Here is a 56242-nt window from a genome sequence, read left to right as displayed (position 1 = left end):
GACGAGGTCGCGGAAGAGCGGCAGCGTCGTGTTGATGCCGTCGACGACGAACTCGTCCAGCGCGCGGCGTAGGCGCATCATGCACTCGACGCGGTTGCGGCCGTGGACGATGAGCTTGCCGATCAGGCTGTCGTAATAGGGCGGGATCTTGTAGCCCGAATAGACCGCCGAATCGACGCGCACGCCGAGGCCGCCCGGCGTATGGAACGTCGTCACCGTGCCGGGCGAGGGCACGAAGGTGCGCGCGTCCTCGGCATTGATGCGGCACTCGATCGCGTGGCCGTTGAAGCGGATGTCGTCCTGCGTGACCGACAGGCCGCTGCCCGAGGCGACGCGGATCTGCTCGTGGACGAGATCGATGCCGGTGATCGCCTCGGTCACCGGATGCTCGACCTGCAGGCGGGTGTTCATCTCGATGAAGTAGAACTCGCCATTCTCGTACAGGAACTCGATCGTGCCGGCACCGGAATAGCCGAGATCGCCGATCGCCTTCGACACGGTCTCGCCGATCTTGGAGCGCTCGGCGGCGTTGAGAGCGGGCGAGGTCGCTTCTTCCCAGACCTTCTGGTGACGGCGCTGCAGCGAGCAGTCGCGCTCGCCGAGGTGAACCGCGTTGCCGCGGCCGTCGCCGAGCACCTGCACCTCGATGTGGCGCGGCTTTTCGAGGTATTTCTCGATATAGACGGCGTCGTCGCCGAAGGCAGCGCCGGCTTCCGAGCGCGCGGTCTGGAGCGCGACCGAGAGGTCGTCCTCGGTCCGCGCGACCTTCATGCCGCGTCCGCCGCCGCCGGCCGATGCCTTGATGATGACGGGATAGCCGATGTCGGCGGCGATGCGCTTGGCTTCGCCCTCGTCCGTGACGCCGCCTTCGGAGCCGGGAACGACCGGAATGCCGAGACGCTTGGCGGTGCGCTTGGCCTCGATCTTGTCGCCCATCACGCGGATATGGTCGCCCGAGGGGCCGATGAAGGTGATGTTGTGGGCGGCGAGGATGTCGGCGAACTTGGCGTTTTCCGACAGGAAGCCGTAGCCGGGATGGATCGCGTCGGCGCCGGTGATCTCGCAGGCGGCGACGATCTGGTGGATGTTCAGATAGGAATCGCGCGAAGGGGGCGGGCCGATGCACACGCTCTCGTCGGCGAGGCGCACATGCATGGCATTGGCGTCCGCGGTCGAATGAACGGCGACCGTCTGGATGCCGAGCTCCTTGGCCGCGCGAAGGATGCGGAGCGCGATTTCGCCGCGATTGGCGATGAGGATCTTCTGAAACATGGTCGCTCCTATTCGATCACGACCAGCGGCTCTCCGAATTCGACCGGCTGCGCGTCCTCGCACAGGATCGCGGTGATCTTGCCGGACCGGGGCGCGGGAATCTGGTTCATCGTCTTCATCGCCTCGATGATGAGCAGCGTCTGGCCTTCCTTGATCGCCTGGCCGACCTCGATGAAGGGACGTGCACCGGGCGCCGGCGACAGGTATGCGGTGCCGACCATCGGCGAGGGGACCGCATTGCGGGTCGGATCGGCGGCACCGGGTGCGGCGGGGCGATCCTCGGTGGCGGCTGGGGCAGGATGATGGGCCGGCGCGGCCGCCGGAACTGGTGCATAGGCATGGACCGGGGCGGCCGCATGGCGCGACACCCGAATGCGCAGGTCCTCCTGCTCGACCTCGATCTCAGACAGGTTTGTCTCGTTCAAGATTCCCGCCAGTTCGCGGATCAGTTGCTGGTCTACGCCGGCTTTCTTGGTCGACATTGGTTTCGCCCTTTTTCTTGGTTTTCTCCGGTCAAAGCCGGGCGGCAAGTGCCTGGATGGCCAAGGTGTAGCCGATCGGGCCGAAGCCGCAGATCATGCCGGTAGCGACCGGCGCCACCATGGTCTTGTGACGGAATTCCTCGCGTGCGTGGATATTGGACAGGTGAACCTCGACGATCGGCATCGACAGGAGCCGCAGCGCGTCGTGCATGGCGATCGAGGTATGGCCGTATCCGGCTGGATTGATGATGAGACCTGCGGCCAGGTCCGGTGCCTGTTGAATCCAGGTCACCAGATCGCCTTCAAGGTTGGACTGGCGGAAGTCGAGCCCGTATCCCAGTCTCTCAGCCTCGACCCGGCAATCGTTCTCGATATCGGCCAGCGTCTTCGACCCATAGATGCCGGGCTCGCGCTTGCCGAGCATGTTGAGATTGGGGCCGTTGAGGATCAGGATGTTTTTGGGCATTCAGACGTTTCCACGCGGCGCGCTTGGTGCGCGACGCACCCTCTATAGTCGCCTTGTTCCGCAACGCAAAGGCTGCGGGGTGCAAGGACACCTTCAACAGGCGACAAACATGTCGAAAACTTGATTAGGACGGGTTTTCGGCCCGAACCTGCTCGATTTTCTCGGCCAGAACTTCCTGGCCCATAGCTCCGAACACGACCTCGTCGCCCACCACATAGGACGGCGTGCCGGTGATCGAAAGTTGTTCTGCAAGCGCATAGGTCGCCTGGAAGGCGGCGATGATGTCGGGGTTCTGCATCTCCTGGCGCAGCGCGGCCTCGTCTGCGCCGTGCGAGACGGCGGCGAGGATCGCGTCGTCCTCGGTCACGCGGGCCTCGCCGGCGAGGAGGTCGCGATGGAAGGCGCCGTAATTTTCCGGCCAAAGGTTGTGGAACGCCATGGAGACGACATGCGCGCGCTGCGAATCCGGCCCAAGAATCGGAAATTCCTTCAGGACGAAGCGCAGGTCCGGGTTGCTCTCGACCAGGGCTTCCATGTCCTGCAACGCCCGTTTGCAGTAGCCGCAATTGTAGTCGAAGAACTCGACGATGGTGACGTCGCCCTCGGGATTGCCGATGATGCCGTCATAGGCGGCATTGAAGATCTCGTTCTCGGCCGAACGGATGATTTCCGTCTGCGCGACGCGCTGCGTTTCGGCCTGGCGGGTTTCGAGCGCCTGCTGGACCTCGATCATGATTTCCGGATTGGTGACGAGATAGTCGCGCACGATCGCCTCGACGGCGGCGCGGTCCGGCGCTGCCGATGCCGCCGCGGCAGCGGTGGCCGGGACTGGGGCCGTCGACGACGAGCCGGCGACATAGCCGGCAGCGCCCATTCCAAGGGCGACGACGGCACAAAGCGCGGCGGCGGGGATCAAAGCGTTCATTTCGGTTCCTTCTTGCGGCCGGTCAGTTGGCCGGCCTCTGATTGATGATGTCCTGCGCGCGCACATGGCTCGGCGAGCCCGGCATCAGTCGCGACTGGGCGCGCGCGGCGAACTGGCGCGCCTCGCGGAAACTGCCGCTGTAGTAGTGACCTTCCGCCGTCGCAAGCTCGGCCTCGGCGATTTCGCCCATCCGGCCGTAGGCCTGGGCGAGATAGCGATAGGCGGTGACATATTCCGGCGCGCGCGCCAGGCCTTGCGTCAACGCGTCGACGGCGCGGCCTGCCGCATCCGGCCCGCCGGCGGCGAGCAGTGCCTGGCCGAGACCGAACTGCATGAAGCCGGAGTTCGAACTGTCGAGCCTTGCCGCACGCTCGAATGCGGTGACGGCGTCCTGCGGCCGGTTGGCGCGGATCAGGACTTCGCCCCGCAATTCGTGAAAATAGGGATTGTTCGGCTCGGCCGCGACCAGCGCGTCTACCTTTTGCAGGGCCGCCGCGGGCGACCCGGACAGATAGGTCACGATGGCGTCGCCGTAGCGCGCGGGCATGCCTTGCGTATCGCGGAAAAGCCGCGAGGTGGCGGACTGGCCCTGCGTATGCGCGGCGATCTTGGCGCGCATCATGTCATGGCGCCTCTGCAGGGCAGGCGGGTCTTCGCGGTTGTAGTATTGGCTGGCCTGCGCCAGTTCCTGAACATTCTGGATACGCTCGCGCGGCAGGGGATGGCTGATCTGGTAGGGATCGATCTGGCGGCCCGTCAGGGCGAGGCCGCTCGCCATGCGCTCGAAGGTGCGCACCATGCCGCGGGCCGATTGGCCCGTCTTTTCAAGATAGGTGATGGCGGAGCGGTCGGCGGTGATCTCTTCGGTGCGCTGGTAGCTCAACAGGCCGCGCCGCGCGACCTCGCCGCCACCCATCGCAAGGCCGGCGCCTGCCTGCGCGAGACCGCCGGTGCCGCTCGCAGCGCCGCCGACGGCCGCGCCGATGCCGATCAGACCGGCGACGATCGCCATCGTCTGTGCAGCCGCGAGCTGATCGCGCAACCGCTGCTGATGGCCGCCGGCGATGTGACCGGCCTCATGCGCAATGACGCCGATGATCTCGTTGGGGGTCTCGGACTGCAGCAGGGCGCCGGTGTTGATGAACATGCGTCGGCCGGCGACGAAGGCATTGAAGGCGGGATCATTGACCAGAATGATTTCGATATTGGACCGCGAGAGGCCGGCGGCTTCCAGGATGGGCCGCGCATAGTCCCGCACCAGTGCCTCGATTTCGGCGTCGCGGACGACGGGTACGCTGCGCTGCGCATGCGCCGAAGACATGGGTGCGAAAGCGAGCTGAGCGGCGATAAGGCCGGTCAGTAGGGACTTGAAGACGCGCCTGGCGGACAGAAACATGACGATTCCCTGGACGAACGTGTCTATCCCTAGTCGAGCCGAGCGGCGATGAAAAGCACGGACCCACGCGGCTCGTGGACTTGTGATCCCCATACCAATCGGGCATTTGTGCGGCCCCTGACCGACCGCCGGAGTTGCAAGCCTTGTCGCCGATCCTCGTTTCCCGCCGTTCCGAAGTCGAGCCATTCCATGCCATGGACGTGCTGGCGCGTGCCAATGCGTTGCGCGCGGCCGGGCGAAGCGTCGTGTCGCTCGCGGTCGGCCAGCCTTCCGACCCCGCGCCGCGGATCGTTCGCGAGGCCGCTGCCCGGGCGCTTGCGGATGGTGCGCTCGGCTATACGGACGCGCTCGGACGGGCGGAATTGCGGCAGGCCATTTGCGGACACTACCGCGATCATTATGGGCTCGACGTGCCGGCGGATCGCGTGGTGGTGACGACCGGGTCCTCGGCCGGATTCAACCTCGCCTTCCTTGCGATGTTCGATCCGGGCGACAAGGTGGCGATCACCGTTCCGGGCTATCCGGCCTATCGTAACATCATGAAGGCGCTCGGGATCGACGTCGTCGAAATCGACCTCGAAGGCGCCGCCTGGCTGACGGCCGAAGCACTGGAGCGGGTTCATCGCGAGGAAGGGCTCAAGGGCCTGCTCTTCGCCAGCCCCGCGAACCCGACCGGCGCGGTGATCCCGGTCGACGAACTCAAGGCGCTCGTCGAAGCCGCCAAGCAAATGGGCATCCGCACCATTTCGGACGAGATCTACCACCGGCTCTGCTACACGGCCGACGACGTCACCGCGCTCGCCTTCGACGACGACGTAACCGTCATCAACTCGTTCTCCAAATATTACTGCATGACCGGCTGGCGGATCGGCTGGATGATCGCGCCGCAGCGGCTCGTACGCGCCATCGAGCGCATTCAGCAGAGCCTCTACATCTCGGCGCCGGACCTCTCGCAGATCGCAGCCGCACGAGCTTTCGATGCGACGAGCGAGCTGGAAGCCGTGCGTGAGCGCTATCTCGCCAACCGCGCCATGCTCGCCGACGCGCTGCCGAAACTCGGCTTCGCCTTCGCTGCGCCGATGGATGGCGCTTTCTACGCCTATTGCGACATGACGCGGCATTCCAATGACAGCATGGCGTTTGCGGCGAAGATGCTGGACGAGGCGGGCGTCGCCGCAACTCCGGGGCGCGATTTCGATCCGTTCGAAGGCAACCGCTACATGCGGTTCTCCTATGCCGGCAGCAATGACGACATCGGCGAGGCGATCCGCCGCCTGACGGGCTGGCTCGGATAAGAAAAAAGCCGGCGAGATCGCCGGCTTTTTGATACGGTCCTAGAAGAACCCTTTTCGCTGCCACCAGCCTTGCCGGCGCGGCTTGTCTTCGGTCGTCTCCGCCTCGCTCTGAGGCGTCAGCGACTGGACGACGGGAGCAACCGGCGCGGCTGGCTTGACCGGCTCGGCTGCCGCCACCGGCTCGGCGACTTCGGCTGCGATTTCGGCCGTGGCGACGTCTTGGTCGACAGCGACTGCCTCAACGACCTTCTTGCGGCGCGGCGCGCGCTTCTTCGGCGCGGGCTTCTCGTCGGCGTCGAGCGCGGCGGCTGCCGTTTCGGTCGCGGCCGTTTCGGAAACGGGCTCTTCCGTCGCGGCCTTGGCGCGGCTCTTGCGCGGGGCGCGGGCCTTTTTCGGCTTCGGTGCTTCTTCCGCCGCTTCCGTTTCCTCCGGAACGACCGCGTCGGCAACAGGCTCGGCGGCTTCGACTGCCGTCATCGCCTCGCTGTCGACATCGTCCGACGCATCGGCTTCGCCTGCCTCGGCCGGCGTCGCATCGGCGGCGACCTCACCGTCCTCGCGGCGATTGCGGCGTCCGCCGCGCTTGCCGCGACGGCGTTTCTTGCGGTTCGCCTCGCTGTCGTCGTCCTGCGCAGGGTCGCCGGCTGCTGCCGTCGCGTCTGCGGCCTCTTCGTCCCCGAGGTCGGCTGCTGCCGCTTCGACATGGCCTGCTTCGCCGTTCGTCTCGCGGTCGCGTCCGCGCCGGCGCCGGCGGCGACGCTTCTTGCGGTCGCGGTTGCCGTCTTCGTCCGACGTGGAATGTGCGGTTTCGCGTGCTGCCGCGGGCTGCGGCTTGGCTGCAATCTCGCCGTCCTCGATTTCGTCGTCCTCGTCGGCAAGGGCAGCGGCTGCTGCGGCTGCCGCTTCGTCCTTGGCCGCTTCCGCCTCGTCGTCCACCGTTGGTGCGGCGGCCGGCAGGGTCGGGGCCTTGTAGCCTTCGGGGCGCTCGATCTGGGCGCCGCGTGCGATGACATAATGCTGCGAGCCGACTTCCTCGTCCGCCTCGATCGTGATCGTCAGGTCGAAGCGGCGTTCGAGATCGGCGAGCGTGGCGCGCTTGTGGTTGAGCACGTAGAGCGCGGTCGAGGCCGGCGTGCGAACCGTGATGTGGCAGCGCGAATCCTTGAGGAGATATTCCTCGATCGCGCGGACGACGAGAAGCGCGACCGACGATTCGGAGCGGACATGGCCGGTGCCGCCGCAATGCGGGCAGGGCTGCATGGTGGAATCGAGCACCGAGGCGCGGATGCGCTGGCGCGACATTTCCAGAAGGCCGAAATGCGAGATGCGGCCGACCTGGATGCGCGCGCGGTCGTTCTTGAGGCAATCCTTGAGCCTCTTCTCGACGGCCCGGTTGTTCCGGTTCTCTTCCATGTCGATGAAGTCGATGACGATCAGGCCGGCAAGATCGCGCAGGCGCAGTTGCCGCGCGACTTCCTCGGCCGCTTCCAGGTTTGTCTGGAGCGCGGTGTCCTCGATGGAGTGCTCACGGGTCGAACGGCCCGAATTGACGTCGATTGCGACGAGCGCCTCGGTCTGGTTGATGATGACATAGCCGCCCGACTTCAGCGTCACCTGCGGCTGGACCATCTTGTCGAGCTGCGCCTCGATGCCGTTGCGCGCGAAGATCGGCACGGAATCGCGGTAAGGCTGGACCATCTTGGCATGGCTTGGCATCAGCATGCGCATGAAGTCCTTGGCCTCGCGGTAGCCTTCCTCGCCCGCGACCATGATCTGGTCGATGTCCTTGTTGTAGAGGTCGCGGATCGAGCGCTTGATCAGCGAGCCTTCTTCGTAGACGAGGGCGGGGGCGGTCGACTGGAGCGTCAGGCCGCGCACGTTTTCCCACATGCGCATCAGATATTCGTAGTCGCGCTTGATCTCGGCCTTGGTACGGCTTTCGCCCGCGGTGCGCAGGATGACGCCCATGCCGTCCGGCACGTTCAGATCCTCGACGACGGACTTCAGCCGCTTGCGGTCGGCCGCGTTGGTGATCTTGCGGGAAATGCCGCCGCCACGCGCGGTGTTCGGCATCAGCACCGAATAGCGGCCGGCGAGCGACAGGTAGGTCGTCAGCGCGGCACCCTTGTTGCCGCGCTCTTCCTTGACGACCTGGACGAGCAGGATCTGCCGGCGCTTGATGACTTCCTGGATCTTGTAGTGCTTGCGGACGGGACGGCGGCGCGCTGCCGCTTCCTCGATCGCGTCTTCGGCGCCGACCGATTCGATCTGTTCGTCATCGCCATTGCCGTCGTCGCCATGGCGGGTCGGGCGGTGATCGTCCTCATCGCTTTCCGCGGCGGGCGCATCTTCCGAGACCACATCGGCAGCGACGCTTTCGGCCATCGCGTGGCCGGCCTCGTCTTCGCCGGCCGCCTCGTCCTGCGCGGCGGCGTCCTCGTCGCCGTCCTGCGCCTCGCCGGAGGTCTTCTGGCCGGCGCGGTCGCGGCTCTTGCCCGAACGGCGACGGCGGCGATTGCGGCCGTTGCCATCCTCGTCTTCGTCGTCCTCATCCGAGTGCGCGGCGGCTTCGGCTTCGGCGCGCAAAAGCGCCTGCCGGTCGGCAACCGGGATCTGGTAATAGTCGGGGTGGATTTCGGAGAAGGCGAGGAAGCCGTGGCGATTGCCGCCATATTCGACGAACGCCGCCTGAAGCGAAGGCTCGACGCGCGTTACGCGCGCCAGATAGATATTGCCTTTGAGTTGCTTCTTGTCCTGGGATTCGAAATCGAACTCTTCAATGCGGTTGCCGCGAACGACGACGACCCGCGTCTCCTCCTGGTGGGAGGCATCGATAAGCATTTTGTTGGGCATGTTGCAAAGTCTCCCCGGCACGCACCGCCCGGGGGGAGGTCGTGTTAGCGCCGCGCCGCGGAGGCGGGAATGGCATGCCGGATAAAAGGGGGAGCCGGGGCCGCTGGCGCGACACGAGAGGCTGGCCGCCCGCTGCCGTTAAGGCGCGGTCAAATGCGGTCGAGAGCCTGATTGTGTCGGAAGCCATGCTACAGCCTGCGGATCCTTTCTGAACCAAGGCCCGGCGGTCGCCGGACCAGCTGCGATTTGCTCGGGTAACGAGCCGGCACGGGATCATCCCAGCCGTTTTCCAAACGGCACGGGGTTGAGCCGACATGCCGAAGAATTCTGTTCGGACAGATGCACCGCATCAGGAGAGGAAGGAATAAATCCACCGCTTGCGCGTCTGCGCAACCTTCTGCGGACATCGCAAATGTCCTGCCATGCTTTTATGATTTGACGGCTTCCAAGGCAACCCTGATTTCCGAAACTTATTTCCGCCCACGCTAATGCAGTTCGGGCGGCGGGAAAAAGGATTGGTTAACCACGTCGGGCTACCACTCAAGGCACCCCTGTCGCCAAGCGACCGCGTCGAAGCAGGACGGGCGAGATGATGCCGCAAGAGCGCTCCAGAGCCGAAACACACCCAACCGGCAGCCTTTTGCTGGCGGTCGCGACCGCCTTCCTCCTGATGCTCTCGACTCTGCACGCGCAGGCCGCCGATCCGCTTCGCGTCGAGGGGCTGCGCGTCGTCGGCGACGCATCCCGGGCGCGCATCGTCATCGACGTCTCGGCAAGCCCGGACATGCGCTGGTTCCTGGTACGCGCGCCGCATCGGCTGGTGCTCGAATTCGCCGACGTCGAATACCGGTATGAAGACGAGCCGGTGAAACCGCGCGGCCTGGTGAGCGACATCGCCTTCGGGCCCGCCGGCGATGGCAGGTCACGGCTCGTTCTCACAGGCGAGGGGGCCTTCGTCGTCGAGAATGTCGAGATCATGAAGAACGAGGACGCGGCCGGGCATCGGGTCGTCATCGATCTCGTCGCGGGTTCGGATCGCCAGTTCGAGGCGGCGCTGGCAGAGCAGATTGCCACGACTGCGGGCACGGAAGGTGCCGGACTACCAGTGGAACGGCGCTTCACGGTGGTCGTCGACCCGGGACATGGCGGTGCGGACAGCGGCGCCAAGGGCGTCAGCGGCATTTATGAGAAGACGATCACGCTCGCCTTCGGGCTGGAACTGAAAAAAGCGCTGGAGGATACCGGCCGCTACGAGGTTCATCTGACGCGTGACCGCGACCGGTTCCTGCGGCTCGACGAGCGCGTGAAGATCGCGCGCCGGCACGAGGCGGACCTTTTCATCTCCATCCATGCCGATGCGATCCGTCATCGCGACGTGCGCGGGGCGACCGTCTACACGGTGTCCGATTCGCCCTCCGATGCTGAATCGGCTGCCAAGGCCGTGCGCGAAAACCTCGCCGACCAGATCGCCGGCTATGCCGCCCAGGATGCGGGCGACGAGGTGTCGGACATTCTGGCCGACCTCGTCCGCCGCGAGACGGACGGATTTTCGCTTCGCTTCGCAAAGGCGCTCGTCGGACAGTTGTCGGATGAGATCGGCATGATCAAGAACCCGCATCGCTTCGCGGGCTTCCAGGTCCTCAAGGCGCCGGACGTGCCGTCGGTTCTGGTGGAGCTCGGCTATCTTTCGAATGCGCGCGACGAGGAGCAGTTGCGCGACGTCGAATGGCGGGCACAGGCGTCGGCCGGCATCGTCGCGGCGATCGGCCTGTTCGCCGACGCCAAGCTCGGTGCCGCCGAGTGAGCACTCGCGCGATCGTGGCTTGACGGCAACAGGCGGTCAATTAATCCTCCAAAGCAACGAGCACTTGCAAAGCGCCGCAATTTGCCCACAAGCGCACGACAGGTACGATGCGATGCGAAGCGGCCGACGACGGGCAGGCACCGATCCTGCTGCGCCGCCTCTTCGAACGACAGACTGGAGCGGGCATGATTCGTCTCATCGGGTATTTCTTCGGCATCGGTGTGATGCTTGCGCTGGTGGTTGCCGCCGGCGTGGCGTTCTACATCGGCACGATCTCCAAGGATCTGCCGGATTACGAAGTGCTGGCGCGCTACGAGCCGCCCGTGACAACCCGCGTCCATGCGTCCGACGGCGCGCTGATGGCCGAATTCGCCCGCGAGCGCCGGCTCTACCTCCCGGTCCAGGCCATTCCCGACCGCGTGAAGGCTGCGTTTCTGTCGGCTGAAGACAAGAACTTCTACCAGCACCCCGGCATCGATATTCTGAGCCTGTTCCGCGCCGTGGCGACGAATGTTCAGAACATCGGCTCGGGCAGGCGTCCGGTCGGTGCGTCGACGATCACGCAGCAGGTCGCCAAGAACTTCCTGCTCGATTCGAGCCAGACCTATGATCGCAAGATCCGCGAAATGATCCTGTCGTTCCGGATCGAGCAGGCCTATTCCAAGGATCGCATCCTCGAACTCTATCTCAACGAGATTTTCTTCGGGCTGGGCTCTTACGGCATCGCCGGGGCGGCGCTGACCTATTTCGACAAGTCCGTCAACGAACTGACGATCTCGGAAATGGCCTATCTGGCAGCATTGCCCCGCGGCCCGACCAACTACCATCCCTATCGCCACACCGAGCGCGCGATCGAGCGCCGCAACTGGGTCATCGACCAGATGGTGGCGAACGGCTTCGTCGAGGCGGAAGAGGCTGCGCAGGCCAAGGCGGAGCCGCTTGGCGTCAGCCCGCGCCGCGGCGGCACCTATATGGAGGCCGGCGAGTACTTCACGGAAGAAGTGCGGCGCGAGATGATCGCTCGCTACGGCGAGAACGCTCTCTACGAGGGCGGGCTGTCGGTTCGCACGACGCTCGACCCGGAGATGCAGTTGCAGGCGCGCGAGGCGTTGCAGAACGGCATGATCCGCTACGACACCCTGCGCGGTTTCCGCGGCCCGATCGCCGAAGTCGAACTCGGCGACGACTGGGGTGTGGCGGTCAGCGAAGTCTCGGGCCTTGCGGACGTTCCCGAATGGCGTCCGGCGGTGGTTCTCGAGGCGGCCGACGGTTCCGTCTCGGTCGGGCTTCAGCCGCGCCGCCAGGCCTCGGGCGAACTCGTCGAGGATCGCGAGACGGCGACGCTCGCCGTCGCGGACATGGAATGGGCTCTGCGCCACACGGTCGATGGACAGCGCGTGCGCGCGTCGTCGATCGGCGAAGTCCTTCAGCCCGGCGACGTCGTCTATGTCGAGGAGAAGGCCGACGGCGGCTATCTTCTGCGCCAGGTTCCCGAGGTTTCGGGCGGCATGGTCGCGATGGACCCCCATACCGGTCGCGTGCTGGCTATGGTCGGCGGCTTCTCCTATGCGCAGTCCGAATTCAACCGCGCGACGCAGGCCATGCGCCAGCCCGGCTCGTCCTTCAAGCCGATCCTCTACGCGGCGGCCCTCGACAATGGCTACACGCCCGCATCCGTCGTCGACGATGCGCCGATCACGATCCGCGTCGGCAACGACGTCTGGGAGCCGAAGAACTATGGCGGCGACTTCGCCGGACCGTCGACGCTTCGCATGGGCATCGAGCGTTCGCGCAACCTGATGACCGTTCGCCTTGCCAACGACATGGGCATGGACATCGTCGCCGAATATGCCGAGCGCTTCGGGGTCTACGACAAGATGCTGCCGGTGCTGGCCATGTCGCTCGGGTCGGGTGAGACGACGGTCATGCGCATGGTTTCGGCCTATGCGGTGATGGCCAATGGCGGTCGATACATCCAGCCTTCGCTGGTGGACCGCATCCAGGACCGCTACGGCAAGACCGTCTTCAAGCACGACCAGCGCGTCTGCCATGGCTGCAATGCGGCTTCGTGGGAAGAGCAGGCCGAGCCGGAACTGATCGACGAGCGCGACCAGGTTCTCGATCCGATGACCGCCTACCAGATCACCTCGATGATGGAAGGCGTCGTCCAGCGCGGAACGGCCACCACGCTCGCCGAACTCGGCCATCCGATCGCCGGCAAGACGGGAACGACTAATGATTCGCGCGATGCCTGGTTCGTCGGGTACACGCCGGACCTCGTCGTCGGCCTCTATGTCGGCTACGACCAGCCGCGCACGCTGGGCAACGGCGCGACCGGCGGCGGACTTGCCGCTCCGATCTACAAGGAGTTCATGGCCGAGGTCCTGAAGGACAAGACGCCGGTGGCATTCCGCGTGCCCGAAGGCATGCAGCAGATCGCGATCAACCGCCAGACCGGCATGCGTGCCAATCAGGGTGAGGGCGGCGTCATCATGGAAGCCTTCAAGCCCGGCACCGGTCCCGCCGACAGCTATTGGGTCATCGGCATGGACGGCGCGACCGCCGAGCGTGCGCGCGAAATCTCGCCGCAGGCCAGCGAGGCACTGATTTCCGGATCGGGCGGCGGTCTCTACTGACGACCTTCGAAGAGTCTGCACGCCGCCTTTACAGGGCGGCGGGCCGTCCCTATGGTCCGCGCCGATTTCCAACCCACACGTGAATGAAAGGCGAGCCACCATGCGCGCCGAGACCGAAAATCTCATCGACGAAATCAAGCAGGGCATAACCCTGCTGAGGAGGCATCTTTGACTGGGATCAGGCCGTAAAGCGACTTGATTACCTGAACAACCGTGCCGAAGACCCCGACCTGTGGAACGATCCGCAGGAGGCGCAGAAGATGATGCGCGAGCGCCAGACGCTCGAGGACGCCATCACCGCGATCAAAGGCTTGACGCAGTCGCTCGACGACAATATCGGGCTGATCGAGCTCGGCGAGGAAGAGGGCGACCAGGCCATCATCCAGGACGCCGAAGCCGCGATCCGCTCGATGCGCGGCGAGGTGGCCGCGCGCCAGGTCGACACGCTCCTGTCGGGCGAAGCGGACGGCAACGACACCTATCTCGAAGTGCATTCGGGCGCCGGCGGCACCGAGAGCCAGGACTGGGCGTCGATGCTCCTGCGCATGTACACGCGCTGGGCCGAGCGTCGTGGCATGAAGGTCGAGGTGCTGGAGCTTCACAATGGCGAAGAAGCGGGCATCAAGTCCGCGACGATCCTGATCAAGGGCGAAAAGGCCTATGGCTGGATGAAGACCGAATCGGGCGTGCACCGTCTCGTGCGCATCTCGCCCTATGATTCCAACGCGCGCCGGCACACGTCCTTCGCCAGCGTCTGGGTCTATCCGGTTATCGACGATTCGATCGAAATCGACGTTTCGGAATCGGATGTGCGCATCGACACCTATCGCGCATCGGGCGCGGGCGGCCAGCACGTCAACACGACGGATTCGGCCGTGCGCATTACCCATATCGCGACCGGCATCGTCGTCGCGTGCCAGCAGGAGCGTTCGCAGCACAAGAACCGCGCCAAGGCATGGGACATGCTGCGCGCGCGTCTCTACGAAGCGGAACTGAAGAAGCGCGAGGAGGCGGCCAACGCCACCGAGGCCTCGAAGACGGAGATCGGCTGGGGCCACCAGATCCGCTCCTACGTCCTGCAGCCCTACCAGCTCGTGAAGGACCTGCGGACCGGCGTCGAAAGCACCTCACCGCAGGACGTGCTCGACGGCGACCTCGACGACTTCATGGAGGCGGCGCTTTCGCACAAGATCGAAGGATCGGCAGGCGAAGCGATCGCCGACATCGACTGAGTAGCGAAGGCCGGGAAATTCCCGGCCTTTTTCGTATCAAAGCAGGTCGGCGATTTCGTTGCCGGCCTTGAGGAAGCGCAGCGGGTCGGTCGCCTTGCCGTGGCGGCGGATTTCGTAGTGAAGGTGCGGGCCGGTCGAGCGGCCGGTGCTGCCAACGGCGCCGATGGCATCGCCCGTGGCAAGCCTTTCGCCGACCTTGACGTCGATACGGCTCAGATGCGCGTAGCGCGTCGACCAGCCATTGCCGTGATCGATCTCGATCAGCCGGCCATAGCCGCCGGCCCAGCCGGCACGAATGACCTTGCCGGCGCCGGTCGACTGGACCGGCGTGCCGGACTTGGCACGGAAATCGATGCCGGCGTGCATGGCCGGACGGCGCAGGAACGGATCGCGGCGCACGCCGAAAGAACTCGACACCGCTTGTCCGGGCGCCGGATTGAAAATCGGGTAGTCGCGCGCCGACGCTTTCAGCGTTTCGAGCTGACCGAGCGCCTCTTCCAATCCGCGCACGCGCTCCTCGAAAAGTGCATCCTCGTCGACGGCGACCAGCGGTCCGCCGATGTCCTTGTCGTCGGCGCCGAAATCGGCATCGACCGGCAGGCCGGCCTGAACGAGCGCCTCGCGGATCGTGTCCGCGGTCTCGAAGGTTTCGGAGGTCAGCGTCTCGATGCTTCTGAGCTGTTCGGTCTCGATGGCGGCGAGCGAGGCGCCGAGGGAATCGAAGAGGTCCGCCTTTTCCTTGCCGCCGTCTTCCTCGACGACGATCGGCGCGATCGAGGGGGCGGCCTGTTCCGGCTCGTCGGAGGACGACCAGAAAGCGTTGCCGAGTTTTTCGGGCGCCTCGGCGCTGCCCGGCTCGCCGGTCAGTTTCGCGAAGATGGATGCCGTCTTGCCGGGTGTCAGGGTTGCCCGCAGAACGGGACGCGCCTGCGGGACCGGAGCCGTCTCGGGGAGGGCGTCCGCCGAACCCATCGCGCGCTCGATGATCGGGCTGATCTGGCCGTGGCGCTGCGTGATCTGGCTCTGGCGTGCGAGCAGTTCGGCAACCTTGCCCTGAACGAGCTGCTGGTCCAGGAGCTGCCGGCTGGTGATGCGGTCGACCTGCGTGCGCAGGATCGAGATGCGGTCTTCATAGGCCTGCTGCATGCGCGCCTGGCGGGCGGCGGTGGCGCCGACCAGATCGTCGCGCAGTACGAGATAGGATGTCGCCAGGAGATAGCTGATCGCCATGACACCGAGCGTCGAGCCGAGAAGGCCGACGATCCAGGGCCGCACCGTGAAGTGGCGGATGCGGTCGCCGCGCGCGATGATGATGGTGTGCGGCTCGCGGCGATTGCCAGAAGATTTCGGCACTGTCCGGTCTCCAAGACTGCGGGGCTGGATATCGGAGCATTACGCCTCATTAGGGTTAATGGCTGGTTCACGCCCGCCCCGAAACGAAAACGGCCCCGCTGAAGCGGAGCCGGATCGCAGTCGGATCAGTCGAACTGGTCGATCAGAAGATCAGAAGCAGGAGGATGATGATCGGGATCGGGATACCGATCAGCCACAGAAGCAAACCCTTGAACATTGCCGTCTCCATTCGTCGCGAGGTGTTGTGGCGATAATTCAGCAAAGACGAAAATGTTCCTGCGGATCAAAGACCTTTCGTCGCTTCCAGAACCTCCTGCGCATGGCCGGGAACCTTGACCTTGCGCCAGACGCGGGCGATCCGCCCGTCCCGGTCGATCAGAAAGGTCGAACGCTCGACGCCCAAATATTTGCGGCCATACATGCTCTTTTCGGCCCAGACGCCATAGGCTTCGAGGGTCGTCTTGTCTTCGTCGGCCGCCAGAGCGACGGAAAGTTCGTGCTTGGCCTTGAACTTGTCGTGCTTGCGGACACTGTCGGGAGACATTCCGATCAATGTGGCTCCGACCGCATCGAACTCGCTCTTGAGGCGCGTGAAATCGACGGCTTCGGCCGTACAGCCGCTGGTGTCGTCTTTCGGATAAAAGAAGAGGACCACCGGTCTGCCCCTGAGCGCGGACAGCGAAATCGTCGATCCTCCATCGCCGGGCAGAGTGAAATCCGGCGCCATGTCGCCGGTGGCGGGTTCAGACATGATTTGACCTCCATTTTGCGGTTACGGGAGCGGAAAGCGGTGGTTATAGTCTTCGAACTCGATTCGTCCACGACACCGCATTATCGACGGAACGCCGCTTGACCGACCAGCCCGATCGGCCAGAGACGCCTGCGAATGCTCGTGCACTCCTGCGCGGTGCAAAGCCGCGTCGTCGGCCCGGTCGCCGTCGTTCGTTTCCTGCCCGCCTCCTGAGGGGCGCGGCGCTCGGGCTGGGCATTTTTCTTCTCCTCGTCACACTTGTCGCCGGTGCGGTCATGGCCGGTTTCGGCGGCGATAGACTACGCCAGGAAGCCCAGGCGGTGCTGACCGACCTTGCCGGCGGCGATGTCGTCGCGACGATCGGTTCGGTGCGGTTGCGGATCGACGCGGACCGGTTCCTGGCGCTGGAGATCGCGGGCGCGGGCCTTTCCGGGGCGGAGACCGGCGACAGTTTCGTCGATGTTGGTCTTTTGCGCTTCGGCATCCGTTTTCTGCCGCTGCTCGAAGGCCGTCTGCAACTCGCCAATGCCAGGCTGAGCGACGCGCGGCTCGTAGCTGACCAGTTGCCCGATCGGGGCGGGCCGGGACCATTGGCGGGATTGCGCAATTCCGATGGGCTTCTCGATCCCGACCTCGTCACGCCTGCAATCTTCGCGGCGATCCATCGCGTCTTCGACCTCGTCGAGAGCAACGCGGCACGCGACCTCAAACTGCGCAACGTCACCATCGTGCTCGACAGTGCAAGGGGCACGTCGGTTCGCATTGCAGACGCGCAACTCGAGCGGACTGCGGAGGGCGCGCTCGAAATGTCGGGGACGGCGGAGATCGCCGACCGCACCATCGTCTTCGAAGGCCGGGCGCTGCGCGACGACGAGCGGACGCGGATCGCCATGCTCGACCTCGACCTCGGCTTCGCGCCGGTTACCGAGGGCACAGACCGGATCGGCCTCGCGCATCGGGTCGGCGGTTTGACGGTCAGCCTGTCCGGCGCGCAGAGCCTTTCGTCGACGGCCGACCGGCTCGACATCGACGCGAGCTTCGACAATGCGGCCATCGATATCGGCCGCGATACCGTGACGATGTCCGGGGCGCTCAAGGCCTATTCCGTTACCGGGGCCGACAAGATCGAGATCGACAGCCTGAGTCTCGTATCGCAGGACACGAACTGGTCCTTCAACGGCGCGGTGGGGCCCAAGCCGCGCGGGGATGGGGAAGCTGCGCGCTATCGGTTCGAGCTCGTCTCCGGTAACGCGCGGCTGGCGATACCCGAAAGCGACGACGAGGCGCAGGTCGAAACGCGTATCGCCGGAACGTTCGACCCCTTGAACCGCGTCCTCGATCTGGACGACATCGACCTGCGCAGCGGAGATGGTCGGGTCGCCGGACGCGCACGGATCGATTTCGTGCCCGGCAAGAGCCCCGGCGTGAAGCTTGCGCTCGACGCGCGCACCGTTGGAGTGGACGCTGCCAAGGCTGTCTGGCCGATTTTCGCCGCGCCGGGCGCGCGGCGCTGGGCTGCGGCCAATGTCGAGGGCGGAACGATCCAGACGGGAACGATCCGGCTCGACACGGAGCCTGGCCAGTTCGGCAACGGCATTCCATTCACCGACGAGGTTTCGGGCACATTCGCGATTTCCGGCGCGTCGGTCAGAGTTGGCGGCGACCTGCCGCGGCTGCAGGACAGTGTCGGAAATTTGCGCTTCCGCGGCGACAGGCTCGATGTGGCCGTGGCATCCACACGCGCGCAGCTTGCCAGCGGCAAATGGGTGGCCGGCAAGGATGCCGCCTTTTCCATGGACATCACGCGCGGCAAGCCGCTGGTCGGAAATCTCGTCGTCGACATCGATGCCGATGCCGACGCGGCGCTGGAATTCGCCTCGCTGAAGCCGATCGATGCCGGCCGGCACCTCGACTTCGCTCCGGCGGATGTTTCCGGTCACGTGGCGGGCCGGGTGCAGGCGCAGTTTCCGCTCAACGAGGATGGACGCGAGATCCCGGTCGGTTTCGACGTCGAGCTCGACATTGCCGACATCGCGCTGGCGCAGCCTTTCCAGGGCCAGACGGTGAGCGAGGCTTATGGCACGGTGCGTGTGCGCCCGAGCCATGCGCAGATCGACGCGGATGCGAAGCTGAACGGCGTTTCGGCGACGATCGCCATGACGGAACCGTTCAACGAGACCGTCGAGCGCTCGCGCAAGGTCGATCTGAAGCTCGACGATGCCGCGCGCGACCAGCTTCTGCCGGCCCTCTCCATGCTGCTGTCAGGCAATGCCGATGTCGGCATCGACCTTTCGAGCGCCGAGCGGCAGTCCGTTACCGCGGATCTTTCCGGTTCGGTGTTGAGCCTGCCGTGGATCGGTTGGTCGAAGGGGGCGGGCATCGCGGCGACGACTGCCTTCCAGATGGAGCGGAACGGCGGCCAGACCTTCCTGCACGGCTTCGGCATCAAGGGCGAAAGCTTCGCTGTGGGCGGGGAGGTGTCGCTCGACGAAGCGGGTCTGACCAAGGCGAGCTTCCCGCAGGTGCGGCTCAATCGCGGCGATGCTTTCAGCGTCGACATCGCCCGGCGCGGACGCGGCTATGGGATCACGGTCAAAGGGGAAACGCTCGATGCGCGCTCGCTGATCAAGGCGTTGCGAGCGACCAGCGAGGCAGCGGGCGGCGGCGGTGGCGACCCGGTGCCGATCCGCCTTGATCTCAATGTGGCCAACGTCACCGGTTTCGGCAACGAGACGCTTCGCGACGTCGTGATCGCCTATGCGGGGACGGGCGCCACCATCGAAAACCTTTCCGCCACCGCGACCACCGGATCGGGCGCCAAGCTGGAGGTCAATCACGGCATCGGGCAAGGCGGGCGCTATCTTCGCGCCGAAACCGGCGATGCCGGTGCGGTGCTGCGCTTTCTCGATCTCTATGGCCGGATGGAAGGTGGGCGGCTCAATGTCGAACTGCGCGGGGCGGAGGGCGGGTCGCTGCTCGGCCGCGTCGGCGCGCGCGATTTCTGGCTGGTGGACGAGCCGCGCCTAGCCTCGCTTGTCTCGACGCCGTCGGACACGCGGGGGCGTTCGCTCAACGATGTCGTGAAAGGCAGGCTCGACGTCCAGCGCGTCTTTTTCGACCGCGCCTTTTCGGGCATCAGCCAGGGCAAGGGATATCTGGCGCTGGAGAACGGCGTGATCCGGGGACCGGATATCGGCTCGACCTTTCAGGGCACCGTCTATGACGGCAGCGGCAACATGTCGATGACGGGCACCTTCATGCCGGCCTATGGGATCAACCGGCTCTTCGCCGAAATCCCGCTGATCGGGCAGATTCTCGGCAATGGCCGCGACCGCGGGCTGATCGGCATCACCTTCAAGCTGGCCGGGCCGACCGACGCGCCGCAGTTGCAGATCAATCCGCTATCCGCGATCGCGCCGGGTATTTTCCGCTCGGTGTTCGAGTTCTCCGAATAGGGCGATCAGACCGGCCGGACGAGGATGTGCTTCTTCTTGCCGAGCGAGAGCTTGATGATGCCGTCCGCCGTCACGTCGCCGGGCCCGATCACCTGACGGTCATCGCTGACGGGCGCGTCGTTGATGCGCATCGCGCCGCCCTGGACGTGGCGCCGAGCCTCGCCGTTGGAGGCGGCAAGGCCGGCCTTGACGAAGAGTTGGAGGACACCGATGCCGTCTCCGAGTTCGGCGGTCGGCAGCTCGATCGTCGGCAGGCTTTCGGCGAGCGCGCCTTCTTCAAACGTCTTGCGCGCGGTTTCGGCGGCGGCTTCCGCCGCTTCGCGACCGTGCAGCATGGCTGTGATCTCGGTCGCAAGCACCTTCTTGGCGTCGTTGATCTCGGACCCGCCAAGCGCGCCCAGCCGCGCGATTTCGTCCATCGGCAGCGTCGTGTAGAGCTTCAGGAAACGCTCGACATCGGCATCCTCGGTATTGCGCCAGTACTGCCAGAAATCATAGGCCGACAGCATGTCTGGGTTGAGCCAGATCGCGCCGTTCAACGACTTGCCCATCTTGGCGCCGGACGAGGTGGTCAAGAGCGGCGTCGTCAGCGCGTAGAGCTGCGGCGTGCCCATGCGGTGGCCCAGATCGATGCCGTTGACGATGTTGCCCCACTGGTCCGACCCGCCGATCTGCAGCCGGCAGCCATAGCGCTTGTTCAATTCGACGAAGTCGTAGGCCTGCAGCACCATGTAGTTGAACTCGAGGAAGGACAGCGACTGCTGCCGGTCGAGCCGCAGCTTCACGCTGTCGAAGGAGAGCATGCGGTTGACGGAGAAATGCGCGCCGACATCGCGCAGGAATTCGAGATAGTTGAGCTTGCGCAGCCAGTCGCCATTGTCCGCCATGATGGCGTCTTTCGGGCCGTCGCCGAAGGTCAGGTATTTCGAGAAGACGCGCTTGATCGATGCGCTGTTCTCGGCGATCGTCTCCAGAGTCATCAGCTTGCGGGCTTCATCCTTGAAGGACGGGTCGCCGACCATGCCGGTTCCGCCGCCCATCAGGGTGATCGGGCGGTGGCCGGTCTTCTGCAGCCAGTAGAGCATCATGATCTGGATCAGGCCGCCGGCGTGGAGGCTCGGTGCGGTCGGATCGAAGCCGATATACGCCGTCACGGTTTCCTTGGCGAACAGGTCGTCGAGGCCGGTTTCATCCGAGACCTGGTGGATGAAGCCGCGCTCGGACAAGGTGCGCAGGAAATCGGACTTGAAGGCGGACATGGTCTTTTCTTTCTCGTTGCAACGAAACGGCCGGTCGCCAATGGCAATCGGACCCGCGCCGCTTTAGCATTTTGCAACGCGGAATCACAAGAATGGACGCCGACATGACTGCAATGCGCGCGCTCGGGCTGATGAGCGGCACGTCGATGGACGGAATCGATCTTGCGGTCGTCACGACCGGCGGCGAAAGCACGGTGACGCGCGGGCCATCCATGTTCGTTGCCTATGATGCCGCGTTTCGACGGCGGATCGAAGCGGCGCTGGACGTCGCGAAGGAAATTTCCAGTCGCGCGGAGCGGCCCGGCGATCTTGCCGCACTCGAGCGCGAATTGACGCTTCGCCATGCGCGCGCAGTTTCGGCTTTCGTCGATGCACACGGCGCGGTCGACCTGATCGGCTTTCACGGCCAGACCTTGCTCCACCGCCCCGAACGAGCGCTGACGGTGCAGATCGGCGATGGCGCGCTACTGGCGCGCGAGACGAATACGCCGGTCGTGTTCGACATGCGCGCGGCCGACATGGTCGCGGGCGGGCAGGGTGCTCCGCTCGTGCCGGCCTATCATGCGGCTCTCGGAGCCGAACTTCCGACGGTCGACCTACCCGTCTGCTTCGTCAATATCGGCGGCATTTCAAATATCACCTTTGTCGCCGCAGACGGCCCGCCGGTCGCCTTCGACAGCGGGCCGGGCAATGCGCTGATCGATCAGTGGGTGTCGCGAGAAGGTGGTGTCCCATTTGACCAGAACGGCATGATCGCCAGCGAGGGCGGCGTGGTGACGGGCGTCGTGGAGCGCTACCTCGACAATCCGTTCTTCGCGCGCTCGGGACCGAAATCGCTCGATCGCAACGACTTCACGCTGGAACTTGCCGCAGGACTCGAGCTTGCCGACGGCGCGCGAACGCTGGCAGCCGTGTCGGCCGAGGCCATCTTGAAAGCCGCCGAGCACATGCCGGCGGCGCCGAAAAGCTGGATCGTCTGCGGCGGCGGGCGCAAGAACCCGCATATCGTAGCCGACCTCAGCAAAGGCGCGGAGGTGCAAGACGCCAAAGTTCTGCTCGCCGAGGATGTCGGCCTCGACGGTGATGCAATGGAAGCGGAAGCCTGGGCCTATCTCGCGGTGCGTTCCATGCGCGGCCTGCCTTTGACATGGCCTACGACGACCGGCTGCCGCGCGCCGGTGACGGGCGGAGTGATCGCGCGGCCGGGTTGAAGCCTCAGGCTTTGGCCATGACCTGTTTCGGCGCTGCCTTCTTGGCGGCCGGTTTGGCAGCCGCCTGCGCCGGTTTGGCTGCTGCTTCCGGTTTGGCGGCGGCAGTCATGTCGTCGACGGCCGCCTCGGGTGCATTCTTCTTGATCGATTCGACGGCCTTGACGGCCGACGCTTTCGATTTGTAGCCCTCCGAAGAGAACATCACCTCGCCATTGCCGGCGCGAAAGCGAAAACGCGTTTCGCCCTTCTTGTCCTTGTAGATCTCGAACTTGTGCATGGCGATCCCCTCGACTGCCTGACGACAACCGAAAGCTGCCATGAGTCCATGCAGGAGTCGAGGGTCATTGACGTTGCGTCAGGTCAGCGGAGGCGTTTCGGTTTGGGGTCGGCCAATTCGCCGGCAAGGCGGCGGTCCAGATAGTCCGAACATTCCTCGATCAGCGTCTCTCCGTGGCTGGCGAAGAAGTGGTTCGCGCCGGGCAGGGTCTTCTGCGTGATCGTGATGCCCTTTTGGGTGTGCAACTTGTCCACCAGCGTCTGCACGTCCTTTGGCGGGGCAACGCGGTCGGCATCGCCATGGATGATGAGGCCAGAGGAGGGGCAGGGCGCTAGGAAGGAGAAATCGTAGATGTTGGGCTGCGGCGCGATCGAGATGAAGCCCTCGATCTCCGGCCGGCGCATCAGGAGCTGCATGCCGATCCAGGCGCCGAAGGAATAGCCGGCGACCCAGCAGCTCTTGGAATCGGGATGCAGCGACTGCACCCAGTCCAGCGCCGCGGCGGCATCGGACAGTTCGCCCGCACCATGGTCGAATTCGCCCTGGCTGCGGCCGATGCTGCGAAAATTGAAGCGCAGGACGGTGAAATCGCGCTTCTGGAACATGTAGAAGAGGTCGTACACGATCTTGTTGTTCATCGTGCCGCCGAACTGCGGATGGGGATGCAGGACGATCGCGATGGGCGCGTTCTTTTCCTTGGAAGGCTGATAACGACCTTCAAGGCGTCCGGCCGGACCGGCGAAGATGACCTCGGGCATGGGATACTCCAGTTGAACCGCCGGCGATGCCACTGGACCCGATGTCAGGCCGTTTGGACTTGACGCGGGGCGGGCGTCTCCATAGAAACTAGTTTAGAACAATTCAAAAGTGGCGGGCTTCGCCGCTTTTCGCAAAGCGGGTAGATAGGACGGCTCGCCTTGCGAATTCAAGGAAATAACGCCGTTCGCCGCCAAGGCTTCGAATTGGATTTGACACCGCCGCAATGACCGGACGCCGCTTCTATCTGGACTGGAATGCCAGCGCGCCGCTTCTGCCCGAAGCGCGGGCGGCGATGGTCGCCGCACTGGACCTGACAGCCAATCCGTCGTCCGTCCATGCCGAGGGCCGGCAGGGCAAGCGGCTGGTGGAAGAGGCAAGGCGCGACGTCGCCGCGTTGTGCAACGCGAAGCCGGACCACGTCGTTTTCACGTCAGGCGCGAGCGAGGCCGTGGCGCTGGCGCTGACGCCCGACTGGCGGATGGGCCGCTCGCCGCTCACCTATTCGAAGCTCTACACGGCGATGACCGACCACTCGATCGTCGTCGGCGGCGGTCGCTTTGCCAAGGACAACGTCGTGGAATTGCCGGTGGACGGCGACGGCGTGCTCGATCTCGATGCGCTGAAGAAAGCGCTGGAGGCACATGACCGCTCGGAAGGCCTGCCGCTCGTCGCGGTGCATCTGGCCAATAACGAGACGGGCGTGATCCAGCCAGCAGCGGAAATTGCGGAGATCGTCCACGAAGCTGGCGGCGTGCTCGTGCTCGACGCGGTGCAGGCCGGCGGACGTGTTTCCCTCGATATCGCAGCGCTTTGCGCCGACTTCCTGATCCTAGCTGCGCACAAGATCGGTGGGCCGAAGGGCGCAGGCGCGCTGGTTGGCAACAGCGATGTGCTGATGCCGACTGCGATCGCTACCGGCGGCGGGCAGGAGCGCGGGCATCGCGCCGGGACGGAGAATTATGCGGCGCTCGCCGGTTTCGGCGCCGCCGCGCGCCACGCACTTGCCGCGCTTGCCGAGGAGGATGTGCTGCGCGAAAAGCGCGGCCGCATAGAAGACATGATCCGCGCACGCGTACCCGAGGCGGTTATTTTCGGCGAGAAGGCGGAACGCCTGCCCAATACGGTTTTCTTCGGCATTCCGGGCGTGAAGGCCGAAACCGCGCAGATAGCCTTCGATCTTGCCGGTATCGCCGTGTCGTCGGGTTCGGCATGCTCGTCGGGCAAGGTCGGCGCCAGCCGCGTGCTCAAGGCCATGGGCCTTGGCGAGGATGTCAGCGGCATTCGCGTCTCGATCGGACATTCGACGGGCGACGACGAGATTGCCGCTTTCGCAGAAGCACTCGATCGGTTTATGAGCCGCAGGCAAGCGGCCGCCTGACGGCCACGGAATCTAGAGGATATCGGCGCGCCGCAGGGGTGCATTTGCCGGCAATCCTCCCTATGTAACGCGCATCCTGACGGCGTTTGCTGCGGATGCGAAATCGACAACTGCCGGGCCTTGACCCCGGCCTGGATGGAGAGCGCTCATGCCTGCTGTGCAGGAGACCATCGACCAGGTCCGCAAGATCGACGTGGACCAGTATAAATACGGCTTTGAGTCCGACATCGAGATGGACATCGCCCCCAAGGGGTTGAGCGAAGAAACCATCCGCATGATCTCGGCCAAGAAGGACGAGCCTCAGTGGATGCTCGACTGGCGCCTCAACGCCTATCGCCGCTGGCTCACCATGGAAGAGCCGACCTGGGCCCGCGTCGACTATCCGAAGATCGACTTCCAGGACATTCATTATTACGCCGCGCCGAAGAACCAGACCGGGCCGAAATCGCTCGACGAGGTCGATCCCGAACTCCTGCGCGTCTATGAGAAGCTCGGTATCCCGCTGCGCGAGCAGGAAATCCTTGCCGGCGTCCAGAAGGACGAGGGCGAGGAGGACGATGCGGCCAACGACAACGTCTACAAGTCGGGCCGGGTCGCGGTCGACGCCGTTTTCGATTCCATCTCGGTCGTCACGACCTTCAAGAAGGAACTGGCCGCTGCCGGTGTGATCTTCTGCTCGATTTCCGAGGCGGTGCGCGAGCACCCGGAACTCGTGCAAAAATATCTCGGCTCCGTGGTCCCGACGACGGACAATTTCTACGCGACGCTCAACGCCGCCGTCTTCACCGACGGTTCGTTCGTCTACGTGCCGAAGGGCGTTCGCTGCCCGATGGAACTGTCGACCTATTTCCGCATCAACGAGAAGAACACCGGCCAGTTCGAGCGTACGCTGATCATCTGCGAGGAGGGCGCTTACGTTTCCTATCTCGAAGGCTGCACGGCGCCGCAGCGCGACGAGAACCAGCTTCACGCGGCCGTGGTCGAACTGATCGCGCTCGATGATGCCGAGATCAAGTATTCGACGGTCCAGAACTGGTATCCGGGCGACAAGGACGGCAAGGGCGGCATCTACAATTTCGTCACCAAGCGCGGCGACTGCCGCGGCGACCGCTCCAAGATTTCGTGGACGCAGGTCGAGACCGGCTCGGCGATCACCTGGAAATATCCGTCCTGCATCCTGCGCGGTGACGACAGCCGCGGTGAGTTCTATTCGATCGCCGTCTCGAACGGCTATCAGCAGATCGACTCGGGCACGAAGATGATCCATCTCGGCAAGAACACGTCGAGCCGCATCATCTCGAAGGGCATCTCGGCCGGGCACTCTAACAACACCTATCGCGGCCAGGTCTCGGCGCATCGCAAGGCGACCAACGCGCGCAACTTCACGCAGTGCGACTCGCTCCTGATCGGCAATGACTGCGGCGCGCACACCGTGCCTTACATCGAGGCGAAGAACGCGACCGCCCAGTTCGAGCACGAGGCGACGACGTCGAAGATCTCCGAAGACCAGCTCTTCTACGTCATGCAGCGCGGCATTCCCGAAGAGGAAGCCATTGCGCTCATCGTCAACGGCTTCGTCAAGGACGTGATCCAGGAACTGCCGATGGAATTCGCGGTCGAAGCGCAGAAGCTCATCGGTATCTCTCTCGAAGGCTCGGTCGGCTGACGCCGCCGCCCCCAGACGACATTCAGGAATTCGAACATGCTTGAAATCAAGAACCTTCACGCTCGTATCGCCGAAGACGGCACCGAGATCATCCGCGGCCTGAACCTCACCGTCCAGAAGGGCGAAGTCGCCGCCATCATGGGCCCGAACGGCTCGGGCAAGTCGACGCTCTCCTACATCCTCGCCGGGCGCGAGGACTATGAGGTCACCGAGGGCGACATTCTCTACAATGGCGAATCCATCCTCGAGATGGACCCGGCCGAACGTGCCGCGTCGGGCATCTTCCTCGCCTTCCAGTATCCGATGGAAATCCCGGGTGTCGCGACGATGGAATTTCTCAAGGTGGCGATGAACTCGCAGCGCAAGGCACGCGGCGAGGACGAGCTCAAGATCCCGGAATTCATCAAGCGCGTGAAGGAAAACGCCGGCGGTCTCAACATCGACATGGCGATGCTGAAGCGGCCGCTCAATGTCGGTTTTTCCGGCGGCGAGAAGAAGCGCGCGGAAATCCTGCAGATGAAGCTCCTGGAGCCGAAGCTGTGCGTGCTCGACGAGACGGATTCCGGCCTCGACATCGACGCGCTCAAGATCGTCGCCGACGGCGTCAATTCGCTGCGCTCCCCGGACCGCGCCTTCGTCGTCATCACGCACTACCAGCGCCTGCTCGACTATATCGTGCCGGATTCGGTCCACGTGCTTTCGCGCGGCCAGGTCGTCAAGTCGGGTGACAAGTCGCTCGCGCTCGAACTGGAGCGCGACGGTTATGCCGGCATCATCGGCGAAGCGGCCTGAGCGGGGTGGCTGATATGAACGTTCACGCAGCACCCAAGCTGACGAGCGCCGAGGAGGCCTTGATCGAGGGCTTCGCCGCGCGCCGTCCGTCGCTGACCGGCTCGCCGGAAGTCGCGGCAAAGCGCGACGCGGCCGCCGTTGTCCTCAAGGCCGGTCTGCCGACGCGCCGCGTCGAGGCCTGGCACTACACCGATCTGCGCCGCCTGCTGGCGTCCGTTCCCGCCGATGGCGGCGCGGGCGATGCCGGCGCGATCGCGCCTCTGGTCGATGGTTCTTCGGTCCTGACCGTCATCGGCGGCGACGCCCAGCATCATGCCGGCATCGACGGGGTGCGGATCGAGAAGATCGCCGACCGCCTGATGAGCGGCGCGCTCGCGGGCGATCTTGCGCCGCTGAAGGCGGACGACACCGTCGGCGCGATCAATGCCGCGTTCGTCTCGGACGGCTTCGACCTGACGATCCCCGAGGGCGCCGAGATCGCGGCGCCGATCGAATTGCAGAACGTCCATTCGGGCGGGCAGGTCCATGCGCGCTTCGCTGCACGCATCGGCAAGGGCGCGAAGGCGACGATCGTCGAGCGCCAGACGGGTACGGCCGATGCTCTGGTGAGCTCGGTGACCGACGTCGAGATCGGCGACGATGCCGAGATCAACTGGCTGATCATCCAGGACCAGCCGAAGACTGCTACCCATCTCGGTCAGATCCGCGCGCGGATCGGCGCCAATGCCAAGGTGACGATTTTCCTGATGAACACGGGCGGCAAGCTCGTTCGGCAGGAAGTGCATGTCGTGGCGGCCGGCGAGGGCTCGGATTTCCGCCTGCGCGGCGTCAATCTTCTCGGCGGCGACGTCCATTGCGACGTGACCATGGTGCTCGACCATGCTGCCCCGCATACGACGTCCACGGAGATCATCCGCAACGTCATCACCGACCGGGCACATGGCGTGTTCCAGGGCCAAATCCGGGTTGACCGGCTGGCGCAGAAGACCGACGCAAAGATGGCGTGCAACACGCTGCTCCTGTCGGACGAAGGCGAGTTTTCCACCAAGCCGGAACTCGAGATTTTCGCCGACGACGTCGCCTGCGGCCATGGTGCAACGGTCACCGAGATCGACCATGCGCACCTGTTCTACCTGATGGCGCGCGGCGTCGAGGAGAAGCTGGCGCGCGGGCTGCTCGTCAAGGCGTTCCTGCGCGAGGTCATCGAGGAACTGAACGACGAAGCGATCGTCGACGCGCTGGAAGCGCGGCTCGAGAACTGGTTCGAGAATCACGGGTAAGCCATGAACGCGCCGACAGGAACACTGAAGCCCTACGACGTCGAGGCCATCCGCCGCGACTTCCCGATCCTGTCGCGCGAGGTCTACGGCAAGCCGCTCGTCTATCTCGACAATGGCGCGTCGGCGCAAAAGCCGCAGGCGGTGATGGATCGCATCACCAAGGCCTATTCGTCCGAATACGCCAATGTGCATCGCGGCCTACATTTTCTCTCCAACGCCGCCACCGACGCGTACGAGGCCGCGCGTGAGACCGTGCGCGGGTTTCTCAACGCGTCCAGCATCGACGAGATCGTCTTCACCAAGTCGGCGACCGAGGCGATCAACACGGTCGCGTACGGCTACGGTATGCCGAATATCGGCGAGGGTGACGACATCGTGCTTTCGGTGATGGAGCATCACTCCAACATCGTGCCCTGGCATTTCATCCGTGAGCGGCAGGGTGCGAAGCTCGTCTGGGTGCCGGTCGACGATGAAGGCCAGTTCCACATCGAGGAATTCGAGAAGCGGCTTACCGACCGCACCAAGCTCGTCGCGATCACGCATATGTCGAACGTGCTCGGCACCGTCACCCCGATCAAGGAGATCGTGCGCATCGCCCATGCGCGCGGCATTCCGGTGCTCGTCGACGGCAGCCAGGGCGCGGTGCATACCGTCGTCGACGTCCAGGATCTGGGCTGCGACTGGTACGTCTTCACCGGCCACAAGGTCTACGGTCCGTCGGGCATCGGCATCCTTTATGGCCGCAAGGAAATGCTGGAAAAGATGCGTCCCTTCCAGGGCGGTGGCGAGATGATCGAGGAGGTGACGGAGGAAAACGTCACCTATAACGAGCCGCCGCACCGCTTCGAGGCCGGTACGCCGCCGATCGTGCAGGCGATAGGCCTCGGCGCGGCGCTGGAATATATGCAAGGGGTCGGCCGCGAGGCGATCGCGGCGCACGAGGCGGAGCTTGCGGCTTACGCGCATGAGCGCCTTTCGCGCATCAACTCGATGCGCATCATCGGCAATGCGCCGGGCAAGGGCGCCATCGTCTCCTTCGAGTTGCAAGGCATCCACGCTCATGACGTGTCGATGGTGATCGACCGCGCCGGCGTTGCCGTGCGCGCCGGCACGCATTGCGCCCAGCCGCTCTTGAAGCGGTTCGGCGTGACCTCGACATGTCGTGCCTCATTCGCCATGTATAATACCAGGGCCGAGATCGACACTCTCGCCGAAGCGCTTGAAAAGGCGCGCAGTTTCTTCGGGTGAAGCCATGACCGACGACGTAGCAGCGACTGAAAATGCGAGCGTTTCCGCCATTCCCGCGGACGAAATCGCGCGGCTGACCGACGACATCGTGTCGGCGCTGAAGACGGTCTACGACCCGGAAATCCCGGCCGACATCTACGAACTCGGCCTGATCTACAAGATCGACATCGAGGATGACCGTTCGGTCAAGATCGACATGACACTCACGGCGCCCGGCTGCCCCGTTGCCGGCGAGATGCCCGGTTGGGTGCAAAATGCCGTCAGCACTGTCGAAGGCGTCTCGGACGTCGACGTGAAGATGGTGTTCGATCCGCCGTGGACGCCGGACCGGATGTCGGAAGAGGCGCAGGTGGCCGTCGGCTGGTATTAGCGACGGGTTGCGCCGCGAGGCAAACTTCCCCATCTTCGGGGTCTAGATCATTCCGCGGGCCTTGAACCCGCCGGCATGGAGCAGTTGATGGCACGCTTTCAAGTTCTGACACTGACCGACGAGGCGGCAGCCCGCGTTCGCAACATCGTTGCCGCGCGCGAGGGTGCTGCCGGTATCCGCGTCGGCATCAAGAAGGGTGGCTGCGCCGGCATGGAATACACGGTCGACCTCGTCACCGCGGCCGACCCCAAGGATGACCACGTCGAGCGCGACGGGGCCCATGTCTACGTCGCGCCAGAAGCCGCGCTGTTCCTGCTCGGCACCGAGATGGGATTCGAGATGACCAAGCTGCGGTCGGGCTTCACCTTCAACAATCCGAACCAGTCGTCGGCCTGCGGCTGCGGCGAATCGATCGAGCTTCAGCCGGCTGACCTCAAGGCGCTGGCCGAAGCGCGCGGGCAGGGCGCAGTCGCCTGACGGCCGACCGTCAATCCACCCACATCCCATGCTTCCTGTGCCAATCGGCGATCGAGAGCTTCGGGTAAAGGTCGAAAGTCTCATCGCCCTTTCGGATTTCCGGCTCGACCCATGAAGCCTTGTACTTCAGCATCAGGTGCACGCGCGTGCGTGGCTTCGGCAACTCAGTGTCGATGGCTGATGCGAACGGGTGGATGAGTTCGGGCCAGCTCGGATCGTAGAGCCAGAGGGCTGAGCCGCAGTCGCGGCAGTAGCTGCGCTCGCCGCTCGACGCCTCGCAATGCGGATGCTCGTCGTCCTCTATCTCAGCGCAATAGACACCGATACGGTCTTGCCCCTCGATCTCAAGCGTAGTGGCTAACGCGCCGAGATTGATCGCGAATCCGCCGCCGCCCTGCTGTTTGCGGCAGATGGAGCAATAGCAAAGCTGGTAGGGCGCCGGTGTGTGGCTGTCGACGCTAAAACTGACGGCGCCGCACCGGCAAGATCCTTCAAGTTTCAGTGGCATTGGGCGCTCCCGCAAGTTGCCGACACGCGCTAATCTAGCGCATCGCAACGTGGAGCCCAGCCATGCAGCCGGCCGATCTGATCGACATGTTCGCCGAGTTCGGGCCGGTCACGATCCGGCGCATGTTCGGCGGCCACGGTATCTATCACCAGGGCCGGATCATCGCGCTTCATGCCTTCGACGAGGTCTGGCTGAAGGCGGACGGCGAGACAGCGCCGCATTTCGCGGCGGCGGGCTCGCGGCAATGGGTCTATGAGGGCAAGGGAAAACCGGCGATGATGCCGTACTGGTCCATCCCGGACGCCGCGCTCGACGATCCGGCGGAACTCGCCGACTGGGCGAGATTGGCCGACGCGGCATCGCGCCGCGCCGAAATATCGAGGAAGGTCAGACCTTCGCGACGACCTTCATGAATGCCGGGATGTCGTCGCCGAAGCCGATCGGGGCTTCGCCGAGATCGTCGCGGCGGTGGCGACGGTCACGGTCCTGGTTGCGCGTGTTGCGCTGGTCGGACCCGTAGGACGCGCGCTGCCGCTCGGCATTGCCAGCGCGGATCGCGTCGCGACGCTCGCTCCGTTCCGGACGCTCGTCCGCCATCGCTGCGACCGGGATCGGCGCCGCGTCCCGTACGTCCGCGGCCTCTTCGACGATCGCATCCTCAACGGCGGCCGCCACCGGCGCAGCCTCATCGGACTTGCGGCCGCGACGCGGGCGCTTTTCGTCGTCGCCCTTGCGGCCGCCACGGCCGCGAGCACCCTTCGCGCCACGGCGCGGCGCGTCGTCCGCGCTGTCGTCGTGGACGATGGTCGACAGATCGCCGTCGTGCCATTCGATGCTCTGGCCGATCAGCTTCTCGATTGCATCGACATATTTGCCGTCTGCCTTCGTCGCCAGCGTGAAGGCCTTGCCGGAACGACCCGCCCGGCCGGTGCGGCCGATGCGGTGAACATAGTCCTCGGCGTGGATCGGAACGTCGAAATTGAACACGTGGCTGACATCGGGGATGTCGAGACCGCGCGCGGCAACGTCGGAGGCGACGAGCAGCTTCAGCTTTCCATCACGGAAACCCGCCAACATGGCCATGCGCGCGCGCTGGTCCATGTCGCCATGAAGTGCGCCGGCGTCGAAATCATGCTTGACGAGCGAACGGAAAAGCTCGGAAACTGCGGTCTTGCGGTTGCAGAAGATGATCGCGTTCTTCAGTTCGCCTTCTTCGGCGCGGATCAGGTCGCGCAGGACCTCGCGCTTGTCCCAGTCCTTCGACTTCGACTTCACCAGCCTTTGCGTGACGGTGGTGGCGGTGGACGCAGCCTTCGAGACCTCGACGCGGACCGGCGCCTGAAGGAACTTTTCGGTCAGCTTGGTGATTTCCGGCGGCATCGTCGCCGAGAAGAACAGCGTCTGCCGGGTGAACGGGATCATCTCGCAGATGCGCTCGATATCGGGAATGAAGCCCATGTCGAGCATGCGGTCCGCTTCGTCGATGACGAGAATGTCGACGGCGTTGAGCAGGAGCTTGCCGCGCTCGCGGTGATCGAGCAGGCGGCCGGGCGTCGCGATCAGCACGTCGGCGCCGCGCTCCAGCTTCTTTTCCTGCTCGTCGAACGACACGCCGCCGATCAGCAGCGCGATGTTGAGCTTGTGGTTCTTGCCGTACTTGATGAAGTTCTCTTCGACCTGTGCGGCAAGTTCGCGCGTCGGCTCGAGAATGAGCGTGCGCGGCATGCGTGCGCGGGCGCGGCCCTTTTCGAGGCGCGTGATCATGGGCAGAACGAAGGCGGCGGTCTTGCCGGTGCCCGTCTGGGCGATGCCGAGAACGTCCTTGCCGAGCAGCGCATGGGGAATCGCGCCTGCTTGAATCGGTGTCGGGACGGTGTATCCGGCGTCTGTTACGGCGGAGAGGACTTTTGGCGAAAGTCCGAGATCGGCAAAGGTCAGGGTCGGCTCGGACGCCTGGTCTTCAATCTTGCTTTCAGCTGACACGTTTTTGATTGTCTCTGCTAGGTTTGGCGGCGCGCGGATTGCGCCCATGCAACAAGGGTTCCAGGCCAGCGGCGTGGAAGTGCTGCCGTGGCGTTAAGGCCAAGCTGGGCAAATGTCAATCGAACCCTCGGTTTTCAAGCCCTTTTCGTTAATGCCGCGCGCATTCGTCGCTCAATAGCGGAACTGCTCGGCCAGCACGCGCTCGTCCCAGGAATGGCTTGCGTCGAAGAGGACCGTCGCGGTCACGTCGCTCGCCTCGCGCACGGTGACTTTCAACACCGATCGGATTTCGGTGTGGTCCGCTACCGCATTGACCGGCCGCTTCTCCGCTTCGAGAATCTCGAAGCTGACCGTGGCACGGTTCGGAAGCAGCGCACCGCGCCAGCGGCGGGGACGGAAGGGACTGACCGGCGTCAGCGCGAGAAGAGGCGCGTCGAGCGGCAGGATCGGGCCGTGGGCGGAGAGATTGTAGGCCGTCGAGCCCGCAGGCGTCGCCACCATCACCCCGTCGCAGACGAGCTCGTCGAGCCGCACCTTGCCGTCGATCGTGATGCGCAGCTTGGCCGCCTGCGCCGACTGGCGGAAAAGCGCGATCTCGTTGATCGCCAGAAGCTTGGCTTCCGGACCTTCGGCGGTTTCGGCAATCATTTCGAGCGGGCGGATCGTCTCGGACAGGGCGGCGGCGATGCGTTCTCGCAGGCCCGTTTCGGCGAACTCGTTCATGAGAAACCCGACGGTTCCCTTATTCATGCCGTAGATGGCCTTGCCGCTGCCCATCTGCTCGCGCAAGGTCTGGAGCATGAACCCGTCGCCGCCAAGAGCGACCACCACGTCCGCCTCTTCGAGGTTGGCCTGACCGTAAAGCGCAGCAAGACGCCGGCCAGCGGACTGCGCCTCGTCGGTCGCGGCGCTGACGAAGGCGATCGACTGCGAAGGAGAACGGGAGTCCATCAGATGCGCTCGGTCCAAATGCTAGGGATCAAGCGGGTAGCATGTCGGCAAGGGGCTGCAAAGCGATGATGACACACATGGTGCCCCCGGCAGGATTTGAACCCGCGACCCCCTGATTACAAATCAGGTGCTCTACCAACTGAGCTACAAGGGCATCGCCGTGGCAGTATCACAACTGGCCATCGAGTAAAGTGCTAGCACCGCGAAAGCGTCGCCAGCAAAGGCCGATCCGACTTTCGGATGCTGGATAGATGGCTCCCCGGGCCGGATTCGAACCAGCGACCAACCGGTTAACAGAGGTTTTCCACCGGAATTTGCTGGAGCATGGCGCGACAAGCTGAAACGCTGAAGTCCTTGAAGCGCATGGCATTTTGCTGTGCATTGCGTTGTGGGCCGTCGCAACGTGTATCGACAAAGCGCATGTTTGGGCGTACCTAATTGCGTACCTATTCGGAGAAACCGGGCTTTTGACCGGTTCCAGAAAAAAGGTACGGGGATGCCGACAATCGAACTGACCGACCGCTTTTGCCAGACCGCAAAGCCCGCCGAGGGCAAACAGACCGACTTTTTTGACACGATTGTGAAGGGTTTGTGCCTGCGAGTCTCGCCAGCGGGCACCCGCGCCTGGAACCTAGTCTATACCAAGCCGGCAGACGGCAAGCGCGCCCGCATGAAGCTAGGCCGCTATCCTGAAATCAAGCTTGTGAAGGCCAGAGAGAAGGCCAGAGACGCGCGAGCAGGGATCGGCGAGGGAATGGACCCCGTTGCCGAGCAACGCGCTCACGCGGCCTCGCAGACCGTTTCCGACCTTGTGGATAACTACATCGCCCGACACGCATCGACGAAGCGCAGTGGCGACGAGATCGCCCGGCGGCTCCGCAAAAACATTTCCGATGTCATCGGGACGATCAAGCTGGCCGATCTGCATCGCCGCGATCTCACCCGTTGCATTGATGCCGTGAAGGATAGGGGCGCACCCGTCGAGGCTAATCGGCTTTTTGAGGACATGCGCGCCATGGTGCGCTGGGCGAAGGGGCGCGGCGATCTCGACGATAATCTCGTCGACGGTATGCGCCGTCCCACCGAGACGAAGGAACGCGACCGGTTCCTGACGGCCGACGAGATCAAGACGCTATGGCTGGCGCTGCCCGATGCCGACATGCGGGAGTCGACGAGGCGCATTCTCCGGCTCTGTCTCTTCACTGGCCAGCGTGTCGGCGAGATTGCGGGCATGACGCGCGACGAAATCGATCTGGATGCCGCGATGTGGACGATCCCCGCAGCCCGCGCCAAGAATGGCCGCGAGCATGTCGTGCCGCTGGCGCTCGCTGCCGTGACGATCATTCGTGATCAGCTGGAGGCCGTCGACGCTCTAGCCGAGAGAAAGGACTTGGCGGTCCCTGTATGGGTCTTTCCCGCACCCGGTTTCCGGGCAGCGGTCACGGCGGCATCCCTACCGAAGGCGGTAAAGCGTCTAGAAGTAGAGGGGACGATATTCGGCATGGCGCCGTGGACCCCACACGATCTGCGCAGAACCGCCGCCACGCACATGGAGGAAATCGGGATCAGCCCGTTCATCGTCGGCCATGTGCTGAACCATGTGAGCGTCACCAAGGCTAGCATCACCAGCCGCGTCTATGCCCGCTATAACTATGACCGGGAAAAGCGCGAGGCGCTGGAACTTTGGGCCGATCGGCTTTCCGGCATTGTCGAGGGCAAGAGCGGGATTGTGCCCCTGCGGAGGATGGCAGGATGAGAGATCGCGAGGCCGAGGCAAGAATGGTTGCCGCCCATTGGTGCAGAGCACTGTCAAATTTATCTGCGCCGGACGGAAGCACCAAGCCGGAAGAATATCGAGATATGCTCGACGCGCACTTGTATTCCGAATCCGATCCGGACGATGCGAGATGGGACTACTGGAGAACGATTGAGGGGGGCACGTCCGATTATGTGGTCGAAAGTGCCCGAACCGGGGACCCCGATGCGCACCTCGCCCTGATAGATTGGCGGGCTAAGTTAATTGAGGAAGGGCGACCCATCCCAGCCGCAGCACGTTCATATTTAGGCGCGGCGCTTCGAGGAGACTTGCCGAAGCCGTCTCGTGGAAGACGGCGGCAGACAGTACGCGAAGCACTTGGAGATGCCACGATCGCAGTGATGTTGAGCCGGATGGTTTCACATGCGGGCATCAGTCCTACACGTAACGTGGCCAGCGAAACGCCGTCGGCGTGTTCTGTTGCCATGGAAGAACTTGGCAAGGTCGGCATCAACGTCAGCGAGGCCAAGCTGGTGTCTATCTGGCAGCGTGAGGGTCGGGGTCTCTATGAAGCTCTTAAAGCGACCGAGGGCGTGGACGCTACCGATCTTTCCGAAGTATTCGCGACCAACGACATCAGCAAAGTTTTCCCCAACGGTTAGAATTTAATCCCGATTTGTTTCAGACGATCTGCTGCTGCGACTAGGCGATGTTTCTGGCGTCAATAACGAACGCTAGGAACGAAAATGAACCAGTTTGCAGCATCTGAACTTGTCGATGAACCAACGGCTTGCAAGATCATTGGCGGCAGCGAGACCCCGATACATCGCTCGACACTATGGCGCGGCATCAATGCAGGCCGCTTTCCCAAGCCTCTGAAAATCGGACCCGGAACGAACCGCTGGCGCACAAGTGAGCTTGTCGCGTTCCTGGAGCGCGCCGCCGCCGATCGCGACGAGGTGGCCGCATGACGAGTGCGCAGACCATTCGGCAGGGACTGGAGGGCGTGATCGAGCTGCTAATCGCCATGCTCGACTCGCTGGACGGCGACGAAAACCTCGAAGACACCGACGAGGATCAGGCAGTCGACGACGATCGATGCGACGAGCGCGATAGCGGCGACGACGAGACGGAGGCGGGCATATGAGTCCGCGCGGCTTTTCACGCGGTAGGAAGCCGTTCGAGCAACCGGCCGACACGAAAGACATCGTCGGCGGCAAGAGCCATTTCATCGTCACCCGCACCGCCGCCGGCTGGATCATCACCATCAATCGGCGCGGGCAGCTTACCAGCACGAAGCTATGCGCCACCGAAGGCGAGATGCGGCGGCTGACGCGGCAGCTATCGGATGACGGCTTGATCGGACGCAACGAGGCGAGCCGATGACCCACTTGCCGTTTATCCAGCAATCGTGCGGCGACGTGATCGCCGAGACTGCGCATCTGTCGACGGCAGAGTTTGGCGCCTACCAGTTGCTCGCCTTCGCGTTCTGGCAGCATGGCGCCTTGCCGGATGACGACATGCGCCTTGCCCGGATCGTGCGGGCGACGCCAGAGGAGTGGGCCGCAATGCGGCCTGCTCTCTGCGAACTGTTCGGGATCGACTGGAACCCGGAACGGCTCGCCAAGCGGCGCATGGAAGTCGAAAGCCTGCACCTGAAGAACAAGGCGAACGGCAGGAAGGGCGCTCGCAAGAGATGGAACCCCGATGGCGAGGCTAATGGCGAGGCCAATGGCGAGGCTATTAGCCGGGCTAATGGCGAGGCCAATAGCAACCATAACCATAACCATATGGCCCCGGCTTATGAAGGAAAGGCACTGCCCTATACGCACACACGCGCGAGAGACGAGCTTATCCCGGTCCCTCGCTCGCAAGCTGATGGACAGGCGATATTGAGCAATGCGGGCGTGTTTCCGGGCGACTTCGGCACCCTGCTTCCCAAGCTGATGCGAGGCGAGTTGAGCCAGTCAGAACTGGACGCGGCAGCATGATCGTCACCCTGTTCATCGCCGCTGCATTCGTGATCGGCTTCCTGATCGGCGAGAACCGCGCCGTCCGTCAGGCAAACGACATCCTGGACGCAAACACCAAGGTTCTGCTGGAGGCGATCGGCGGCGAACCGCCAGCGATTGCTGATCTCGACGAGGTTGGGGACGATCGGCCGACGCTCCACTGATAGATGGCAACGTGAAACGAGACGACCTATATTGTTCGATAATAGTGAACAATTGTCGGATCACCTCATGAGCTTGAATCCGTGGAAGCCGCAGCGCGTTAGTAACATGCGCGAGCGCATAGTTCTCAAGGCGCCGGGCGAACCTCTGCCGCCAAACGAATTTGGCGAAGTGCTCTTCGGACCCGACATAGAGCGTCCTGTGAATGCACGAGCCGAGCCGATCAAGGGCGATGAAGTCCTCGCAGCCGGCGGCATCGGAGCCTACCACGAACTCACATTTCACATTCGCTACCGCGACGACGTGCGTTCACACTGGACAATCGAGTGGCGAGGCCAGTCGTTCAACATCAAAGCCATGCGCAATGTCGACGAGCGCAGGCGGTTCCTGTCCATCGAAGCTGTGGGGGCCGCCTAGCGATTGTTGCAAACGCAACTATTGTAACGTAATATCGTTACAAATCACGGAAATCACCCATGGCCTTTGTGCGCATCCCGGCTGCAGCCACCGGCGCCTTTGATCTCGAAGCCCTCAAGCTTCATGCGCGCGTCGATACTGATGACGAAGACACTGCCCTTCAACTGATGGGGCGCACGGCAACCCATGAGATCGAAGCCTATTGCGACATCGCGCTGCTACGGCAGACGATCATCGTCACTGTCGATGTAGCCAGTGAGCCGGTCCTGTTGCCGGTCGGCCCGCTCGCTCCTGATGCAGTCGTGTCGATCGATGGCGAGCCTATCAACGGCGCCGTGACGGCAGGGCGCTATCCAGCACTCACATTCCCCGACGACATCACCGGCACTGTCAGCGTGTCCTACGAGGCAGGCTATGGCGACGAGCCATCCGACATCCCCGCTGATCTGCAGTATGCCGTCATCGACCACGCATCGCGCCTGTATGACGTGCGAGGGGCAGACGATGGCGAGCAAGGTCTAAGCGTCGCCGCTGCCCGCATCTGCGCTCGATATCGACGAGTGCGGACATGACGAAGCGCAAGGCTGCAACTGGTCCCAATGCCCGGAAATCCTCAAAGCAGGGGGACCGGCGGTCGGACTGTTCTTTTTTCACTCACGACATTGCCGAGGCCGCGATCGGGTTTCTGGAGACGCTGAACGTCCCGGAAGGACCGCGCGCGGGGCATCCTCTTGTCCTGGCTGAATATCAAAAGAAGTTCGTTCGCGGCGCTCTGGCGCCTGATGTCATGGTTGGCGTTCTGTCGATCGGTCGCGGCAATGCGAAGACGGCTCTTGCGGCTGGCATCGCGCTCGGCAGTGTCATGGGGAAATGGGATTCGCAGCCTAAGCGCGAAATCATCCTCGCTGCCCGCAATCGAGATCAGGCCCGCACCGCCTTTCAGTTCGTCGTCGGCTTCATGCAGGGCTTGCCGGAAGACGAGCAAGAGCTTTTCCAAGTCCGGTTCGGCTACAAGCTGGAGGTCGAATATCAGGCCAATGGCGGCGGCTTGGTTCGCGTCATCCCGGCCGATGGCAAGTCCATTCTCGGCGGCGCACCGACGCTCGCCATCATGGACGAACGGGCCGCATGGGAACGCGAGAAGGGCGACAATCTCGAAAACGCGATCTTGTCCGGTCTCGGCAAGCGCGATGGCCGAGCGCTCATCATCTCGACATCGGCGCCCGACGACGCCAACACGTTCTCGCGCTGGCTGGATGAACCGCCGCCCGGTTCGTATGTGCAGGAGCATCGCCCGCCGCCCGGCCTTCCTGCCGACGATCTCGAAAGCCTTCTGATCGCCAATCCCGGCGCCGTGGAAGGCATCGGCGCATCACCTGAATGGCTGGTCGGGCAGGCCCGTCGCGCCATCGCTCGCGGCGGCTCGGCGCTGTCTTCCTTCCGCAATCTCAATCGCAATGAGCGCGTGTCGACGGAAGATCGTTCGATGCTCGTCACGATCGACGAATGGATGTCGGCCGAAGTTGCCGGCGACGATCTGCCCGCCCGTTCCGGCCCCTGCATTCTCGGCGTCGATCTCGGCGGTTCCCGATCGATGTCGGCAGCGGCGTTCTTCTGGCCTGATACGGGCCGGCTGGAGGCGCTAGGCTCTTTCCCCGCTGTTCCCTCGCTTGCCGATCGTGGCGCGTCTGATGGCGTCTCTGGGCGCTATGTCGAGATGCAGGAGCGCGGCGAGCTATCCGTGCTTGGCGAGGCCACTGTGCCGCCCGGCCCATGGCTGGCGCAGATCGTCCGTCATCTCGACGGCGCCGAGGTCGCGTGCATCGTCGGCGATCGGTTCCGGTTCGCAGAGTTTTGCGAGGCGATCGACAAGGCCGGTCTGTCCCGCGTCTGGTTCATTCAGCGCGGCTTTGGCTGGCGTGACGGTTCGGAAGACATCGAGCGCTTTCGCCGTGCTCTGTTCGATGGCGAGATGAAGGTCGCGCCGTCCCTGTTGCTGCGCTCGGCATTCGCGGACGCCATCACGCTCGTCGACCCCGCCGGCAATCACAAGCTCGCCAAGGCCCGCTCGCTTGGTCGCATCGATGCGGCTGCAGCAACCGTCCTGGCTGTTGCCGAGGGAATGCGCCGCAAGGCCGCGCCCACGCGGAAAGCGAGGGTGGCATGGCTCTAAGAGACGAATATCGCCGCTATTCACGGCCGGTCCTGAAAACGAAGCGCTGGCAAGTTCTTCGGCAGGAAGTGCTGGAGCGCGACAACTGGCAATGCGTGAAGTGCGGCACTCGTCGCGGCCGGCTTGAAGTCGACCACGTCCGACCGGTTCGCAATGCGCCGGAACGCGCTTTCGACAAGCGCAATCTGCAGTCGCTTTGCGGTCCCTGTCACACACGAAAAACCCGCGTCGAGTGCGGGCACCCCGAACCCTCCCCGGAACGCCGGGCGTGGGCATCAGCCGTCGCGTCGATGACGGCAGTCTCAACCCGGCAAAAGGAGAACTCAAATGCTGGATAGTGTCAAAATCGCTCGTCGTCAGTCGGAAATCCGGCAGGCGCTTGCGGGACTGGTCGGCAAGGACAAGCCGTCCGAGGACGAAACCCGCTCCATGGAAGCCATGGACGCGGAATATCGCACGAACGAAACCCGCTATCGTGCAGCGCTCGTCGCCGAGGATCAGGAACGCCGAGACGCTGGCGCTGATCTCGAAACCCGGTCGGATCGCGAATATGCCGAGTTGGTCGGCAAGTTCGAGCTTCGCCAGATCGCCTTTGCGCTCGACGAGGGCCGGGCGCTGGACGGCGCGACGAAAGAGATCGTCGACGAGTTGCGCTCGCGTGGGGGCTATCAGGGCATCCCGATCCCGCTTGCGGCTCTGGAAACCCGCGCTGGCGAAACCGTCGCGGCGGACGTTCCGAACCCGAAGACCATCCGCCCGATCATCGATCGCATCTTTCCGGGAAGTGTTGCCGAACGTCTCGGCATTCAGCGCATCAGCATCACGTCTGGCGAACTTGCGTTCCCGGTCGCGACCGCTGGCGCCGTCTTCGGCTGGCAGACCACCGAACTCGCCAATGTCGGCGCGGCATCGGAATATCAGACTGCCGAGCGCAGCTTGAACCCCGATCACACCGGCGGCGCGCAGATGGTCATCAGCCGCAAGGCACTGAAACAGTCGGGCGAAGGGCTGGAAGCGGCCATCCGTCGCGACCTGAATGCGGTCATCGGCGCCGAACTCGATCGTGTCGTCGTCAACGGCTCTGGCGCTGCAGGCGAACCGCTCGGCATTATTCCCGGCGCGGCCACCTACGGCATCGCGTCAACGGCAGTCGGCGCCGCCGCAACCTGGTCCGCGTTCCGGGCCGAAGTCGTCGCCTTCATGCAGGCGAACGCCATCACGTCGGCAAGCCAAGTCAATCTCGGCTTTGACCCGGCAATTTGGGCCGAACTCGACGACACGCTTATCGATGGCACGGCAGTCTCGGAATGGGATCGCCTGACGAAGCATGTCGGCACCCCGGCGATCAGCAACGTCATCCCGGACGAAACCGCCATCATGGCCGCGACCGTGCAGGGCATCGCGCCCGGCTATCTCGGCATTTATGGCGGCGTCGACCTGATCCGCGACCCTTATACCAAGGCCGGCTCTGGCGCCCTTGTCCTGACTGGCTTGGTCACAGCGGACTTTACCGTCCCGCGCGGTCTGCAGACGCGCATCCTGACCGGCATCGGAGCGCCGTAATGCTTTGGGGATCGTCGCACGGCGCATTGGAACTGCGCACCGAGGGCGGGGCAACCCACCTTCGCGCGACGTTCCCCTATGGCGTCGAAACCGAACTGGCAGAGGGGCGGCTTGAAGTCGTCGCCCCTCGCGCCTTTGCGGGCCGGATCGAAGCGGGCGAAGACATTCACCTGCTTTCCGGCCACGATTACAACAAGCCGCTCGCGTCCCGCGCGGCCGGCACCCTGCAGCTATCTGACACCGATCAGGCGCTCACGATCGAGGCCACGATCGACGGCTCGACTTCATGGGCGCGTGACTTCCTCGCTGCACATGCTGCCGGTCTCATTCGCGGCCTGTCGCCCGGCTTCCGCGTCGCCAATGGCGGCGAACGGATCGAACGTCGCGCCAACGGCTTGCTGCGCACCGTCATGGCGGCGGCGCTATTCGAGGTTTCGGCAGTCACGCGCCCGGCCTATCCCGCCGCGCAAATCGAAGCGCGAAGCTGGGAAGCCGAGAAACCGGCAAATTTGCCGCTTATTCATCCGCTCAATCGCTGGAGGCTCTGATGGGAATGCTCGACATCTTCCGGCGGAAGTCGGCAAATTTGCCGAGTTATGAAAACCGCTCTGTCCCGGTCGGCTACACCGCCGCGCTGATGGCGGCGCGCGAAAGCTGGATCAGCGGCCATTCCGGTCTCGCCGAGATCACGGCAGCGGTTCAAACCTCTGTCAGCCTATGGGAAAGCGGCCTTGCGCTTGCGGACGTGACCGGCACAGATCTCTTGACCCGGCGCACCATGGCGATGACGGCGCGGTCCCTGGCCTTGCGCGGCGAAGTCGTCTTCCTGGTCGCCGATCGCCTGATCCCGGCAACCGATTGGGATTTGTCGACGAGGTTCGGCGAACCGCGCGCTTATCGCATCAGTGTCCCGGAAATCGGCGGCGGTCGATCGCAGACCGCGCTTGCGGCCGAAGTTCTGCACTTTCGCATCGGCGTCGATCCGTCAACGCCATGGGCCGGCTCGGCACCCTTGCGCCGCGCGCGCCTGTCGGCGGAACTGCTGGAAGAAGTCGAAACCGCATTGCGCGATGTCTTCCGCGACGCGCCGCTCGGCTCGCAGATTGTCCCGGTCCCGGAAGGAACGTCCGACGACATGGCCGCGATGCGATCGAGCTTTCGCGGGCGTCGCGGCGCAACACTCGTCATCGAGGGCGTAGCGCAGGCGGTCGGCGCCGGTATGCACCCGCAACTCGGCAAATCCCCAGATCAGCTATCGCCCGATCTGGAGCGCACCCTTATCGACAAGCTGCTCACCAGCGCCAAGGGCGAGGTCTATGGCGTCTTCGGCGTCCTGCCCGGTCTGGTGAACCCCGCGACCACCGGCCCGCTTGTGCGGGAAGCGCAGCGGCACCTGGCGCAGCTTGTCCTGCAGCCGATCGCCAACGTCATGGCCGAGGAAGTGACCGACAAGCTCGGCGGCAATGTCGCGATCGACGTGGTGCGGCCGATGCAGGCATTCGACCACGGCGGCAAGGCCCGCGCCGTCTCAACGATGCTGCAGGCGATGGCAACCGCAAAGGAGGCAGGACTGGACCCCGCGACCGTAAAGGACGCGATGCAGTTCATCGATTGGGCGGAGTAGTGCGATGCTGTCTCGGCTGTCATGGACGCCACCGCACGAAATCAAGCGACCCGTCGCGCGCCCACGTCGAATCAATGTCGATCGGCGCCGTCACCTTGTTGATACCGTCGCTGCCATCCTGAAAACCGGAGATCCGACCCCGTTCGCCTTCGAGGCCACATGCCGGCACGCTCTGCGCTCAAAGCTATGTCTGGAGGGCTGGAAATGGCACGATGCCGACGCTCTGTCCGTCGAGATTGTAAGAACGGCGCTTAACCGCATCGGCGCTCGCCGCCCGACATGGGCAGAAGGCCAGCCAGAGTATGTGCAGAACGGCGCCGGGGCCCTAATCGAGCGCAGCCGTTGCGTTCGTTGCCACAAGCCGCTGCCGGAAGGCCACTTCAAGTTCTGCAGCTCTCTGTGCGGGCAGTCTCATCGCGAGATCATCGGGCGGCGCCACACCATGGCCGAGGATCGTTTAGTCGATACCATCGTGAACCCAAGGCGATATTCGCAATGGTTCTAAATCTGGACGATCTTCGCGGGCCGGAGTGCGAGTGGTGCGGCACATCTATTGAACACAAGCGGCCCGACGCACGACATTGCAGCCGCAAATGTACGACCGCTCACCGCGTCGAGATCAGGCGGCTTGCCAAGATCGATGAAAAGGCCACGAGGGCACCTTGCCCGGTTTGCCGCACGCCTATCCCTGCCGAGACGAACGGGAACCGCATCTATTGTTCATCACGGTGCAGGGGCAGGGCGGCATATAAGAAGCGCGTAGCCCGGCAACCGCATCCGAAAGCTTGCCAGCATTGCGGGACGTGGTTCAACGCCTACTATTCGCATCAGCGCTTTTGCAGCGGATGGTGCAAGGCGATGAAAGAACCGAGCGGTTTCGCTAGACGGGCAGGCTGACCCTATGATCGCCGAACGGCGTTCCCCGCGTGCTTGAAGAGATTTTCAACGGTCCACCGAAACTCGACCGTTACGGGATGGCCTTCATTCTCGACGTCGCCCTGATCGGCTCGCGCGGAAACCCGCTCAAACATGCTTGAGAGGTACTTTTCAGGATCTGGAGACCGGCGCGCGAGATCGCAGAGAATTTCATGCAAGATGTAATTCTGTGCAAGGTTGGCACCCTGCGCGCCCGCGACCGCTTCACCCATGCTCTTAAAGGTCGCCAGAAAATCATCGTCGTCACGCATCGCCAAACCCCCTTTTTCGTAAGTGTTGGGCGACTGTGGCACGAATTGCAGACGAAGCAAGCGCGGTCGCCTGCCGTACCTATGCCGTACCTTTTGGATTTCTGTACCTTTTCCGAACGAACCTAAGTCCTTGGAAAAGTTGGCTCCCCGGGCCGGATTCGAACCAGCGACCAACCGGTTAACAGCCGGTTGCTCTACCACTGAGCTACCGGGGAACGATGCTCGTGAGAACGAGCGTGCCTATAGCAAACAGTTTTTCGATTTGCAAAGCGCATCGTGTCGAAAACCGCATGAAAGTTGGATCGAACCGCGTGAAACTGCGTTACGATGCGGAACTTTCGCAGCGGATTTCAGGGCTTAGCCCCGAAACAGCCCCAATCTATCCTAGATGAATCGGATCATGACCCAGACCCTCGAGGACGCGCCGATGGCCGAGCCCGATTTCCAGCAGCGCATTTCCCTCTTCGGCCGGACGATCCCGCTGCCGCAGTCGCGCATGCTGCGGATATCGATCGGCATCTTGCTGGTCATCGGCGGCATTCTCGGTTTCCTGCCGATTCTCGGCTTCTGGATGATCCCGCTCGGCATCCTCGTTCTGTCCTATGAATTCGCCATGGTGCGCAGATGGCGGCGCCGATCGACCGTCTGGTGGGGCAGCCGCAACGGGAGGCGCGGGCGCGAACCGTGATTGTCCCAGCGGCAGGGGGAAACGGCAACTGGCCTGTTGACAGGCGGGCGGGCGCCAACCTAATGGAGCCCCAGGGCTCGACGCCCGGATGGCCTCGTGGCGGAGTGGTTACGCAGAGGACTGCAAATCCTTGCACCCCGGTTCGATTCCGGGCGAGGCCTCCACTGGTGCTCCACAGACGCGCCGCAAGGTGTCGGCATGGGGCGCCGCAGGCGAGGCGGCATTTAGCGCGGGCAGGGCGACCATGACTTCCGATTATGCAGTGCAGCGACGCAAGATGGTCGACGGCCAGTTGCGGACCACAGACGTCTCGGACATCGCCGTTCTCGATGCGATGTCGAGCGTCGCGCGCGAGGAATTCGTTCCCGGTCGGCGCAAGGCCCTCGCCTATATCGACGAAGATATCGAGATCGCGCCGGCCCGCAAGGATGCGGCTGCGCGCTATCTCATGGAACCTTCGCCCTTCGGCAAGCTGCTGCAGCTCGCCGAAATCCGGTCGAGCGACTTCATCCTCGATGTGGGGACGGGAACCGGCTATTCGGCCGCCATTCTGTCGCAGCTCGGCAGCTCGGTCATCGGCCTGGAAAGCGATCCGGACCTGGCCGCTTCCGCGACCGACACGCTCAGCCGCCTCGGCTTCGACAATGTCGCCGTCGTGGAAGGGCCGCTCGGCGAGGGATATCCGTCCGAGGCGCCGTTCGACGTCATCGTCATCGAAGGCGCCGTCGACGAGGTGCCTGCCTCGCTTCTCGACCAGTTGAAGGATGGCGGGCGTCTGGTGGCGGTGATTGGACAGGGCAATGCCGGCAAGGCGACCCTGTTTTTGAAGGAAAACGGCAATCTCGCGTCGCGTCGCGCCTTCAATTGCGCCATCCGGCCGCTTGCCGCCTTTCTCCAGCTGCCGTCGTTCCAGTTCTGAGTGTTCGATTTTGGGGCGCGTCCTGTTACCGATCTGCAACCTATCGGCAGGAATTATTCGCTATCGTCTAATGTGTGCTGCTGGCGTGCCGTGTCGAATCGGGTATGCCGGAGCGGTCATGCGCGGCTCCTAACCGTTTGCCGCGGAATGGCGCGCATGTTGAAGAGGGTGGTTTTTCGTGTCCACATTTCGTCGATTTCTGTTTTCCGCTGCTCTCGCATCCTCGGCACTGATCGCCGTCGCTCCGGCCCATTCGGAGACGATCCTCGGCGCGCTGGCCAAGGCGTATGAGAACAATGCCAGCCTGAATTCGGCGCGTGCCGGCGTTCGCGTCACCGACGAAACGGTGCCGATCGCCAAGTCCGGCTGGCGTCCGACCGTCGGCGGCAGCGGCCAGATCAACTACCAGACCCAGTCCGGCACCGATATCTTCACCGGTTCGTTCGGCGTCTCCATCCAGCAGTCGCTGTTCGATGGTTTCCAGACCACGAACAATGTGCGCTCGGCGGAAGCCAATGTGCGCGCGGCGCAGCAGAGCCTGCGCAACACCGAACAGAACATTCTGTTCAACGCCGCCAGTGCCTATATGGACATCATCCGCGATCGCCAGATCGCCTCGCTTCAGGAGCGCAACCTCGCCTTCCTCGGCGAGCAGGTCCGCGCGGCGAATTCCCGTTTCGAAGTCGGCGAGGGCACACGCACGGACGTCGCGCAGGCCGATGCCAGCCGGGCCGCCGCAATCGCGCAGCTTGCCGCCGCCCGCGCGCAGGTCCAGGCCAGCGGCGCGCTCTACCGGCAGATCGTGGGGCAGGACCCCTCGAACCTTTCGGCTGCGGGGCCGCTGACCAATCTCCTGCCTCCGAGCCTCGATGCGGCCTATACGCTTGCCGCCGCACAGCATCCCGCCATCCTTGCCACCCAGCATCTCGTCGATGCGGCCGGCTTCTCGGTCAAGTCCGCTGAAGGCGCCCTACTTCCTTCGGTGACGGCTTCGGCCGGCGTATCCTCGACCTATACCGACCGCCAGGTGTCGGGCCTGCCGGGCGTGGGCCTCTCGTCCGGTTCGGAAACGACGAATTCGGCCAATGTCGGCATCAACCTGACGATCCCGATCTATCAGGGCGGGCGCGTTTCGGGTCTGGTGCGCCAGTCGAAGGAGCAGCTCGGACAGGCGCGGATCGAAGTCGACGTGACGCGCGATCAGGTTCGCCAGGCCGTGACGGCCGCGTGGACGCAATATGTCGCGGCGCGTGAGGTGTCCTCCGCCAACCGCCAGCTCGCCTCGGCCGCACAGCTCGCGCTCAACGGCGTCAGCGAGGAGCGCAATGTCGGCCAGCGCACGACGCTCGACGTCCTCAATGCCCAGGCCGACGTCATCAACGCGCAGATCAATCTGGCGAGCTCCGAACGCGATGTCGTGGTGGCAAGCTACGCGATCCTGTCGGCAGCCGGGCGCCTGACGGCCTCCAATCTGGGCCTCGCCGTCACGATCCATCAGCCCGAAGAGCACTACGATGCCGTCAAGGACAAGTGGTACGGCACGCGTACGCCGGACGGCCGCTGACCTTTCCGTTTAGAATCAAAGCTGTGTAAAGCTTCGTGATCGGGCCCCGGGGGATTCTCTCTGCCGGGGCTTGTCGCTAATCTACCTGTGATTCGACGCCACAATATCTGGCGTGATCGGCGTGAAACGGCCGAAAGGCACGGGGCGAGCAATGGCACAGGCGTCTTCAGCACAGCGTGAACCCTCGATGGAGGAAATCCTTGCATCGATCCGGCGGATCATCGAGGACAGCGACACGGTCAAGAAGCCGTCGGCCTTCGATCGACGTGCGCCCTCGCGCCTTGAGGGCGATGAAGACGACGATCCGGCGTTCGAGCCTGCCAATTCCGATGTCGTCTCGTTCCTGCGTCCGGCCGATCTTGCCGAGCGGGAATCAGCGGATCGCGACCAGGCGGTAGCTGCGACATCGGCACCCTCCGACGAACCTGAAGTGCCGGAAGTTCAGGCCGATCCGGCGCCGATGACGGCCGGTAAGGAGGTTTTCGGCGAGACGGAAACATTCGAACTGCCCGACGACTTCGCCGCCGAGTTCGAGGAATTGCAGGCTGCGCTCGAGCAGGACGCGCATGCGCGGGACGATGCGGCCCATGAAGCGCCGCCCCCACCGGAGCCGATCGCCGAAGTCGGCAGTGCGCCCATTCTGTCCGAAAACACCGGCCGGCAGGTCGCGGCTTCGTTCGGGGAACTGACGGATGCCTTCGCAGCGAGCCGTCGCAAGAGCTTCGACGAGATGGCCGAGGACATGCTTCGGCCGATGCTGCAGGAATGGCTCGACGACAATCTGCCGACGCTGGTCGAGCGGTTGGTGCGCGAAGAAATCGAGCGCGTGGCACGCGGCGGGTCCCGCTAAGGGGCTCTCCTCGCAGTTGACTTGGCTTTGGCCTTCCGGTTTACCGTCCGCACGAAACGCCTGAACGAGCGGACAATTTCCCATGCTTGAGAAGACCTACGACGCCAAAGCCGTCGAGCCGAAGATCGCCAGCCTGTGGGAGGAGGAAGACGCCTTCCGCGCCGGCGCCGGCTCCAAACCGGGCGCCGAAGCCTTCACCATCGTCATTCCGCCGCCGAACGTGACCGGCTCGCTCCACATGGGGCACGCGCTCAACAACACGCTGCAGGACATTCTCGTCCGCTTCGAGCGCATGCGCGGCAAAAACGTCCTGTGGCAGCCGGGCATGGACCATGCCGGCATCGCGACGCAGATGGTCGTGGAGCGTCAGCTTGCCGAAAGCGGGCTGCAGCGCCGGGACATGGACCGCGACGAATTCGTTTCGCGCGTGTGGTCGTGGAAGGAGCAATCCGGCGGCTCCATCCTGCACCAGTTGAAGCGTCTCGGTGCATCGTGTGACTGGGCGCGCGAGCGCTTCACCATGGATGAGGGCCTGTCGAAGGCCGTCATCGAGGTCTTCGTCACGCTCTACAAGCAGGGGCTGATCTATCGCGGCAAGCGACTGGTCAACTGGGACCCGAAATTCGAGACCGCGATTTCCGACCTCGAAGTCGAGAACCGCGATGTCGACGGCCATATGTGGCATTTCAAATACCCGCTGGCCGGCGGCGAGACCTATGAATATGTCGAGAAGGACGCGGACGGGAACGTCGTCCTGCGCGAGACGCGCGACTACATCTCGATCGCCACGACGCGGCCGGAAACGATGCTGGGCGACGGCGCGGTGGCGGTCCATCCCGACGATGAGCGCTATGCGCCGATCGTCGGCAAATTGTGCGAGATTCCGGTCGGGCCGAAAGAGCACCGCCGCCTGATCCCGATCATCACCGACGAATACCCTGACCCGACCTTTGGTTCGGGCGCGGTGAAGATCACCGGCGCGCACGACTTCAACGACTATCAGGTCGCCAAGCGCAACGACATTCCGCTTTACCGGCTGATGGACCTGACGGCGTCGATGCGCGCCGACGGCGAGAACTATGCGACCTGCGCCGCGCAGGCCGCCGAGATCGTTCGTTCCGGCCGCCTGCCGGACGAGACGACGGTGGACGAGATCAACCTCGTTCCGGATGAATATCGCGGGCTCGACCGCTACGAAGCACGTGAGCGGATCGTCGCGCAGATAAACGCCGACGGCCTTGCCGTTATGACGAGCGACGCGGAGGGAAACGCCGTCCCGCTCGTCGACAGCCGCAAGGTCACGCAGCCTTTCGGCGACCGTTCGGGCGTCGTCATCGAGCCGATGCTGACGGACCAGTGGTTCGCCGACGCCAAGACGCTTGCCGAGCCCGCCATTGAGGCAGTTCGCGACGGCCGGACGAAGTTCGTCCCGAAGAACTGGGAAAAGACCTATTTCGACTGGATGGAGAACATCCAGCCCTGGTGCGTCTCGCGCCAGCTCTGGTGGGGTCACCAGATTCCGGCATGGTACGGACCGGACGGCACCGTCTTCGTCGAGAAGGACGAGGAACTGGCGCTGGAAGCGGCAATCCAGCATTACATCGCCCATGAGGGGCCGTGGAAGGCCTGGGTCGAGGACAAGCTGGAGAATTATCTGCCGGGCGATATCCTGACCCGCGACGAGGACGTGCTCGACACGTGGTTCTCCTCCGCGCTCTGGCCGTTCTCGACGCTCGGCTGGCCGGACAAGACGCCGGATCTCAAGACCTACTACCAGACCGACGTTCTGGTGACGGGCTTCGACATCATTTTCTTCTGGGTTGCCCGGATGATGATGATGGGTCTTCACTTCATGGATGAGGAACCGTTCCACACGGTCTACGTCCATGCGCTCGTTCGTGACAAGAACGGCGCCAAGATGTCGAAGTCGAAGGGCAACGTCATCGACCCGCTCGACCTGATCGAGGAATACGGCGCCGACGCGCTGCGCTTCACGCTCGCGATCATGGCCGCGCAGGGGCGCGACGTGCGCCTCGATCCGGCCCGCGTCGCCGGCTACCGGAATTTCGGAACCAAGCTCTGGAACGCGACGCGCTTCGCCGAAATGAACGGTGCGGCGCTCGATCCGGACTTTTCGCCGGACGATGCGAAGCTGACGGTCAACCGCTGGATTCTGACCGAACTTTCGCGCGCGACCGAGGCGGTCACCGACGGCATCACCTCCTACCGGTTCAACGAGGCGTCGGCGGCGGCCTACCGCTTCGTCTGGAACCAGGTCTGTGACTGGTATCTGGAACTCCTGAAGCCGGTCTTCATGGGCGAGGACGAGGCGGCGAAGGCGGAGAGCCAGAAGGTCGCGGCTTACGTCCTGTCGCAGACTTACAAGCTGCTCCACCCCTTCATGCCCTACATGACGGAAGAGCTCTGGGCGCATACGGCAGCGCGCGAAACGCTGCTCTGCCATGCCGACTGGCCGAAGCCGGATTTCGAGGATGCCGACGCTGCAGCCGAAATCAACTGGCTGATCGACATCGTCTCCGGCATCCGCTCGGTGCGGTCGGAAATGAACGTGCCTCCGGCCGCGATCGCGCCGCTGGTGATCGTCGGCGGCAATGCGGCCACGCGCGAGCGGATCGGCCGGCACGAGCCGGCGATCCGGCGCCTGGCGCGAGTCGGCGACATCGGCTTTGCTTCGGAAGCGCCGAAGGGCGCAGCGCAGATCGTCGTCGGCGAGGCGACGGCATGCCTGCCGCTCGGCGATCTGATCGACCTTCAGGCGGAAGCCGCCCGGCTTTCCAAGGAGATCACCAAGCTGAACGGCGAGGCGCAGCGGATCGAGAAGAAGCTTTCCAACGAAAAGTTCGTCGCCAACGCGCCGGACGAGATCGTTGCGGCGGAGCGCGAAAAGCTTGCCGAATTCAGGCAAGCCAAGACGAAGTTGGAAAGCGCCCTTGCGCGGGTTCGTGACGCTGCCTAGCTGACTGGCAAATAAAACGCGCGCGGCATCTTGTATGTCGCGCGCACTAGGCGCATTTTCTGCCTCGTCACACGGGCCGGGCCCCTCTGGCAGGCGAGGCGTCGCCTGCGATGTCGGACCGATCGACGACGCGCCGACGCAGCGCTACCCGAAAACCCAAAATCATGTTTGACCACGAGTGGCTCTGGCCCGGATTCCTGGCGTTCGTCGCCTTGGTGCTTTTCTTCGACCTCTTCGTCCTTCACCGCAAGGATCGAGTGATCACAACCCGCGAAGCGTTTCTGACGGTCGCGGGCTATGTTTCGCTGGCGATGCTGTTCGCCGCGAGCATCTTCTATTTCGAGGGCCGTCAGCGCGGCTCCGAGTTCCTGACCGGCTATCTCGTTGAGCAGGCATTGTCGCTCGACAACATCTTCGTCATCGCGCTCATCTTCTCCTACTTCAAGGTCCCGCCGGAAGCACAATATCGCGTGCTTTTCTACGGCATCGTCGGCGCCATCGTGATGCGCTTGTCGCTCATCGTGCCGGGCGTCCATCTCGTTGATCAGTTCTGGTGGGTCGGGGCGCTTCTCGGCGTCGTCCTGCTTTATTCCGGCTACAAGATGATGATGCATGACGGCGACATGGCCGATCCCGGCAACAGCCGCGTGGTCAAATGGCTGCGGTCCACAGGACGCGTGACCGACGAGTACGAGGGCTCGAAGTTCCTGACGCGCCGCAACGGCGTTTTGTTCATGACGCCGCTGTTCCTGGTGCTCGTGACGGTCGAGGTGACCGATCTCGTCTTCGCGATCGATTCCATCCCGGCCGTGCTGGCGATCTCCAACGACCCGTTCATCGTCTTCTCGTCGAACGTGTTCGCCATCCTCGGCCTGCGTGCTCTGTTCTTCGTACTTTCCGGCATGATGCGCGAGTTCCGCTTCCTCAAGCACGGTCTCTCGCTTGTGCTGATCTTCGTCGGCGCCAAGATGATCATCCAGCACTGGTACAAGCTGCCGTCGGAACTCTCGCTGAGCGTCGTTGCGGCCTTGATCCTGGGTTCAGTTCTACTGTCCTGGCTGATCAAGGAAGGCGAGGGCGAAGAGACGCCGGAACATCTGGCCGCAGTCGACCGGGCCAAACACGGCGAATAGCGCCAAACGTCGCTAATGAATCGTTATTGAAGCAGATCGCGCCCTTCGTGGCGCGATTTGTGTTTTTGGTGCAACACTCTGGCAACCCGTTCCGGGCTATAGAGAGGGCCGAGGAGGCTGCGCCCATTTCCCGCCATAAACCGGGCGCAGGCCAGATGCTGCATTTCCAAGGGCGCGTTCTCGCCCAACGGGAGAAAGCCGCCCGCCCGGGGCGGTTAGGAGCGAAATGGACGCCAAGGCAATCTCCAAGGCCAAGCTGCCCAGCCGACACGTGACCGTCGGTCCCGCACGCGCGCCGCACCGCTCGTTCCTTTACGCGATGGGCCTGTCGCCTGACGAAATCGCGCAGCCGCTGGTCGGCGTCGCTTCGTGCTGGAACGAGGCCGCGCCCTGCAATATCTCGCTGATGCGCCAGGCGCAGGTGGTCAAGAAGGGCGTAGCGGCCGCCAACGGCACGCCGCGCGAATTCTGCACCATCACCGTCACCGACGGCATCGCGATGGGCCATCAGGGCATGAAGGCCTCGCTCGTCTCGCGCGACGTGATCGCCGACTCGGTCGAACTGACCATGCGCGGTCATTCCTACGATGCGCTCGTCGGGCTCGCGGGATGCGACAAGTCGCTGCCGGGCATGATGATGGCGATGGTGCGCCTCAACGTGCCGTCGATCTTCATCTATGGCGGCTCGATCCTGCCCGGCACCTGGCGCGGGCGGCAGATCACCATCCAGGACGTCTTCGAAGCGGTCGGCCAGCATTCGGTCGGCGCGATTTCCGACGAGGACCTTCTGGAAGTCGAGCAGGCGGCGTGTCCGTCGGCAGGCGCCTGCGGCGCCCAGTTCACCGCCAACACGATGGCCACCGTCGCCGAGGCGATCGGGTTGGCGCTGCCCTATTCGTGCGGCGCACCGGCGCCCTACGAGATGCGTGACCGCTTCAATTACGCGTCCGGCGAAAAGGTCATGGAACTGATCGCCCGCAACATCCGACCGCGCGACATCGTCACGCTCAAAGCGCTGGAGAATGCGGCGGCAGTCGTGTCCGCGACCGGCGGTTCGACCAACGCCGCGCTGCACCTGCCGGCGATCGCGCATGAGGCAGGCATCGTGTTCGACCTTTTCGACGTCGCCCGCATCTTCGAGAACACGCCCTACATCGCCGACCTGAAGCCCGGCGGCCGCTATGTCGCCAAGGACATGTTCGAGGCTGGCGGCATCCCGCTCCTGATGAAGACCATGCTGGAGCATGGATACCTCCATGGCGACTGCCTTACGGTCACTGGCCGTACTGTTGCCGAAAACATGGAGCATGTTCGCTGGAACGACGCGCAGGACGTGGTGCGCCCGGCCAACAGGCCGATCACCGCGACCGGGGGCGTCGTCGGCCTGAAGGGCAATCTGGCTCCCGACGGCGCGATCGTGAAGGTGGCCGGCATGAGCAATCTCAAATTCACGGGTCCGGCGCGCTGCTTCGATTCGGAAGAGGAGTGCTTTGCGGCCGTCACCGACCGGACCTATCGCGAAGGCGAGGTTCTGGTCATCCGCTATGAGGGACCCAAGGGTGGTCCTGGCATGCGCGAGATGCTGTCGACGACTGCCGCGCTCTACGGGCAGGGGATGGGCGACAAGGTCGCTCTGATCACCGACGGTCGATTTTCGGGTGCGACGCGCGGCTTTTGCATCGGCCATGTCGGTCCCGAGGCTGCGGTCGGCGGTCCGATCGGGCTTTTGCGCGATGGCGACATGATCACGATCGACGCCATGACGGGAGAATTGTCGGTGGCGCTGGGCGATGCCGAACTCGCCGATCGCCGCAAGGACTGGACATCGCGCCAGACGGATTATCAGTCCGGCGTGATCTGGAAATATGCGCAGACCGTCGGGTCGGCGCGCGAGGGAGCCGTCACCCATCCGGGCGGCGCCAGAGAAACGCATTGCTATGCTGATATCTGATTTGGTCAGGGCCGGGCTGGTTGCCGTATCGCTTGCCGGAAGCATTCTCGGCAGCGTGACGACGGCGTTTGCGCTCGACGAGCAGGTTCTGGCCGAGCAGGGCGCCGGCGAAAAGCGCAGCCCCTGGGCCGTGTTCCGCTTCGGCTTTTCCGCCTACAAGAATGGCGACAAGGACGAGGCTGCCGAGGCCTACCGTTATGCGGCCGAGAACGGCCAGTTGGGCGCCCAGTGGAAACTCGCGCGCATGTATGCGCAGGGCGACGGCGTTACCCAGAACGACTATGAGGCGTTCCGTTTCTACCAGGAGATCGTCCAGCAAGAGGTCGAGCCCGGCAGCCCCGACGATTCGTATGTCGCCGACGCGCTCGTCGCGCTGGCCGGCTATCTGAAGCGCGGCATTCCCGGCTCGCCGGTCGCGGCCAATCCGGTCGCAGCGCAGGAATACTACATGCGCGCGGCGGCAAGCTACCGCCATCCGGATGCGCAATACGAGATCGGCCGCATGTTCCTGGGCGGGGAGGGGTTCAAGCCCAACGTCCAGCAGGCAGCGCGCTGGCTGCAGCTTGCTGCGGAAAAGGGCCATGCCGGCGCCGAGGCGACGCTCGGCAATCTCCTGTTCCAGAGTGGTCGCGTTGTACGCGGCCTTGCGATGATGACGGCGGCACTGCATCGCGCCTCGCCCGCCGATCAGATCTGGATACGCAACATGCAAGAAGAGGCTTTCGCGCTGGCGCCCGAAGCCGACCGCCGCACCGCCATCGCCCTTGCCGAAGACATACTGGCGCAGGGCACGAACTAACCCTATCTGACCGGCTTCACATCGGGGCGCGATGGCCAGCCCGGCCATTGCCGAGGCAACAAAGCACTTGTGTTTTGATCCTGCACTCGCTAATCGCCCCGCATCCTTTTAACCCAAACCGCACACATCGCGCCCAAGGGAAGACTGATTATGGCGAAAGGTAAATTCGAGCGTAACAAGCCGCATGTGAACATTGGCACGATCGGCCACGTCGATCACGGCAAGACGTCGCTGACGGCGGCGATCACGAAGTTCTTCGGCGAGTTCAAGGCGTATGACCAGATCGACGCCGCTCCGGAAGAGAAGGCCCGCGGCATCACGATCTCGACGGCGCATGTCGAGTACGAGACGGAAGCCCGCCACTACGCCCACGTCGACTGCCCCGGCC

At 63.9% G+C, this 56242-nt stretch carries 53 protein-coding genes and 3 tRNA genes (1 of these 56 cut by a window edge); 39 read left to right on the top strand and 17 right to left on the bottom strand.

Going from position 1 to position 56242, the window contains the following annotated elements; translation table 11 throughout:
* From accC to ACT6QU_RS15685, 5 genes are all read right to left on the bottom strand, one after another.
* Positions 1–1272, bottom strand: the 5' portion of a protein-coding gene (gene accC / locus ACT6QU_RS15705) for an acetyl-CoA carboxylase biotin carboxylase subunit (protein ID WP_444564191.1). 72 nt of this gene lie to the left of the window's left edge; the window shows 1272 of its 1344 coding nt (coding positions 1–1272); the start codon lies at positions 1270–1272; its stop codon lies off the left edge, out of view.
* A gap of 8 nt (positions 1273–1280) precedes the next feature.
* Entirely contained in the window at positions 1281–1754 is a 474-nt protein-coding gene (gene accB / locus ACT6QU_RS15700) for an acetyl-CoA carboxylase biotin carboxyl carrier protein (RefSeq protein WP_024585374.1), read from the bottom strand.
* A 31-nt stretch (positions 1755–1785) separates the two neighbouring features.
* Entirely contained in the window at positions 1786–2220 is a 435-nt protein-coding gene (aroQ, locus tag ACT6QU_RS15695) for a type II 3-dehydroquinate dehydratase (protein ID WP_024585375.1), read from the bottom strand.
* A gap of 124 nt (positions 2221–2344) precedes the next feature.
* Positions 2345–3145 (bottom strand): DsbA family protein, encoded by an 801-nt coding sequence (locus ACT6QU_RS15690; protein WP_444564192.1) that lies wholly within the window; start codon positions 3143–3145, stop codon positions 2345–2347.
* A gap of 22 nt (positions 3146–3167) precedes the next feature.
* Positions 3168–4541: a M48 family metalloprotease gene (locus ACT6QU_RS15685; protein WP_444564193.1), complete on the bottom strand. Its 1374-nt coding sequence runs from the start codon at positions 4539–4541 to the stop codon at positions 3168–3170.
* A 194-nt stretch (positions 4542–4735) separates the two neighbouring features.
* On the opposite strand from ACT6QU_RS15685, the gene ACT6QU_RS15680 reads away from it, so the two are divergent.
* Positions 4736–5836 (top strand): pyridoxal phosphate-dependent aminotransferase, encoded by a 1101-nt coding sequence (locus ACT6QU_RS15680; protein ID WP_444564239.1) that lies wholly within the window; start codon positions 4736–4738, stop codon positions 5834–5836.
* 39 nt (positions 5837–5875) lie between these two features.
* Here ACT6QU_RS15680 and ACT6QU_RS15675 read toward each other — a convergent pair whose 3' ends face one another.
* A complete protein-coding gene (locus ACT6QU_RS15675; protein WP_444564194.1) occupies positions 5876–8689 on the bottom strand; it encodes an Rne/Rng family ribonuclease in 2814 nt (937 codons plus the stop codon).
* Positions 8690–9278: 589 nt separating this feature from the next.
* Between ACT6QU_RS15675 and ACT6QU_RS15670 the strand changes: the two genes are divergently transcribed.
* From ACT6QU_RS15670 to prfB, 3 genes are all read left to right on the top strand, one after another.
* Positions 9279–10493, top strand: a complete 1215-nt coding sequence (locus ACT6QU_RS15670; protein ID WP_444564195.1) for an N-acetylmuramoyl-L-alanine amidase — start codon at positions 9279–9281, stop codon at positions 10491–10493.
* Positions 10494–10678: 185 nt separating this feature from the next.
* Positions 10679–13129, top strand: a complete 2451-nt coding sequence (locus ACT6QU_RS15665) for a penicillin-binding protein 1A (protein WP_444564196.1) — start codon at positions 10679–10681, stop codon at positions 13127–13129.
* A 100-nt stretch (positions 13130–13229) separates the two neighbouring features.
* A protein-coding gene (gene prfB / locus ACT6QU_RS15660) for a peptide chain release factor 2 (protein WP_444564197.1) occupies positions 13230–14361 on the top strand; the annotation gives its coding sequence in 2 pieces (ribosomal slippage) (positions 13230–13295 and positions 13297–14361; 1131 coding nt in all).
* A 36-nt stretch (positions 14362–14397) separates the two neighbouring features.
* Here prfB and ACT6QU_RS15655 read toward each other — a convergent pair.
* Positions 14398–15714 (bottom strand): M23 family metallopeptidase, encoded by a 1317-nt coding sequence (locus tag ACT6QU_RS15655; RefSeq protein WP_444564198.1) that lies wholly within the window; start codon positions 15712–15714, stop codon positions 14398–14400.
* A gap of 283 nt (positions 15715–15997) precedes the next feature.
* Entirely contained in the window at positions 15998–16465 is a 468-nt protein-coding gene (locus ACT6QU_RS15650) for a peroxiredoxin (protein WP_444564199.1), read from the bottom strand.
* Between the two features lie 98 nt (positions 16466–16563).
* Between ACT6QU_RS15650 and ACT6QU_RS15645 the strand changes: the two genes are divergently transcribed.
* On the top strand, positions 16564–19920 hold the full coding sequence (locus tag ACT6QU_RS15645; protein ID WP_444564200.1) for a YhdP family protein: 3357 nt from the start codon (positions 16564–16566) through the stop codon (positions 19918–19920).
* 5 nt (positions 19921–19925) lie between these two features.
* Here ACT6QU_RS15645 and tyrS read toward each other — a convergent pair whose 3' ends face one another.
* Positions 19926–21179: a tyrosine--tRNA ligase gene (gene tyrS / locus ACT6QU_RS15640; RefSeq protein ID WP_444564201.1), complete on the bottom strand. Its 1254-nt coding sequence runs from the start codon at positions 21177–21179 to the stop codon at positions 19926–19928.
* 104 nt (positions 21180–21283) lie between these two features.
* Here tyrS and ACT6QU_RS15635 point away from each other — a divergent pair, with 104 nt between their 5' ends.
* Positions 21284–22390, top strand: coding sequence for an anhydro-N-acetylmuramic acid kinase (locus ACT6QU_RS15635; protein WP_444564202.1), 1107 nt, complete (start codon positions 21284–21286; stop codon positions 22388–22390).
* A gap of 4 nt (positions 22391–22394) precedes the next feature.
* On the opposite strand, the gene ACT6QU_RS15630 is transcribed toward ACT6QU_RS15635, so the two are convergent.
* Complete coding sequence (locus ACT6QU_RS15630; RefSeq protein WP_444564203.1) at positions 22395–22667, bottom strand: YegP family protein; 273 nt, start codon at positions 22665–22667, stop codon at positions 22395–22397.
* A gap of 83 nt (positions 22668–22750) precedes the next feature.
* On the bottom strand, positions 22751–23425 hold the full coding sequence (locus tag ACT6QU_RS15625) for an alpha/beta hydrolase (RefSeq protein ID WP_024585389.1): 675 nt from the start codon (positions 23423–23425) through the stop codon (positions 22751–22753).
* A gap of 224 nt (positions 23426–23649) precedes the next feature.
* Here ACT6QU_RS15625 and ACT6QU_RS15620 point away from each other — a divergent pair, with 224 nt between their 5' ends.
* From ACT6QU_RS15620 to sufA, 7 genes are all read left to right on the top strand, one after another.
* Positions 23650–24804 carry a cysteine desulfurase family protein gene (locus tag ACT6QU_RS15620; protein WP_444564204.1) on the top strand — a complete coding sequence of 385 codons (1155 nt, stop codon included), beginning with the start codon at positions 23650–23652 and terminating at the stop codon, positions 24802–24804.
* Positions 24805–24952: 148 nt separating this feature from the next.
* On the top strand, positions 24953–26470 hold the full coding sequence (sufB, locus tag ACT6QU_RS15615) for a Fe-S cluster assembly protein SufB (protein WP_444564205.1): 1518 nt from the start codon (positions 24953–24955) through the stop codon (positions 26468–26470).
* A 36-nt stretch (positions 26471–26506) separates the two neighbouring features.
* Positions 26507–27262 (top strand): Fe-S cluster assembly ATPase SufC, encoded by a 756-nt coding sequence (gene sufC / locus ACT6QU_RS15610; RefSeq protein WP_024585392.1) that lies wholly within the window; start codon positions 26507–26509, stop codon positions 27260–27262.
* Between the two features lie 14 nt (positions 27263–27276).
* A complete protein-coding gene (sufD, locus tag ACT6QU_RS15605) occupies positions 27277–28542 on the top strand; it encodes a Fe-S cluster assembly protein SufD (protein ID WP_444564206.1) in 1266 nt (421 codons plus the stop codon).
* Between the two features lie 3 nt (positions 28543–28545).
* Positions 28546–29790: a cysteine desulfurase gene (locus tag ACT6QU_RS15600; RefSeq protein ID WP_444564207.1), complete on the top strand. Its 1245-nt coding sequence runs from the start codon at positions 28546–28548 to the stop codon at positions 29788–29790.
* A gap of 4 nt (positions 29791–29794) precedes the next feature.
* A complete protein-coding gene (locus tag ACT6QU_RS15595; RefSeq protein WP_444564208.1) occupies positions 29795–30160 on the top strand; it encodes an SUF system Fe-S cluster assembly protein in 366 nt (121 codons plus the stop codon).
* A gap of 87 nt (positions 30161–30247) precedes the next feature.
* Positions 30248–30637, top strand: coding sequence for a Fe-S cluster assembly scaffold SufA (gene sufA / locus ACT6QU_RS15590; RefSeq protein ID WP_444564209.1), 390 nt, complete (start codon positions 30248–30250; stop codon positions 30635–30637).
* Between the two features lie 10 nt (positions 30638–30647).
* Here the strand turns inward: sufA and ACT6QU_RS15585 are convergent, their stop codons facing one another.
* The gene (locus ACT6QU_RS15585; protein WP_444564210.1) at positions 30648–31145 is read right to left on the bottom strand and encodes a GFA family protein; all 498 of its coding nucleotides are present in this window, start codon (positions 31143–31145) and stop codon (positions 30648–30650) included.
* Between the two features lie 62 nt (positions 31146–31207).
* Between ACT6QU_RS15585 and ACT6QU_RS15580 the strand changes: the two genes are divergently transcribed.
* Positions 31208–31558, top strand: a complete 351-nt coding sequence (locus ACT6QU_RS15580) for a TfoX/Sxy family protein (protein ID WP_444564211.1) — start codon at positions 31208–31210, stop codon at positions 31556–31558.
* Here ACT6QU_RS15580 and ACT6QU_RS15575 read toward each other — a convergent pair.
* The 3 genes from ACT6QU_RS15575 to ACT6QU_RS15565 all read right to left on the bottom strand — a co-directional run bounded on the left by ACT6QU_RS15575 (position 31533) and on the right by ACT6QU_RS15565 (position 34233).
* Positions 31533–33083: a DEAD/DEAH box helicase gene (locus tag ACT6QU_RS15575; RefSeq protein WP_444564240.1), complete on the bottom strand. Its 1551-nt coding sequence runs from the start codon at positions 33081–33083 to the stop codon at positions 31533–31535. The genes ACT6QU_RS15580 and ACT6QU_RS15575 overlap by 26 nt on opposite strands.
* 216 nt (positions 33084–33299) lie before the next feature.
* Positions 33300–34079, bottom strand: coding sequence for an NAD kinase (locus ACT6QU_RS15570; protein WP_444564212.1), 780 nt, complete (start codon positions 34077–34079; stop codon positions 33300–33302).
* 78 nt (positions 34080–34157) lie between these two features.
* Positions 34158–34233, bottom strand: a tRNA-Thr gene (locus ACT6QU_RS15565).
* Between the two features lie 342 nt (positions 34234–34575).
* On the opposite strand from ACT6QU_RS15565, the gene ACT6QU_RS15560 reads away from it, so the two are divergent.
* The 15 genes from ACT6QU_RS15560 (at position 34576) to ACT6QU_RS15490 (ending at position 44291) form a co-directional block, all read left to right on the top strand.
* The gene (locus ACT6QU_RS15560; RefSeq protein WP_444564213.1) at positions 34576–35835 is read left to right on the top strand and encodes a tyrosine-type recombinase/integrase; all 1260 of its coding nucleotides are present in this window, start codon (positions 34576–34578) and stop codon (positions 35833–35835) included.
* Positions 35832–36497, top strand: coding sequence for a hypothetical protein (locus ACT6QU_RS15555; protein WP_444564214.1), 666 nt, complete (start codon positions 35832–35834; stop codon positions 36495–36497). Before ACT6QU_RS15560 ends, ACT6QU_RS15555 begins: the two co-directional genes overlap by 4 nt.
* A gap of 84 nt (positions 36498–36581) precedes the next feature.
* The gene (locus ACT6QU_RS15550; protein ID WP_444564215.1) at positions 36582–36806 is read left to right on the top strand and encodes a helix-turn-helix transcriptional regulator; all 225 of its coding nucleotides are present in this window, start codon (positions 36582–36584) and stop codon (positions 36804–36806) included.
* On the top strand, positions 36803–36982 hold the full coding sequence (locus tag ACT6QU_RS15545; RefSeq protein WP_444564216.1) for a hypothetical protein: 180 nt from the start codon (positions 36803–36805) through the stop codon (positions 36980–36982). Before ACT6QU_RS15550 ends, ACT6QU_RS15545 begins: the two co-directional genes overlap by 4 nt.
* Positions 36979–37221, top strand: a complete 243-nt coding sequence (locus ACT6QU_RS15540; RefSeq protein WP_444564217.1) for a hypothetical protein — start codon at positions 36979–36981, stop codon at positions 37219–37221. The genes ACT6QU_RS15545 and ACT6QU_RS15540 overlap by 4 nt, the downstream gene beginning before the upstream one ends.
* Positions 37218–37826, top strand: a complete 609-nt coding sequence (locus ACT6QU_RS15535) for a DUF1376 domain-containing protein (protein WP_444564218.1) — start codon at positions 37218–37220, stop codon at positions 37824–37826. The genes ACT6QU_RS15540 and ACT6QU_RS15535 overlap by 4 nt, the downstream gene beginning before the upstream one ends.
* Entirely contained in the window at positions 37823–38011 is a 189-nt protein-coding gene (locus ACT6QU_RS15530) for a hypothetical protein (RefSeq protein ID WP_444564219.1), read from the top strand. Before ACT6QU_RS15535 ends, ACT6QU_RS15530 begins: the two co-directional genes overlap by 4 nt.
* Before the next feature lie 67 nt (positions 38012–38078).
* A complete protein-coding gene (locus ACT6QU_RS15525) occupies positions 38079–38426 on the top strand; it encodes a phage head closure protein (RefSeq protein ID WP_444564220.1) in 348 nt (115 codons plus the stop codon).
* Positions 38427–38485: 59 nt separating this feature from the next.
* Positions 38486–38998, top strand: coding sequence for a head-tail connector protein (locus tag ACT6QU_RS15520; protein ID WP_444564221.1), 513 nt, complete (start codon positions 38486–38488; stop codon positions 38996–38998).
* A 215-nt stretch (positions 38999–39213) separates the two neighbouring features.
* Positions 39214–40599, top strand: a complete 1386-nt coding sequence (locus ACT6QU_RS15515) for a terminase large subunit domain-containing protein (RefSeq protein WP_444564222.1) — start codon at positions 39214–39216, stop codon at positions 40597–40599.
* On the top strand, positions 40590–40937 hold the full coding sequence (locus ACT6QU_RS15510; RefSeq protein ID WP_444564223.1) for an HNH endonuclease: 348 nt from the start codon (positions 40590–40592) through the stop codon (positions 40935–40937). Before ACT6QU_RS15515 ends, ACT6QU_RS15510 begins: the two co-directional genes overlap by 10 nt.
* Positions 40927–42162, top strand: coding sequence for a phage major capsid protein (locus ACT6QU_RS15505; RefSeq protein ID WP_444564224.1), 1236 nt, complete (start codon positions 40927–40929; stop codon positions 42160–42162). Before ACT6QU_RS15510 ends, ACT6QU_RS15505 begins: the two co-directional genes overlap by 11 nt.
* Positions 42162–42710: an HK97 family phage prohead protease gene (locus ACT6QU_RS15500; protein ID WP_444564225.1), complete on the top strand. Its 549-nt coding sequence runs from the start codon at positions 42162–42164 to the stop codon at positions 42708–42710. Before ACT6QU_RS15505 ends, ACT6QU_RS15500 begins: the two co-directional genes overlap by 1 nt.
* Positions 42710–43786 (top strand): phage portal protein, encoded by a 1077-nt coding sequence (locus ACT6QU_RS15495; protein WP_444564226.1) that lies wholly within the window; start codon positions 42710–42712, stop codon positions 43784–43786. The genes ACT6QU_RS15500 and ACT6QU_RS15495 overlap by 1 nt, the downstream gene beginning before the upstream one ends.
* 4 nt (positions 43787–43790) lie before the next feature.
* A complete protein-coding gene (locus ACT6QU_RS15490) occupies positions 43791–44291 on the top strand; it encodes a hypothetical protein (RefSeq protein ID WP_444564227.1) in 501 nt (166 codons plus the stop codon).
* A gap of 394 nt (positions 44292–44685) precedes the next feature.
* Here the strand turns inward: ACT6QU_RS15490 and ACT6QU_RS15485 are convergent, their stop codons facing one another.
* Both ACT6QU_RS15485 and ACT6QU_RS15480 read right to left on the bottom strand, forming a co-directional pair.
* Complete coding sequence (locus ACT6QU_RS15485; protein ID WP_444564228.1) at positions 44686–44973, bottom strand: hypothetical protein; 288 nt, start codon at positions 44971–44973, stop codon at positions 44686–44688.
* A gap of 140 nt (positions 44974–45113) precedes the next feature.
* Positions 45114–45188 (bottom strand) — tRNA-Asn (locus tag ACT6QU_RS15480).
* Between the two features lie 185 nt (positions 45189–45373).
* Here ACT6QU_RS15480 and ACT6QU_RS15475 point away from each other — a divergent pair.
* The 10 genes from ACT6QU_RS15475 to ACT6QU_RS15430 all read left to right on the top strand — a co-directional run.
* Complete coding sequence (locus ACT6QU_RS15475; RefSeq protein WP_024585401.1) at positions 45374–45661, top strand: PGPGW domain-containing protein; 288 nt, start codon at positions 45374–45376, stop codon at positions 45659–45661.
* Between the two features lie 90 nt (positions 45662–45751).
* Positions 45752–45825 (top strand) — tRNA-Cys (locus ACT6QU_RS15470).
* Between the two features lie 80 nt (positions 45826–45905).
* Positions 45906–46580: a protein-L-isoaspartate O-methyltransferase family protein gene (locus tag ACT6QU_RS15465; protein ID WP_444564229.1), complete on the top strand. Its 675-nt coding sequence runs from the start codon at positions 45906–45908 to the stop codon at positions 46578–46580.
* A 178-nt stretch (positions 46581–46758) separates the two neighbouring features.
* A complete protein-coding gene (locus ACT6QU_RS15460) occupies positions 46759–48144 on the top strand; it encodes a TolC family outer membrane protein (RefSeq protein ID WP_444564230.1) in 1386 nt (461 codons plus the stop codon).
* A 151-nt stretch (positions 48145–48295) separates the two neighbouring features.
* Positions 48296–48994 (top strand): PopZ family protein, encoded by a 699-nt coding sequence (locus ACT6QU_RS15455; RefSeq protein ID WP_444564231.1) that lies wholly within the window; start codon positions 48296–48298, stop codon positions 48992–48994.
* A gap of 82 nt (positions 48995–49076) precedes the next feature.
* A complete protein-coding gene (locus ACT6QU_RS15450) occupies positions 49077–51971 on the top strand; it encodes a valine--tRNA ligase (RefSeq protein ID WP_444564232.1) in 2895 nt (964 codons plus the stop codon).
* Positions 51972–52135: 164 nt separating this feature from the next.
* The gene (locus tag ACT6QU_RS15445; RefSeq protein WP_444564233.1) at positions 52136–53104 is read left to right on the top strand and encodes a TerC family protein; all 969 of its coding nucleotides are present in this window, start codon (positions 52136–52138) and stop codon (positions 53102–53104) included.
* A gap of 226 nt (positions 53105–53330) precedes the next feature.
* On the top strand, positions 53331–55055 hold the full coding sequence (ilvD, locus tag ACT6QU_RS15440) for a dihydroxy-acid dehydratase (protein WP_444564234.1): 1725 nt from the start codon (positions 53331–53333) through the stop codon (positions 55053–55055).
* A complete protein-coding gene (locus ACT6QU_RS15435; RefSeq protein ID WP_444564235.1) occupies positions 55042–55854 on the top strand; it encodes a tetratricopeptide repeat protein in 813 nt (270 codons plus the stop codon). The genes ilvD and ACT6QU_RS15435 overlap by 14 nt, the downstream gene beginning before the upstream one ends.
* A gap of 150 nt (positions 55855–56004) precedes the next feature.
* Positions 56005–56242 (top strand): GTP-binding protein (locus ACT6QU_RS15430; RefSeq protein WP_444564236.1); only part of this gene is annotated, 238 nt, incomplete at its 3' end.

It is taken from the genome of Aliihoeflea sp., from assembly GCF_052435475.1.
Taxonomy (GTDB): Bacteria; Pseudomonadota; Alphaproteobacteria; order Rhizobiales; family Rhizobiaceae; genus Aliihoeflea.
Note: the sequence above shows the minus strand (reverse complement) of the source record. Positions and strands in the feature narration are given on the sequence as shown.

Bases quoted from the DNA above. Each gene is read 5' to 3' on its own strand.
- sufD (WP_444564206.1), top strand. From the start codon at position 27,277: ATGAACGTTCACGCAGCACCCAAGCTGACGAGCGCCGAGGAGGCCTTG.
- ACT6QU_RS15465 (WP_444564229.1), top strand. From the start codon at position 45,906: ATGACTTCCGATTATGCAGTGCAGCGACGCAAGATGGTCGACGGCCAG.
- ACT6QU_RS15670 (WP_444564195.1), top strand. From the start codon at position 9,279: ATGATGCCGCAAGAGCGCTCCAGAGCCGAAACACACCCAACCGGCAGC.
- ACT6QU_RS15585 (WP_444564210.1), bottom strand. From the start codon at position 31,145: ATGCCACTGAAACTTGAAGGATCTTGCCGGTGCGGCGCCGTCAGTTTT.
- ACT6QU_RS15505 (WP_444564224.1), top strand. From the start codon at position 40,927: ATGCTGGATAGTGTCAAAATCGCTCGTCGTCAGTCGGAAATCCGGCAG.
- ilvD (WP_444564234.1), top strand. From the start codon at position 53,331: ATGGACGCCAAGGCAATCTCCAAGGCCAAGCTGCCCAGCCGACACGTG.
- tyrS (WP_444564201.1), bottom strand. From the start codon at position 21,179: ATGTCCGCCTTCAAGTCCGATTTCCTGCGCACCTTGTCCGAGCGCGGC.
- ACT6QU_RS15540 (WP_444564217.1), top strand. From the start codon at position 36,979: ATGAGTCCGCGCGGCTTTTCACGCGGTAGGAAGCCGTTCGAGCAACCG.
- ACT6QU_RS15530 (WP_444564219.1), top strand. From the start codon at position 37,823: ATGATCGTCACCCTGTTCATCGCCGCTGCATTCGTGATCGGCTTCCTG.
- ACT6QU_RS15490 (WP_444564227.1), top strand. From the start codon at position 43,791: ATGCTGTCTCGGCTGTCATGGACGCCACCGCACGAAATCAAGCGACCC.
- ACT6QU_RS15520 (WP_444564221.1), top strand. From the start codon at position 38,486: ATGGCCTTTGTGCGCATCCCGGCTGCAGCCACCGGCGCCTTTGATCTC.
- ACT6QU_RS15500 (WP_444564225.1), top strand. From the start codon at position 42,162: ATGCTTTGGGGATCGTCGCACGGCGCATTGGAACTGCGCACCGAGGGC.
- ACT6QU_RS15515 (WP_444564222.1), top strand. From the start codon at position 39,214: ATGGTTGGCGTTCTGTCGATCGGTCGCGGCAATGCGAAGACGGCTCTT.
- ACT6QU_RS15665 (WP_444564196.1), top strand. From the start codon at position 10,679: ATGATTCGTCTCATCGGGTATTTCTTCGGCATCGGTGTGATGCTTGCG.
- ACT6QU_RS15650 (WP_444564199.1), bottom strand. From the start codon at position 16,465: ATGTCTGAACCCGCCACCGGCGACATGGCGCCGGATTTCACTCTGCCC.
- ACT6QU_RS15495 (WP_444564226.1), top strand. From the start codon at position 42,710: ATGGGAATGCTCGACATCTTCCGGCGGAAGTCGGCAAATTTGCCGAGT.
- ACT6QU_RS15455 (WP_444564231.1), top strand. From the start codon at position 48,296: ATGGCACAGGCGTCTTCAGCACAGCGTGAACCCTCGATGGAGGAAATC.
- accB (WP_024585374.1), bottom strand. From the start codon at position 1,754: ATGTCGACCAAGAAAGCCGGCGTAGACCAGCAACTGATCCGCGAACTG.
- aroQ (WP_024585375.1), bottom strand. From the start codon at position 2,220: ATGCCCAAAAACATCCTGATCCTCAACGGCCCCAATCTCAACATGCTC.
- ACT6QU_RS15445 (WP_444564233.1), top strand. From the start codon at position 52,136: ATGTTTGACCACGAGTGGCTCTGGCCCGGATTCCTGGCGTTCGTCGCC.
- ACT6QU_RS15595 (WP_444564208.1), top strand. From the start codon at position 29,795: ATGACCGACGACGTAGCAGCGACTGAAAATGCGAGCGTTTCCGCCATT.
- ACT6QU_RS15635 (WP_444564202.1), top strand. From the start codon at position 21,284: ATGACTGCAATGCGCGCGCTCGGGCTGATGAGCGGCACGTCGATGGAC.
- ACT6QU_RS15690 (WP_444564192.1), bottom strand. From the start codon at position 3,145: ATGAACGCTTTGATCCCCGCCGCCGCGCTTTGTGCCGTCGTCGCCCTT.
- ACT6QU_RS15475 (WP_024585401.1), top strand. From the start codon at position 45,374: ATGACCCAGACCCTCGAGGACGCGCCGATGGCCGAGCCCGATTTCCAG.
- ACT6QU_RS15620 (WP_444564204.1), top strand. From the start codon at position 23,650: ATGACCGGACGCCGCTTCTATCTGGACTGGAATGCCAGCGCGCCGCTT.
- ACT6QU_RS15570 (WP_444564212.1), bottom strand. From the start codon at position 34,079: ATGGACTCCCGTTCTCCTTCGCAGTCGATCGCCTTCGTCAGCGCCGCG.
- ACT6QU_RS15675 (WP_444564194.1), bottom strand. From the start codon at position 8,689: ATGCCCAACAAAATGCTTATCGATGCCTCCCACCAGGAGGAGACGCGG.
- ACT6QU_RS15510 (WP_444564223.1), top strand. From the start codon at position 40,590: ATGGCTCTAAGAGACGAATATCGCCGCTATTCACGGCCGGTCCTGAAA.
- sufB (WP_444564205.1), top strand. From the start codon at position 24,953: ATGCCTGCTGTGCAGGAGACCATCGACCAGGTCCGCAAGATCGACGTG.
- sufC (WP_024585392.1), top strand. From the start codon at position 26,507: ATGCTTGAAATCAAGAACCTTCACGCTCGTATCGCCGAAGACGGCACC.
- ACT6QU_RS15535 (WP_444564218.1), top strand. From the start codon at position 37,218: ATGACCCACTTGCCGTTTATCCAGCAATCGTGCGGCGACGTGATCGCC.
- ACT6QU_RS15545 (WP_444564216.1), top strand. From the start codon at position 36,803: ATGACGAGTGCGCAGACCATTCGGCAGGGACTGGAGGGCGTGATCGAG.
- ACT6QU_RS15625 (WP_024585389.1), bottom strand. From the start codon at position 23,425: ATGCCCGAGGTCATCTTCGCCGGTCCGGCCGGACGCCTTGAAGGTCGT.
- ACT6QU_RS15685 (WP_444564193.1), bottom strand. From the start codon at position 4,541: ATGTTTCTGTCCGCCAGGCGCGTCTTCAAGTCCCTACTGACCGGCCTT.
- ACT6QU_RS15555 (WP_444564214.1), top strand. From the start codon at position 35,832: ATGAGAGATCGCGAGGCCGAGGCAAGAATGGTTGCCGCCCATTGGTGC.
- ACT6QU_RS15450 (WP_444564232.1), top strand. From the start codon at position 49,077: ATGCTTGAGAAGACCTACGACGCCAAAGCCGTCGAGCCGAAGATCGCC.
- ACT6QU_RS15485 (WP_444564228.1), bottom strand. From the start codon at position 44,973: ATGCGTGACGACGATGATTTTCTGGCGACCTTTAAGAGCATGGGTGAA.
- ACT6QU_RS15560 (WP_444564213.1), top strand. From the start codon at position 34,576: ATGCCGACAATCGAACTGACCGACCGCTTTTGCCAGACCGCAAAGCCC.
- ACT6QU_RS15435 (WP_444564235.1), top strand. From the start codon at position 55,042: ATGCTGATATCTGATTTGGTCAGGGCCGGGCTGGTTGCCGTATCGCTT.
- sufA (WP_444564209.1), top strand. From the start codon at position 30,248: ATGGCACGCTTTCAAGTTCTGACACTGACCGACGAGGCGGCAGCCCGC.
- ACT6QU_RS15680 (WP_444564239.1), top strand. From the start codon at position 4,736: ATGGACGTGCTGGCGCGTGCCAATGCGTTGCGCGCGGCCGGGCGAAGC.
- ACT6QU_RS15525 (WP_444564220.1), top strand. From the start codon at position 38,079: ATGAGCTTGAATCCGTGGAAGCCGCAGCGCGTTAGTAACATGCGCGAG.
- ACT6QU_RS15550 (WP_444564215.1), top strand. From the start codon at position 36,582: ATGAACCAGTTTGCAGCATCTGAACTTGTCGATGAACCAACGGCTTGC.
- ACT6QU_RS15600 (WP_444564207.1), top strand. From the start codon at position 28,546: ATGAACGCGCCGACAGGAACACTGAAGCCCTACGACGTCGAGGCCATC.
- ACT6QU_RS15580 (WP_444564211.1), top strand. From the start codon at position 31,208: ATGCAGCCGGCCGATCTGATCGACATGTTCGCCGAGTTCGGGCCGGTC.
- ACT6QU_RS15630 (WP_444564203.1), bottom strand. From the start codon at position 22,667: ATGCACAAGTTCGAGATCTACAAGGACAAGAAGGGCGAAACGCGTTTT.